The 57,671-nt window shown below is 37.6% G+C and carries 52 protein-coding genes, 1 pseudogene, 1 riboswitch and 3 other annotated features (1 of these 57 running past the window's edge); of the genes and pseudogenes, 15 read left to right on the forward strand and 38 right to left on the reverse strand.

Annotation, left to right across the window (positions count from 1 at the left end):
• The 14 genes and pseudogenes from AB3I72_RS07140 to udk form a co-directional block, all read right to left on the reverse strand.
• Positions 1-309 (reverse strand): annotated as a pseudogene (locus AB3I72_RS07140) (SelA-like pyridoxal phosphate-dependent enzyme); the annotation flags it as partial.
• Positions 299-1,408: an amidohydrolase/deacetylase family metallohydrolase gene (locus AB3I72_RS07145; RefSeq protein ID WP_002381282.1), complete on the reverse strand. Its 1,110-nt coding sequence runs from the start codon at positions 1,406-1,408 to the stop codon at positions 299-301. The pseudogene AB3I72_RS07140 and the gene AB3I72_RS07145, both read right to left, overlap by 11 nt.
• 8 nt (positions 1,409-1,416) lie before the next feature.
• A complete protein-coding gene (locus AB3I72_RS07150) occupies positions 1,417-2,505 on the reverse strand; it encodes a DUF871 domain-containing protein (RefSeq protein WP_002355714.1) in 1,089 nt (362 codons plus the stop codon).
• Between the two features lie 8 nt (positions 2,506-2,513).
• A complete protein-coding gene (locus AB3I72_RS07155; protein WP_002363233.1) occupies positions 2,514-2,813 on the reverse strand; it encodes a hypothetical protein in 300 nt (99 codons plus the stop codon).
• 25 nt (positions 2,814-2,838) lie between these two features.
• Entirely contained in the window at positions 2,839-4,152 is a 1,314-nt protein-coding gene (locus AB3I72_RS07160; RefSeq protein ID WP_002358780.1) for a PTS sugar transporter subunit IIC, read from the reverse strand.
• A 130-nt stretch (positions 4,153-4,282) separates the two neighbouring features.
• Positions 4,283-4,978: a DUF4310 family protein gene (locus tag AB3I72_RS07165; protein WP_002361314.1), complete on the reverse strand. Its 696-nt coding sequence runs from the start codon at positions 4,976-4,978 to the stop codon at positions 4,283-4,285.
• Positions 4,979-4,997: 19 nt separating this feature from the next.
• A complete protein-coding gene (locus AB3I72_RS07170; protein ID WP_002355709.1) occupies positions 4,998-5,777 on the reverse strand; it encodes a DUF4311 domain-containing protein in 780 nt (259 codons plus the stop codon).
• 15 nt (positions 5,778-5,792) lie between these two features.
• Positions 5,793-6,149: a DUF4312 family protein gene (locus tag AB3I72_RS07175; RefSeq protein WP_202255980.1), complete on the reverse strand. Its 357-nt coding sequence runs from the start codon at positions 6,147-6,149 to the stop codon at positions 5,793-5,795.
• Positions 6,150-6,179: 30 nt separating this feature from the next.
• The gene (locus AB3I72_RS07180) at positions 6,180-6,536 is read right to left on the reverse strand and encodes a glycine-rich SFCGS family protein (RefSeq protein WP_002355707.1); all 357 of its coding nucleotides are present in this window, start codon (positions 6,534-6,536) and stop codon (positions 6,180-6,182) included.
• Positions 6,537-6,550: 14 nt separating this feature from the next.
• Positions 6,551-6,874, reverse strand: coding sequence for a PRD domain-containing protein (locus AB3I72_RS07185; protein WP_002386165.1), 324 nt, complete (start codon positions 6,872-6,874; stop codon positions 6,551-6,553).
• On the reverse strand, positions 6,840-8,759 hold the full coding sequence (locus tag AB3I72_RS07190) for a transcription antiterminator (RefSeq protein ID WP_002388793.1): 1,920 nt from the start codon (positions 8,757-8,759) through the stop codon (positions 6,840-6,842). The genes AB3I72_RS07185 and AB3I72_RS07190 overlap by 35 nt, the downstream gene beginning before the upstream one ends.
• A gap of 369 nt (positions 8,760-9,128) precedes the next feature.
• Positions 9,129-10,145 carry a Gfo/Idh/MocA family protein gene (locus AB3I72_RS07195; RefSeq protein ID WP_002420096.1) on the reverse strand — a complete coding sequence of 339 codons (1,017 nt, stop codon included), beginning with the start codon at positions 10,143-10,145 and terminating at the stop codon, positions 9,129-9,131.
• Positions 10,146-10,196: 51 nt separating this feature from the next.
• Positions 10,197-10,538 (reverse strand): type II toxin-antitoxin system PemK/MazF family toxin, encoded by a 342-nt coding sequence (locus AB3I72_RS07200; protein ID WP_002355703.1) that lies wholly within the window; start codon positions 10,536-10,538, stop codon positions 10,197-10,199.
• Between the two features lie 168 nt (positions 10,539-10,706).
• Complete coding sequence (gene udk / locus AB3I72_RS07205; RefSeq protein WP_002355702.1) at positions 10,707-11,336, reverse strand: uridine kinase; 630 nt, start codon at positions 11,334-11,336, stop codon at positions 10,707-10,709.
• Positions 11,337-11,510: 174 nt separating this feature from the next.
• Here udk and AB3I72_RS07210 point away from each other — a divergent pair, with 174 nt between their 5' ends.
• A complete protein-coding gene (locus tag AB3I72_RS07210; protein WP_002383069.1) occupies positions 11,511-11,966 on the forward strand; it encodes an N-acetyltransferase in 456 nt (151 codons plus the stop codon).
• A gap of 34 nt (positions 11,967-12,000) precedes the next feature.
• Here the strand turns inward: AB3I72_RS07210 and AB3I72_RS07215 are convergent, their stop codons facing one another.
• Positions 12,001-12,681, reverse strand: a complete 681-nt coding sequence (locus AB3I72_RS07215) for a YjjG family noncanonical pyrimidine nucleotidase (RefSeq protein WP_002355700.1) — start codon at positions 12,679-12,681, stop codon at positions 12,001-12,003.
• Positions 12,678-13,460, reverse strand: coding sequence for a 16S rRNA pseudouridine(516) synthase (locus tag AB3I72_RS07220; protein WP_002358774.1), 783 nt, complete (start codon positions 13,458-13,460; stop codon positions 12,678-12,680). The genes AB3I72_RS07215 and AB3I72_RS07220 overlap by 4 nt, the downstream gene beginning before the upstream one ends.
• Positions 13,461-13,790: 330 nt before the next feature.
• On the opposite strand from AB3I72_RS07220, the gene AB3I72_RS07225 reads away from it, so the two are divergent.
• The gene (locus AB3I72_RS07225) at positions 13,791-14,399 is read left to right on the forward strand and encodes a 50S ribosomal protein L25/general stress protein Ctc (RefSeq protein WP_002358773.1); all 609 of its coding nucleotides are present in this window, start codon (positions 13,791-13,793) and stop codon (positions 14,397-14,399) included.
• A gap of 251 nt (positions 14,400-14,650) precedes the next feature.
• Positions 14,651-14,974, forward strand: a complete 324-nt coding sequence (locus AB3I72_RS07230) for a DUF960 domain-containing protein (protein WP_002355697.1) — start codon at positions 14,651-14,653, stop codon at positions 14,972-14,974.
• A gap of 68 nt (positions 14,975-15,042) precedes the next feature.
• On the opposite strand, the gene AB3I72_RS07235 is transcribed toward AB3I72_RS07230, so the two are convergent.
• The 4 genes from AB3I72_RS07235 to AB3I72_RS07250 all read right to left on the reverse strand — a co-directional run bounded on the left by AB3I72_RS07235 (position 15,043) and on the right by AB3I72_RS07250 (position 20,698).
• A complete protein-coding gene (locus AB3I72_RS07235) occupies positions 15,043-18,057 on the reverse strand; it encodes a polysaccharide lyase 8 family protein (RefSeq protein ID WP_368023760.1) in 3,015 nt (1,004 codons plus the stop codon).
• Between the two features lie 114 nt (positions 18,058-18,171).
• The gene (locus tag AB3I72_RS07240) at positions 18,172-18,972 is read right to left on the reverse strand and encodes a PTS system mannose/fructose/sorbose family transporter subunit IID (RefSeq protein WP_002383066.1); all 801 of its coding nucleotides are present in this window, start codon (positions 18,970-18,972) and stop codon (positions 18,172-18,174) included.
• Entirely contained in the window at positions 18,965-19,756 is a 792-nt protein-coding gene (locus AB3I72_RS07245; RefSeq protein WP_002358771.1) for a PTS sugar transporter subunit IIC, read from the reverse strand. Before AB3I72_RS07245 ends, AB3I72_RS07240 begins: the two co-directional genes overlap by 8 nt.
• Before the next feature lie 48 nt (positions 19,757-19,804).
• Positions 19,805-20,698, reverse strand: coding sequence for a PTS mannose/fructose/sorbose transporter subunit IIAB (locus tag AB3I72_RS07250; RefSeq protein WP_002383065.1), 894 nt, complete (start codon positions 20,696-20,698; stop codon positions 19,805-19,807).
• Positions 20,699-20,958: 260 nt separating this feature from the next.
• Here AB3I72_RS07250 and AB3I72_RS07255 point away from each other — a divergent pair, with 260 nt between their 5' ends.
• Positions 20,959-21,666, forward strand: coding sequence for a GntR family transcriptional regulator (locus tag AB3I72_RS07255; RefSeq protein WP_002366233.1), 708 nt, complete (start codon positions 20,959-20,961; stop codon positions 21,664-21,666).
• 24 nt (positions 21,667-21,690) lie between these two features.
• Here AB3I72_RS07255 and AB3I72_RS07260 read toward each other — a convergent pair whose 3' ends face one another.
• The 6 genes from AB3I72_RS07260 to AB3I72_RS07285 form a co-directional block, all read right to left on the reverse strand.
• Complete coding sequence (locus AB3I72_RS07260; protein WP_368023761.1) at positions 21,691-23,469, reverse strand: beta-galactosidase family protein; 1,779 nt, start codon at positions 23,467-23,469, stop codon at positions 21,691-21,693.
• Positions 23,470-23,481: 12 nt separating this feature from the next.
• Complete coding sequence (locus AB3I72_RS07265) at positions 23,482-24,645, reverse strand: glycoside hydrolase family 88 protein (protein WP_368023763.1); 1,164 nt, start codon at positions 24,643-24,645, stop codon at positions 23,482-23,484.
• Between the two features lie 271 nt (positions 24,646-24,916).
• The gene (locus AB3I72_RS07270; RefSeq protein ID WP_002391333.1) at positions 24,917-25,744 is read right to left on the reverse strand and encodes a hypothetical protein; all 828 of its coding nucleotides are present in this window, start codon (positions 25,742-25,744) and stop codon (positions 24,917-24,919) included.
• A 3-nt stretch (positions 25,745-25,747) separates the two neighbouring features.
• On the reverse strand, positions 25,748-27,487 hold the full coding sequence (locus AB3I72_RS07275; protein ID WP_368023765.1) for a DUF2264 domain-containing protein: 1,740 nt from the start codon (positions 27,485-27,487) through the stop codon (positions 25,748-25,750).
• Positions 27,488-27,865: 378 nt separating this feature from the next.
• Positions 27,866-28,114, reverse strand: a complete 249-nt coding sequence (locus tag AB3I72_RS07280) for a GlsB/YeaQ/YmgE family stress response membrane protein (protein WP_002355684.1) — start codon at positions 28,112-28,114, stop codon at positions 27,866-27,868.
• A 106-nt stretch (positions 28,115-28,220) separates the two neighbouring features.
• Complete coding sequence (locus AB3I72_RS07285) at positions 28,221-29,852, reverse strand: peptide ABC transporter substrate-binding protein (RefSeq protein WP_368023767.1); 1,632 nt, start codon at positions 29,850-29,852, stop codon at positions 28,221-28,223.
• Positions 29,853-29,999: 147 nt separating this feature from the next.
• Positions 30,000-30,232 (forward strand) — a binding site (T-box leader).
• Between the two features lie 154 nt (positions 30,233-30,386).
• Positions 30,387-30,629: a binding site (T-box leader), on the forward strand.
• 53 nt (positions 30,630-30,682) lie between these two features.
• Between AB3I72_RS07285 and AB3I72_RS07290 the strand changes: the two genes are divergently transcribed.
• Genes AB3I72_RS07290 through AB3I72_RS07300 form a run of 3 tightly spaced genes read left to right on the forward strand, consistent with a single transcriptional unit; the run spans position 30,683 to position 32,807 of the window.
• Positions 30,683-31,327 carry an amino acid ABC transporter permease gene (locus tag AB3I72_RS07290; protein WP_176944592.1) on the forward strand — a complete coding sequence of 215 codons (645 nt, stop codon included), beginning with the start codon at positions 30,683-30,685 and terminating at the stop codon, positions 31,325-31,327.
• 12 nt (positions 31,328-31,339) lie between these two features.
• Positions 31,340-31,975: an amino acid ABC transporter ATP-binding protein gene (locus tag AB3I72_RS07295; RefSeq protein ID WP_002355681.1), complete on the forward strand. Its 636-nt coding sequence runs from the start codon at positions 31,340-31,342 to the stop codon at positions 31,973-31,975.
• 10 nt (positions 31,976-31,985) lie between these two features.
• A complete protein-coding gene (locus AB3I72_RS07300) occupies positions 31,986-32,807 on the forward strand; it encodes an amino acid ABC transporter substrate-binding protein (protein WP_002368082.1) in 822 nt (273 codons plus the stop codon).
• 54 nt (positions 32,808-32,861) lie between these two features.
• On the opposite strand, the gene AB3I72_RS07305 is transcribed toward AB3I72_RS07300, so the two are convergent.
• Entirely contained in the window at positions 32,862-34,082 is a 1,221-nt protein-coding gene (locus tag AB3I72_RS07305; protein WP_143345885.1) for a Fic family protein, read from the reverse strand.
• Positions 34,083-34,328: 246 nt separating this feature from the next.
• Here AB3I72_RS07305 and AB3I72_RS07310 point away from each other — a divergent pair, with 246 nt between their 5' ends.
• On the forward strand, positions 34,329-34,772 hold the full coding sequence (locus AB3I72_RS07310; protein ID WP_002355676.1) for a hypothetical protein: 444 nt from the start codon (positions 34,329-34,331) through the stop codon (positions 34,770-34,772).
• A 96-nt stretch (positions 34,773-34,868) separates the two neighbouring features.
• Positions 34,869-35,093 carry a DUF3955 domain-containing protein gene (locus tag AB3I72_RS07315; protein WP_002383054.1) on the forward strand — a complete coding sequence of 75 codons (225 nt, stop codon included), beginning with the start codon at positions 34,869-34,871 and terminating at the stop codon, positions 35,091-35,093.
• Between the two features lie 54 nt (positions 35,094-35,147).
• Here AB3I72_RS07315 and leuS read toward each other — a convergent pair whose 3' ends face one another.
• Positions 35,148-37,562: a leucine--tRNA ligase gene (gene leuS / locus AB3I72_RS07320; protein ID WP_061101191.1), complete on the reverse strand. Its 2,415-nt coding sequence runs from the start codon at positions 37,560-37,562 to the stop codon at positions 35,148-35,150.
• Between the two features lie 120 nt (positions 37,563-37,682).
• Positions 37,683-37,915 (reverse strand) — a binding site (T-box leader).
• A gap of 50 nt (positions 37,916-37,965) precedes the next feature.
• Complete coding sequence (locus AB3I72_RS07325) at positions 37,966-40,179, reverse strand: autolysin (protein ID WP_061101192.1); 2,214 nt, start codon at positions 40,177-40,179, stop codon at positions 37,966-37,968.
• A gap of 289 nt (positions 40,180-40,468) precedes the next feature.
• Here AB3I72_RS07325 and AB3I72_RS07330 point away from each other — a divergent pair, with 289 nt between their 5' ends.
• The 5 genes from AB3I72_RS07330 to AB3I72_RS07350 all read left to right on the forward strand — a co-directional run bounded on the left by AB3I72_RS07330 (position 40,469) and on the right by AB3I72_RS07350 (position 44,545).
• Positions 40,469-41,155: a DUF1700 domain-containing protein gene (locus tag AB3I72_RS07330; protein WP_002361297.1), complete on the forward strand. Its 687-nt coding sequence runs from the start codon at positions 40,469-40,471 to the stop codon at positions 41,153-41,155.
• The gene (locus AB3I72_RS07335) at positions 41,155-42,180 is read left to right on the forward strand and encodes a DUF4097 family beta strand repeat-containing protein (protein ID WP_010827196.1); all 1,026 of its coding nucleotides are present in this window, start codon (positions 41,155-41,157) and stop codon (positions 42,178-42,180) included. Before AB3I72_RS07330 ends, AB3I72_RS07335 begins: the two co-directional genes overlap by 1 nt.
• Positions 42,181-42,347: 167 nt before the next feature.
• Complete coding sequence (locus AB3I72_RS07340) at positions 42,348-42,998, forward strand: phosphatase PAP2 family protein (RefSeq protein ID WP_002355669.1); 651 nt, start codon at positions 42,348-42,350, stop codon at positions 42,996-42,998.
• 15 nt (positions 42,999-43,013) lie between these two features.
• Entirely contained in the window at positions 43,014-43,982 is a 969-nt protein-coding gene (locus AB3I72_RS07345) for a TIGR01212 family radical SAM protein (RefSeq protein ID WP_353974424.1), read from the forward strand.
• Positions 43,982-44,545: a class I SAM-dependent methyltransferase gene (locus tag AB3I72_RS07350; RefSeq protein ID WP_002355667.1), complete on the forward strand. Its 564-nt coding sequence runs from the start codon at positions 43,982-43,984 to the stop codon at positions 44,543-44,545. The genes AB3I72_RS07345 and AB3I72_RS07350 overlap by 1 nt, the downstream gene beginning before the upstream one ends.
• Positions 44,546-44,602: 57 nt before the next feature.
• Here AB3I72_RS07350 and AB3I72_RS07355 read toward each other — a convergent pair whose 3' ends face one another.
• The 5 genes from AB3I72_RS07355 to erfC all read right to left on the reverse strand — a co-directional run bounded on the left by AB3I72_RS07355 (position 44,603) and on the right by erfC (position 51,129).
• Positions 44,603-45,271, reverse strand: coding sequence for an ABC transporter ATP-binding protein (locus tag AB3I72_RS07355; RefSeq protein ID WP_002363221.1), 669 nt, complete (start codon positions 45,269-45,271; stop codon positions 44,603-44,605).
• Between the two features lie 4 nt (positions 45,272-45,275).
• Entirely contained in the window at positions 45,276-46,355 is a 1,080-nt protein-coding gene (locus tag AB3I72_RS07360; protein WP_010707811.1) for an ABC transporter permease, read from the reverse strand.
• A 138-nt stretch (positions 46,356-46,493) separates the two neighbouring features.
• Entirely contained in the window at positions 46,494-47,099 is a 606-nt protein-coding gene (locus AB3I72_RS07365) for a TetR/AcrR family transcriptional regulator (protein ID WP_002355664.1), read from the reverse strand.
• Between the two features lie 545 nt (positions 47,100-47,644).
• Positions 47,645-49,414 (reverse strand): multidrug ABC transporter ATP-binding protein/permease ErfD, encoded by a 1,770-nt coding sequence (gene erfD / locus AB3I72_RS07370; RefSeq protein ID WP_002358756.1) that lies wholly within the window; start codon positions 49,412-49,414, stop codon positions 47,645-47,647.
• On the reverse strand, positions 49,414-51,129 hold the full coding sequence (gene erfC / locus AB3I72_RS07375; protein WP_002355662.1) for a multidrug ABC transporter ATP-binding protein/permease ErfC: 1,716 nt from the start codon (positions 51,127-51,129) through the stop codon (positions 49,414-49,416). Before erfC ends, erfD begins: the two co-directional genes overlap by 1 nt.
• Positions 51,130-51,382: 253 nt before the next feature.
• Between erfC and AB3I72_RS07380 the strand changes: the two genes are divergently transcribed.
• Positions 51,383-52,045: a TetR/AcrR family transcriptional regulator gene (locus tag AB3I72_RS07380; protein WP_002383043.1), complete on the forward strand. Its 663-nt coding sequence runs from the start codon at positions 51,383-51,385 to the stop codon at positions 52,043-52,045.
• Between the two features lie 80 nt (positions 52,046-52,125).
• Here AB3I72_RS07380 and AB3I72_RS07385 read toward each other — a convergent pair whose 3' ends face one another.
• From AB3I72_RS07385 to AB3I72_RS07400, 4 genes are all read right to left on the reverse strand, one after another.
• Positions 52,126-52,917, reverse strand: coding sequence for an alpha/beta hydrolase family protein (locus AB3I72_RS07385; protein ID WP_002366213.1), 792 nt, complete (start codon positions 52,915-52,917; stop codon positions 52,126-52,128).
• Between the two features lie 38 nt (positions 52,918-52,955).
• Positions 52,956-54,422 (reverse strand): MDR family MFS transporter, encoded by a 1,467-nt coding sequence (locus AB3I72_RS07390; protein WP_061101197.1) that lies wholly within the window; start codon positions 54,420-54,422, stop codon positions 52,956-52,958.
• 167 nt (positions 54,423-54,589) lie between these two features.
• Positions 54,590-55,774 carry a methionine adenosyltransferase gene (gene metK / locus AB3I72_RS07395; protein ID WP_061101410.1) on the reverse strand — a complete coding sequence of 395 codons (1,185 nt, stop codon included), beginning with the start codon at positions 55,772-55,774 and terminating at the stop codon, positions 54,590-54,592.
• A riboswitch (SMK box riboswitch) is annotated at positions 55,772-55,867 on the reverse strand. It overlaps the preceding gene by 3 nt.
• Positions 55,868-55,989: 122 nt before the next feature.
• Positions 55,990-57,671 carry the 3' portion of an acyltransferase family protein gene (locus AB3I72_RS07400; RefSeq protein ID WP_061101409.1) on the reverse strand. 196 nt of this gene lie beyond the right edge of the window, so 1,682 of the gene's 1,878 nt are visible here — the last part of the coding sequence; the start codon falls outside the window, past its right edge; the stop codon is at positions 55,990-55,992.

The raw sequence follows: 57,671 nt of genomic DNA on the forward strand, positions 1-57,671 counted from the left end.
TCGCTGTTCAATTTTTTCTGTATAGGGATGATACGCGTGGTACAAGCTGCCTTTTCCAATCAAGGCAGCCACCGATTGGGCAATCCCCGCCGAAGCCGAGGAAACGATTTGGACATCTTCTACCTTCAACAAGTTGGCTAAAAAGGCCCCTGTTTGCACACTAAGTTCACTCATTTCAAAGAAATGTTCGCCGCCGAATCGTTGAGCCGCTAGGACTGCCTCCGAAACTTTGGAGACACCTAGAATGGTCATTTTCCCAGAAGCATTGATGACTTCTTTCAAGTGGAATTTTTCGTAACTAATTGTCATAGATTTGTCCTCCAATAATTGTTTTGATTGGGCGAATTTGCTCTTTGGCTACTCGTGTCAATCCATTAGAATCAGTCAATGTTTTTTCTTCTGCTTGAATCGTGAAAATCGTTAAATCAGCATCTTTACCTATTTCCAACGTGCCTTTTTGCGTTAAATGGAAATTCTCAGCAGGAGCCTTGGTTACCTTTTCAATAATTTCTGGCCAATCATAGCCGACCACACGGAGTTTTTCCATCGTTGTGGCTAAATCATAAACAGGACCATTTTCTCGGTTACGAATGTAAATATCTGTGCTAATTGATGCAGCTTTCATTCCCTCGCGCAACGCTGTTTCAGCTACGTGAAAATTGAAACTATCCGTACCATGCCCGATATCAAATACGACCCCTTTGTTGTACGCTTGCCAAGCGAAATCTTTTATTTTATCCGTTGCTTGGTCTAAGATGCCATTTTCTTTCCCATTAAAACAATGAGTTAGGACATCCCCTTTTTCCATCAAGGCTAAAATTTCATCTAAATGAGGTGGTGCTGATCCAATGTGAACCATTAAGGGAATTTCTTGGTTTTCTTGCTGAATCTGTTTGGCCAATTCTAAAGGCGTAATGCCGTTATCGCCAATAACGGTCCTACTCATACGGGCTTTAATCCCTACAACAAAATCTGGTAATTCTTGAATCGCTTTTTTGACTAAACTCGCTTGTACTTTACTTAAATCTGCGAGTTCGTCCTGAGCAACGATGCCCCATTTAGAAATATTGACTAATCCAAAAACATTTGTTTTTGCTTGTTGCGCTAAGTCATAAAATTCATGAATGTTTTCAGCACCTGTTGTCCCAGCATCGATCACTGTCGTAACACCCTTTTTGACCCCAATTTCATCTGGATAATCATAATAAAGAGCCATTTTTTCAAAACAATGAACGTGATCATCTATCCAGCCTGCGGATACATAAGTACCTGGTTCTAAGTGGATAGTTTCTTTTGCAGAACCTGAAATAGTTGCTGCAACAGCAGCTATTTTTTTCTCTTTAATTGCAATTTCAACAGGCATACCATCTACTGTCTGTCCATTTTTTATAAGTAAATCGTAGTCCATATTTTTCCCTACTTTTCTATAAATCTAAATTTTGTCCAAGGCTTAATGAATTCTAATAATACAAGTTCTTCTTCTATAATACGCCCTACTCGGTTTTTGCGTGAGTCTTGATGTGGTTCTAAAACGACTTGTAATTCATTTTTGTATTTTCCAAATGCATCATTTCCCACAACAACATCTCCAGGTTGTAGCATTGCTTGATTATCATGTGGGGGATTAGCTTCATTTTTATATTTTTTACGCACTTCTGTGGAACGAATCATCTGCTGAGTGATATCTCCACGGCGAAAATGTTGATTTTTTGTTACGATTTCTTTTTCAATTTCAGAAGTCGCTTCTTCAAAAACAATGGTCAATTCTGTTTGATAACGATTCAACTGACCCAATGCTTCTAATTCTTCGTTGGAAGCATAAGCATTTCCAATAACAACATCATCAATTAAATTTGTTGCAAATAAATGTTTAGCTTGAACAGTGACTGGCAACTGTCTATGCATTTCTAAAGTAGGTAGCCCATCATTCACATCCCAAGGACCAATTTCACCTACCTGTGATGAAATAAAAGCAGCTGTCCGAATACCTTCCTTTTTAAAACGGATGCTACATTTTTCAAAGAAATCATACGGCAATGCAGTTCCCGCTTGTGGATAAAAGTTATGACAACCATATAAGAAAGGTCGATTCGCTTCATACGTCAAAATGTTATCAAGATAAGCGACATCATTACTCATATTCAGCTCAATAGCCACGCCAAATGGATTAAACGTCAACATGGCTTCTTTATTTCCATCAAAACCTGTATCCAACCGAATCCCATCAGCTCCTAATTCGCTGAAAAAAGTCAAATCATCATATGAAATTTCCAATTCATCAAAGATACTTGGAACGACATCTAAAATTGTTTCAAATCCTAAATTTTTCGCATAACTAATTAATTCTTTAAATTTTTTCTGAACCGCTTCTTTGCCATCGGTCACTTCTAACATACTCATAAAAATTCGAGTAAACCCACATTCGCTGGCTTTTTTTAAATACGCTTTATCTTGATTGATATCACTATGATCTGGATAAACTGATACACCTAATGCTCTTTTCATCTTCGTTCTCACACTCCGCTATTTTCAAATTTATTTCGAAATTTCCAAGCAATCACCGAGCTACACAGGATTGTTGTAGAGCCAACGAGCAATACTGGTTGATTTAGAAATCCGCCAATTATCATGGAAAGAGTAATACAAACTGCCGTAAAAACCAACGTCTTTACCAAACCAAATTGATAAACAACAGTAGGCAACTGCCCTTTTTCTATAATAATTTGACTAACGATAAAAAAGAAAATGAACCAAATAATCATCTTATACGCTCCTGACTTTCTTCTCTGACTTAGAAGGGGCAGGATATTCATATCAGAACACCCGCCCTAACATTTTTTAATTTTTTGCTGCTTGTTCAGCTGCTAATTCTTCTGCTTCTTTATCCAATTGTTGTTTTTCATAAACTTTGAAAAATGGATAGTAGATAGCCATTGTAATTAAGAAGTTAACAATCACTAATACTGCGGCCGAGAAACTCCAATTGGTACTCATCCAAGCAGCAATTGGTGCTGGAATTGCAAACGCTAAACGTGCAGCCATCATCGGAATTATATTAGCGACTGTTAAGAAATAAGATAACGTTGTGGTAATTAACGGTGCCACGATAAACGGAATACCTAAAATAGGATTCATTACGATAGGCGTTCCGAAAATAACTGGTTCATTAATATTAAACAAGCCTGGTAAGAACGATAAACGGCCAAGACTTTTCAGATACGTTGATTTAGAAAACATCATTAAAACAACTAAAGAAAGCGTAGTTCCAGCGCCACCAATCCAGATAAACCATTGTAAAAACTGTTCTGTAAAAATATTAGGTAACTGATGAACGTTTGCACCATTGGTAAAAGCTTCAAGGTTTTCTGCAATCGACATATCCCAGAAAGGACGAATAACTGGGCCCATAATCGCTGGACCATGAATCCCTAAAACCCAGAAGAAACAGATTAAGAAGACTGTTAGTAAGCCGCCAAATAAACTGTTACCAGCAAGGATACCTTTAAGTGGCATTAATAACGTACTCAAGAAACCATTCAAATCAAAACCAATTACGTGGCGAATAACCCAGAATAATAAAAGAATAACTGCTCCTGGAATTAACGCAATAAATGAATTTGACACTTCAGGCGGTACGCCATCTGGCATCTTAATCATAATATCTTTTTCGATAAAGAAGCGATAAATTTCAACAGATAACAGCGCTGTTACAATCGCACCAAATAAAGAAGCTGAACCTAAATTTGCTAAATTAATATAGCGCCCTGCTGTAATGACGTTGTCAACATCTTCAAAGACACGTGTTGGTGGTGCCGCTGTTACTAAAAAGGCCATTAATGCTAAAATTCCACACGTCAAAGAGTCAAGCTTATAACTTTTGGCCAATGATGAAGCAATCCCAAATGTTGCATAAAGTGCAAGTAATCCCATCGTATAGCGGGAAGGAATATCTAAAATTGCTTGATAAGGTTCAATCAATTTTGTGTATGCCTCAATTGGAATATTTTGAAAAATTGTAAAGAATGAGCCCACAATTGTTAAAGGCATCGTTGCAATTAATCCTTTTCTAATCGCTGTCATATGGCGTTGCGAACCAAATTTATTCGCAATCGGCATTAACTTAACTTCCATCCACTGTACAAAACCATTCATTTGTTAATTCCTCCGTTCAACTAATAAAAATAATAATTATTTCGCATTTATAATAACATAGTAACATTATAATGTAAACGCTTATTCTTATTTGCGACAGAGAAAGTGCAAATCAAAAGGCTTTTTCTTATTATAAAGAAACCGGAAATATTGCACCAAAAATCATTGCGCCTAAAATTGCGCCCCCAGCGATTGGTTTTTTCCAAATGTAAAAACCTAAAGCTCCTAATGTAGCACCAATCCCAATAGGAATCGAAGCACCCGCCGCACTCAAAATAATTAACGGGCCTAAGAAACGTCCTGAGGCATTACCAGCCCCCATCATCACATCCGCACCAAAAGTGGAATTTCCTTGATTGATAGTAAATTTCCGAATCAACACAATTACGCCACCAACTGCTAACCCTAGTAGCGCACCTGTTAAAAGTGCTAAGCCAAAGTTTTCTACAGGTGCTTTAATACCCATGCTGAGGAAAATTGCAGGTACGCCAATCCCGATCCCCGTTAAAATTGAGCCACCTAAATCTAAAATCCCGACTAAAGAACCTTCTAAAATTCGTGCAAACAGGAAACTTGCACCAAATGCTGCGGCAGCGCCATAAGAACCACCATCTAAACCAGCTTTTAGCATCGCAACAATTGAAACTTCATTAAAGGCGCCCACACCATAAACTACATACATATGTGTTCCTGCAAAAATTGCCGCTGACATAATCCCGACTAAAATCGGAAAGCCCCAATCAGCATACCAAAAACTTTTGCCTTTTAAACCTTCTTGAATTTCTTGTTCTTGTTGTGCCCATTCATTTTTTTCTTGCTGTTCCATCTATGAGACCTCCTTTTTTCTATTTAACGGTGAAGACATTGTGTAAATTATTTAACCATTGAGGAATAGACAAGCGGAAACTTTCGATCATTTCTAAGTCGAACCCTCGGAAGAAGCCACTTAAAATAAATAATAAGATAATGGCACCAAGCATGCCGCGTGTCATTCGGGTCCACCCTAAATCATCGACACCTTTACCAATTAAGATCCCTAATACAACTCCTGGGACAGCATTGCCCATGACTAATTGAGATAATCCGCCAAATAACGTTCCCCAGAAACCCGTCCGTTTTCCTGCATCTAAAGCCGCTAGCCAGAATAAAACGGGCATCACAGTATTGATTAAAATCGTTGCTGCAGGTACCAACACCGCAACTGCTGTTACTTGTAGCGATTCTGGAATTGCTGCAGCTGTACTATTTAAGAAAGCCACAGTCGCCATTCCTACAAAGGCCCCGACAATTCCCATTTTTTTGGGATTATGCATCGTTTTAGTGACATCTTTATCCTTTACCAATAAAATTGCTGCAGCCCAGTTAGGCACAATCCGGTGGGTCACATCTTGTGTAAAGGCCCCTGCTCCCACGGCCGAAGCCCAAGCATTAAAGAAAAAACCTAAACCAAAAGAAAAGTGTGATGCTGGATCTCCTTGTGCCGCGTTCATTTCTCCTAATGTTCTAAATGCCCCTAACCCTTGCGTTTGTGGTGCATGAAACATCCGAGCAGCGCCTGCGCCAGCTGCAAAACCTAGTAAACCACCAATAAGCAATGACTTCAGCAAAATGATTACAAATTCCATTCCTTCTTCCTCCCTTTATACGCCTCTTTTTGAAAGAAACGGAACTACTACTGCGTTCGGTTCTTTAATTGTTTCCGTTAAAAAATTAACTTCTTCGACTGCAATGGCTTGGATTTCCACTTCTACAGCTAGTTCGACATGATAAATCACTCTCTTTCTAGGAAAGAAGAAGAACAGAAATTTTTCTGTATAAACTTGTTCTTTTGCCTGACGAATAGTTACTTCTTTCGGTTCAATCCGGATGAGGACCTCTGTTGTTTCTTTTAATACTTTTTTTGAAACATCATTCAATGCACTTGCAAAAGCTTCATTCTTCTTATTACCTTTTCCAGAAACAATCACGGTTTGTGTTGACCGTTTTGTGGCATCCATAATTACCGCTCCTTTCTAAGTTACTACTTTCTATGCTCCGTGTTTCTTAATAAACGCTTCAGTTACTCGTTTACCAAGTTCTTCCTGATCCATAAAACCAAATCCAAGAACAGTTTTCCCATCATTAATTGCTGTTACCCCTTCTTCGATTGATCGCATGCCATGTCTTTCGGGATACCCGTATTTAGTAGCAGCCGTTAACGCCCCTGCACCACCACTGCCACAGAAAGAAATGCCTAAATCTGCCTTTTCTTGTTGCATCACATCTCCTAAACGCATATCAGCGCCCATTCCTGGAACAACAACCGCGCGACCACCGGCTTGCTCCACTCCTTTTGCAACATTTTGTCCTTTTCCTAAACGATCTGCGATAACTACTGTAATCATAACTTTTCCTCCTATTAATTGTTTTGTTTAGCAACTTCAAAATGAACAGCTAAAACATACCATTCATCTTCTGATAACTGACCAATTGCTTCTGTTGTTTCTTGTGCAATTTTCAACGTTTCTGGTGTTAGTTCCGTAAATAACGTCCGATCAACACCAGCTAATGTCGTTCCTTCTCTTGAACGATTCAGCATCTCATTGAGATGGTTAATCAAAATCGTCCACTGTAATTCCGTTGGTTCAATTTGTGCTTCTGCTAATCGCGCACTGGTTTGTTTGATAATCGATTGTAGCTTTTCTGGTTCAGCACTTTGTCGAATGATCTCCTGTGCTTCCATTGCTAGTTCCATCCTCTTCCTCCTTTGGTTGTTCTAAATAATTAAGTAATGCTGAAATTTCAGCATGATTGACAGGTAACTCATTTTTAGCAAATAAACATTCAATTTGCCGAATTTCTTCTTGCCTTTCATGAGATACTTCTCTATTACAAGGAATCTCTTCGTATTGCTTATTAAACGTAATCCGATGTGTCATTAATAAAACGTGCAGTAAAAAGGCTTCTTGATATTCGCTCAGTAACTTTGTTTGAAACATTCGTTTTAACTCTTCATAAATAATATACGCTTTTACTAATAAATCTTGGCTTTGTATCCGTTCATTTTTTTCAATTACATCAGATTTCGTGGAGCGAGCGGTACCCTTCCCTTGACGTTTCCCTAATAAAATTTTATCGACCTCTTCCCGAATTAAACTTAAGTCTGTGTCCGTCAACAATGGACTAACTTTAATAAATGGGTATGTCATTTCTTCAATTGGGAAAATACTCAATACCAAATCGGGCTTTTCTGCTTGAATCACTTCAGTTGCATTTAAAACAGAAGCAAACCCTGCGAGTTCAACGTTTGGTACTTCCTCTAAAATTTTTTGTTCAATTAAACTGGTCACACCTAAGCCCGTCGAGCAAACATACACAATCCTAACAACTTTAGCTTCCTGCTGTTGTCGTTCCTGAGCTGCCAAAAAATGCAACGCAATATATGCGCAGAAAGAATCGTTGACTAGCAAAACAGAACGTTGAATTAATTGTTTACAGGCACTTTGAATAGCTAAAAATAACGCTGGGTGTTTTCCTTTGATTTCTTCAGAAAACGGATTGTATTCATTAATAAATAAATGTTTCTTTGTAAAACGTAAGGACAGGTGTGCAAACAAGTTCGTAAATAATTGGCGATCATTTACAAAAGGATAATTCAGCTCTTTTGAAACGCTTTCAATGACTTGCTTTGTTAATTGAACCATATCTTGCCGTTGATGGGTTCCGAATAAATCACTATAAATATAAAAATATTCATCCGCTAATAAAGGCAAGTCATACCGTTCAAACACCTCTTGTAAAAGTAAAAGTGGTACTTCGTTCCGTTGTTCAAAGCGTGTTTTTTGCGATAACACTCGGTAAGTCCCAATTGTATGTGCCATCTGCATACGTGCTGCGGCAATTGCCACTCTCAACGTAATAGATAATATTTCGGCATAATCAAATTGATTTTGATCGAGTGGATTAATTAAATTTCGCATTTTTTTCAATGCACTACGATAACAACCTTGAAACAATGTCCCTGACCCAAATTTAATTTTAGGGATTTTTTCAGCCCCTTTTGTCTTTGTCACATAGTTCATAATTTGGTAAATATCGTATTCTGTAAGTTCTTTTTGAGTGATAAATTCCATCAGTAATCGTACATTGCTTTCTTCACCACTAATTGTAAACCCTTGCCGTGCTTGGCGAATTAAGGTTAAATCATATGCTTGCAGCAACCGTTCAACCTGTTCCAAATCACTGACAATTGTGTTTCGACTCACTAATAATTCATCTGCTAGCTGCTGTGCCGTTAAGTACCCTTTGACTGACAATAACTGAAAAATCAATACATTGACTCGTCTTTTTTGATCAGGATAGGTTTCAAATCGATCGACATCGATAATTTCATTTTTTAACAGTAAGCGTTTAGAGTCAGGTAAATCTAGCCAGATTCCCTTATTTCGTTTTGAATAAAGTGTCTCATCGTGCTGTTCAAACCAAGCACGAATATCTTCTAAATCATACTTAATTGTTCGAACGCTGACAGTAAAGTTCTCAGCTAATTCTTGCGTGGTAATGCTCCCTTCCAAATCCAAAAGCATCAATAAAATATTTATCGCTCTTTTGGACAACAACACGGTCATGCCTTGTCACCTCTTTTCTTTTCCCTTTACACTTAAAACTATAGCGTTATTTTATCTGTTCCACAACACAAAAAAGTTGCACTTATAAAAGTGCAACACTTCTCTTTTCATACAAAAAAATCCCTTAACAGTAGTAACTGTTAAGGGATACCACACTATTTATTTGCATAAATAGACAGAGACCTTCTCCACAAAAGTATTCTGTCCGACACGTTACAAATCCGGTAACTGATAGCCGTACTATCTGGTGTCGTTGTGTTTGACAATCACTAGCCGTCAAAACGGAATAGCCGAAGCTATCTGATTGAGTCAACTCGTCGCATAAAACACACTTTAACACAGAATAGTATGGATAGCAAGTTGTGGTAATTATTCGCTATCAAACCATTCTTGATAAAAACCTTCAACAATTTTGACGGTTGCTATCGTTAATTCTTTCGTCATTACGGGGCTAGTTAACTTTTTGTCTTGTAAACATTGATTCACATGATTGATTTCATACGTAAATTCACTAGTGAATTGTTCAGACCATTTGACAGTGTTGCCTTGAGCATCTGTATAATAAGCACAATCTGTTTTCCAGAAATTAGGAATAACGATTTGCCCTTTTGTCCCACAGATGGTCATTTCACTAGGTATCTTTAAACCAACATTAATAAAAATATTGCCCAGTGTCCCTTCAGCAAATTTTAAAGCTAAATTACATTGACTATCCGTCGCCCCTTGCTGATACGTTGCGGTTCCCGTAACCGCTTGAATTTCTTTCCCTAATACGTATTGTAAGTATTGTAATGGATAACTTCCTGAGCCATGAAGCGCTCCACCACCCGCTTCTCTCGAGTAAAACCAGGGAATATGATCCACATTGGGATAGGCAGTAACTGACTGAACCCATAAAATTTCTCCCAATCCCCCTTCTTGAATCGTCGCCTTTACTTTTTGGGTAATTGGTAAAAAGACAGATTTCTGAGCTTCCATTAGAAAAACCCCTTGCTCCTGTGCGATTGCGAAGAGTTCTTCTGCTTCAGCAGCATTTAATGTAAATGGTTTTTCCAGTAGGACGGGTTTTCCTTGTGATAACGCAAGCTTAGCTGCTGAGTAATGTCCTTGATTGTAGGTGGGAATATAAATAATATCAATTGTTTCATCCTTACATAACTCTTCATAACTGCCATAAGCTACCGGAATCGCTAATTCTTTAGCCATTTTTTGAGCATTCTCTAAACGCCTTGATGCAATCCCGCGCACCTCAGCTTGCGCGCTTTCTCGAAGCCCTGCTACAAATCTTGGGACAATTTGGGCAGTACTCATAATTCCATAACGAATTTTATCCATGTGATCGCCTCCTCTTTCACTATACGAGAAAAACGAATATTTGGAAACCATTTCAACAAAAAAAAGAAACCGTTTCCCCAAAACGATTTCTTTATATGTAAATTAACGGATACCAACGCTAACTTTTAAAGCTTGATTGACCTGTTCCATCTCTTCACGAGAAAGTTGACAAACCTTGTGTAGCATTCGTTCTTTATCCAATGTTCGAATTTGTTCTAACAAAATAAGTGATGGCGTCCTGCATTCGTTATGGGGAATTTCGATGAGGACTTGCGTTGGTTGCAGCCGCTTGCTTACGTTACGGGTAATCGGTGCAACAATCAACGTTGGACTAAATAAGTTACCTTTGTTATTTTGAATAATCAGGACAGGTCGAATCCCACCTTGTTCAGAACCAACAACTGGTGAGAGATTCGCATAAAAAACCTCACCTCTTTTTATCATTCAGATTCCCTTCCCTCCTTTTCCTTTAAAAAATTATAGCATATTGTTTCTTTCAATATTTTCAACTTTTTAGCTATCCCTTAAAATATTTGATAAAACAACCCTTTAAAAGTCAAAAAAAGCTTAAACAGTCGACTCTGATATAGAGACGGCTATTTAAGCTGACTATTACATTTTTGTTAAAATACTATCCACTTTTGTATTAATTAAATCGATAGCAACGTGGTTTTCGCCACCTTCTGGCACAATGATATCTGCATAACGTTTCGTAGGTTCAATAAATTGGTGATACATGGGCTTGACGACTGTCAAATATTGTTCAATCACAGAATCCAACGTACGGCCACGTTCTTCCATATCACGCTTGATTCGACGAATAATACGGATGTCATCATCTGTATCCACATACACTTTAATATCCATTAAATCCCTTAAGCGGCGATCTTCTAAAATTAAAATCCCTTCAAGAATAATTACTTCTTTCGGTTCTTGGATCACCGTTTCTGTACTTCTTGTATGCGCAACGTAGTCATAAACTGGCTTTTCAATGGCTTGATAATTTAACAGTTGTTCAACATGTTGAATCAATAAATCTGTATCAAACGCAAAAGGATGATCATAATTGGTATTTAAACGTTCTTCAAAACTCAAATGGCTCTGATCTTTATAATAAGAATCCTGTTCTAACATCATAATTGAATGATCGGGAAAATTATTAAAAATCGCACGGCTAACACTGGTTTTTCCGCTTCCTGATCCGCCAGTAACACCAATGATAATTGGCTGACTATCTTTCATGTATAAACCTCTTTCTTTTCAAAAACTTCATTGTCTTTTACTATTATAATGAAAACTCTGAAGAATGCCAGACCTTTTCCAAGACTTTTCATGTGATTTTTATCTTCTTATGAAAAATCTGCCCACACTTCTTTCAATTACAGTATACTTATCAATAAAAGGAGAATCCTACCTATGATTAAAAAAGTCAAAAAAGAAACACTTACAACGGCGCATTACGCTCTTCTTTATGAGGCAGATCCAGCAAAAAAAATGGTGGCAGATTATATTACCCGCGGCATTTGCTTTGACTATCAGACTGAAGAACTTCAAGGAATTTTAGTCCTGTTGCCGACTCACCCACGGACATTGGAAATCGTAAACATCGCTGTCTCAGAAGAAAGCCGAGGGCGGGGCATCGGGCAAGAATTATTACATTTTGCCATTGATTTTGCCAAAAAAGAAAAGTATGATTCCTTGGAGATTGGGACTGGGAGCACAGGCTTTCAACAGCTATATCTCTACCAAAAAGTCGGCTTTCGAATGACACATATTGAACCAGATTTTTTTATCCATCATTATGATGAGCCTATTATAGAAAACGGCTTGCCTTTAAAGGATATGGTTCGCTTACGGTTACATTTAAGTTAAAAAACAACATTTCCTGTACAGGAAATGTTGTTTTTTAATGCCCAAGAATTGGTAACAACTCATCTAGCTGTTGAATCGTATAATTGGGTTGAATGGTTGGTGTTGCTGGAGCGGAGGTCGGATTGAGCCAAACAGTTTGAATTTTCGCTTGTTGGCCTCCTTGAATATCTGAATGCAAAGAATCGCCAATAATCATTGTTTTTTCTCGACTAAAATTAGGAATCCGTTCAAAAACAAAATCAAAATACTCTTTCATCGGTTTTTGATAACCCACTTCTTCTGAAACAAAAATATCTTTAAAATAAGGCATTAATTTCGAATCTTCCAACCGACGATACTGTGTTTTTGCCACTCCGTTTGTCACAATATATAAATCATAATGGGGTGCTAATTTTTCCAAAATACGTTGACTATTGCCAAGCAAGTCATGTCCTTGACTTAAATATTCTCGGTAGTTTTCTCCCATTTTAACGCTATCAACTTCTCGATTAAACGCGTCAAACAATAAACCAAACCGTGTATCAAGGAGAACATCTTTTGTTATTTTTCCTTCTTCAAATGAACGCCATAATCCTTGATTAATTCGGTGGTACGTTGACTCGACTTCAGATGTAAATGGTACATTTTCTTCTTCAAATAAGGCATGGAGTGCCTTCTTTTCAGCCAATTTAAAATCTAACAATGTATCATCAACATCAAAAAGCAATGTTTTCATTTCCGTTCCTCTTCTCTTTTCAAATTACTCGGTAACGCTTTGCTTGTTTGTTGTTTTTCAATAAAAAAATAAGGCAATAGCAATTGTAACTCTTCTCTTGTTAATGAACGATAAGCACCTAAAGGTAATTGCGGATCTAGCCGCAACGGCCCCATAGTTTGGCGTTTTAAAGCAGTCACTTTTTTCCCCACAGATAAAAACATTTTTTTCACTTGGTGAAATTTTCCTTCTTGAATAGTCAGGAAAACATGACTCTCCGTTTCAGTCGCTGCAAGAACAGTTATTTTTGCTGGCTTACATTGAATGCCTCCTTGCAAAACAATCCCATCTTTAAATTTAGCACAATCTTCTGCAGAGACCAAACCATTGACTTTCACTTCATAACATTTCGCTACTTCTTTATTTGGCCGAATTAATTGATACCCTAATTGTCCATTATCTGTTAATAGAAGTAACCCTTCCGTATCGCCATCGAGTCTTCCCACTGGATAAAGACCAGGGCGTCTGTCTTGTGGCGCAATCAAATCAATGACTGTTTTTTTAGATGCATCTGAAACAGCGCTAACCACACCTTTTGGCTTATTCAACATATAGTACACATGTGTCTTATGCGAAATTAATTGTCCTTTTACTTTAATCATTTGTAATTGCGCATCGACGTTTTGGCTTTCATTTAATGTCACGATGCCATCCACAGTGACCTGCTTGCCTCTGATTATTCGTTTCACCGTTTTGCGTGATCCAAACTGAAGTTCTTCTAGTAATTTATCTAATCGCATTGTTCCGCTCCATTCTGGTATTAGTATAGTGGAATCCGTTAAAGATGAAAAGTAGAAAAAGGTAATTCCTTGACGTATAAAAATATAAGTGTTACGGTTAATAAGTAAAGTAAATAAAGGTTTCTCAAAAACAGCGTAATGACCTGGGAGAGAACAACGATAACAATGAACCATTCCCATGAGTGTTGCCTGGCAATATTTGTGGGGATTTTTTGATTATTGTTAGCATTTTTCTAGACAAGAACAACTGAAAAAAGAGTTTCTTTTTTCCATTATGTTTTGTTTCTGAGTTTAACCAAATCACTCATTATTTCAAGGAGGAATTAGGTTATGTCAGTACAATTAGAAGTTAAAGAAAGAGCTATCCGTCCACGTTCACTAAGAAATCAGCTACGTCACGAAGGGAAAGTACCTGCCATTGTTTACGGTTACCAAATTGAAAGTACACCAATCTATTTTGAAGAAAAAGACTTATCAAAAATTTTACGCGAACATGGTGCTAACACCGTTATTAAAATGACAGTTGATGGCAAAAACATCAACACATTAATGTCGAAAGCACAATTAGATACCTTTACTGGTCAAATGCTTCATGTTGAATTCTTATCTGTAAATATGAAAGAAACAACAGAAGTCGAAGCAGAAGTTCAATTAATTGGTGAATCTGCAGGTGTGAAAGCTGGGGGTACCTTAGCTCAAAACTTGTACACTGTTTTAGTGGCAGCCACACCAGATAAATTGCCAGAATCAATTGAAGTAGATATTACAAACTTAGAAATTGGTGATGCTCTTACAATCGCTGATTTACCTGAACACAAAGACTATGAAATTTTAACTGATCCAGAAGAACAACTAGTTGCTATTGTTGAAGCACAAACTGCTCCTGAAGAAGAAGAAGGAACAGCTGCTGAAACGACTGAACCAGAATTAGCCGAATAAAGAAAACACTTTTGTTCAGCTGATTCTCTTAAGTTTTAGAAATGGGACGTACGTTGAAACAACGTACGTCCCATTTTCTTTTTACTGCATGTCTTGATTTCTTTATATAAATGATGACACCTGCAAAGCTAGGAAGCTACAGAGGAATATTAAATTTTTGCTAATCTACGCAATATTTTCAAACGAAACAATTTCTTTTTTTAAAATTTGCAGTATACTAAAAGTAAGTAAACAAAAAGGAGGTCATCCATATGTTTGAACGTTTTGATAGTGACCGTAGCCGCTATGCTTCATTAGGTGTTGTTTCTAGCTTACCTAGTGGCTTAATTGATAGTATTTGGTTGATTATTGACTTAAATCTAAAAGGGGTTATCCCTTTAAACGACTTACTTCACTTTGATTTGTTGAACAATAATGGCAAAGTGACTGTCCATTTTTCTCAAGAAAATAGTTCAGTAGAAATGGCCATCGACTTACCATTTAGTTATTCTACGGCATATCCGTCGCGAATTTTTGCTTTTGATGATGGCCATCGTGAAACGATTTTATTACCTGCAGAAATGTTAGAATCTTAAATAATTTCAACAAAGTAGCCTCAAATTCCGATTAAACTGTAATTTGAGGCTACTTTGATTTCTTTTAGTTATTCTACAATAATTTGTTTACTACTTCCTGCAGCATTTTCAAAATTAATAGTAAAGGTTTCTGTTGCATCATCATAAGTGATTCCGTCACTTTGACTAATTACTGTGCTGTAATCTTTTGGTATTTTTAAAGTCAGTGTCTTAGTTGTTTGTGTGGGATCAGAGAAATTATACGTTTTTTGGTGTTGTTGTGTCTTTCTCATTAAAGAAATAGCTTTATTTGAGGTAATCCCTGCTATTGTACCGCCAGTTTCTGACCAAATGTTAACCCCAAGATAGCCTTCTTCTTCTTGCTTAACTGCTTGAATCTCTTCTGTATTTGAGAGAACTTCTACTGTTTTTTTGGCAGCATATGTTTTTAAATCAGTTTCATCGATTCCTGGTAAAACTACATAAGCATAATGCTCGTTCGTTGGGTGTTGACCATGTTGAATCGTAAATGTTCGATAATCACCTACATATTCTTTATCACTTGGAAATGCTTCATTAATTGCTTTATAGGTTCCTTTTCTAGTTTCACTTTTAACATTTACCGTTGTTTCTTCTGGAAAATAATAACCCATATTAGCATTGGAATGATCCGACTTTAGTAATAACCATTGTTTTTTACTCGTTTCATTTTTCTCATGAATCTCCCCAATATTTGATAACACTTGATACTGATACACATCATTTAACAAACGATTATCAACAACTGTCTCAATCGAAGCTTCTGTATCGCCTTTAATTCCTGCGCCTAATGCGATAATTTGCCCATTTAATACAAACCAAGATTTTTTAGCTTGTAGGTTCATAGGTAAAAGTTTCCCATTATTTTTGGTCCCGTCTTTATTAAGAGCCATCCCTACTACTGCCTGATTGTCTGACGTTACTCCACCAACCCATTGCTCTTTCGATGTGATTGTTGTAAATGCTGAAACTTCATCTGCCAAAGAAATGGTATCTACCGTTGTTCCTGGTAGTCGATAGGGATCTACAGTTGGCCAATAGCTGGAATTAAATTGAACCTCGTCATCATTATATACGTACATCATTCCGTCACCAGTGTGCCAGCCACGTTTATTTTCTTTATTCCCTGCTTCAAAAGATGCAGTGCGCTTTGAATACAAGCCTAGCCCAAACATATAACTAGGTGTTCGTTGGACAAATCGATCCATCGAAGCATAAAGTTTCGTGCCTGTAAAAGGAAGTTGCCCTCCCGTAATTTCTGGATTAGTTAAAAGTTGCATAGTCATCTGTAAATCATTAAAATCACGAGCATTGGTCAAATAATAATCTGGGTTCTCCTTCATCCAATATTTAACGGCTTCTTGAAATTTCTTTTGATAATTATTAGGGGCAAATTTAGCCACAATTAATAAATTATACATGGTAGTTGAGCCATAGCCTGTTTTTCCAACTGCTGGGGCTCTTGAGATGGAACGGCCATTCACAGTTGGTAGCATTTCACCTTTATAAATCAAAGGAAGAAAGGCCCGATCAACATTTTCAACAAATTCTGTCACAAGAGTTGCATCCATTTGAAAAGATGAATCTGCTGTAATGGCCAAAATTTGTCCAACCCCTTTCACCAAAACATTGCCATACGAACCTGTATAAGGAATGTTATTGTGCTGGATAAAAGAACCATCTTGGTAAAAACCATCACCTTTTGTGACTAATTTAAATACATCGACGATACTACTGGATGCTTGGTTAATTTTCCCGCTATCCTTTTGTAAAATTCCTAACCCCAAAACAGTTAAAGCTAAGTCCGTTCGGTTCGCTCCTGATGTCACAAAATTTGGGATAAAAGCTAAATCCACAAACGTTCCTTGTGGTTTTGTATACAACTGTTTAAATGGATCTGGGACATAACTGCTCAGCGCATTTGTATAGATTTGTTGCTTTTCCGGAGAAACTTTATCCTCTAAAATCATTAGAATATTAAGAAACTTCTGTGGCACACCAATTTGCCAGTCCCACCAATTTCCATGGTACTTTTTCCCATCATATCCTTTTTGCGTTATCATAAAATCTAAGCCATCAATAATGGTTGCTGCCAATTTGTCATCTTGGTAAAGCGTACTCCCCTTCGTTCCATAGGCTAACGCTAATTTTTGCAATTTGGTAAATTGAGTCGTTAAATCAGCAGATGGCGTATTGCCAGGCTCTAGTGGCCATAAATAGCTGCGGTTCGGCTCTTTATTCATCGTTTGATCGAGTTCTGTTGCTTCATTGGAGATTTTTTGGACGTAGTCTACAAGCGCTTGGTTAGTTGAATCATATTCTTTGGAAACAAGCTGATTTCGCCATTTTTCTTTTAATCCTCGGTATTCTGCAGATGAATCGATAACAGGAATGCTACCAACGGAGCCACTTTTCATAGAAATGATATTCAGCTTTGATAGATTACCAAATAGTCTAATTCCTACAGCGCCCGTCCAGTCATCATTAATGGACGTACCATCAGGATAATGAACCTCTTCATTTTCATAAAATAATTGATCATTCAGGAATGTCTGAATTTTTTTTCCGTCATAGCGAACCAGCAGTTTATATTGTTGGCCACTTAGTAATGTTGGCCCCGGAATATTAGTTAGCCATTTACCGCCTGGTTGTCCTAATTGCCAGCGGCCGTCACGATTATAAGCAAAAGATTGCCATTGACTCGTCTTTTGTTTATCTCCGCGAAAAACCAATCCGAAGTTACTTTGTCCTTCATATAAAAAGGTTAGTTCAAGATCTCCTGAAGATTGTTCGCGTGCATCAAGATTGATAGAGACAGATTCGAGATTTGTCCCTTGCTTCGTGTTTGCGATCCATAAACCAGTAGAATCATTCTTTTTTTCTGCTGTTCCCACCAAATCTTGCCAATGCCCAACTTGATTGGGGAAATCTGAAATGTAAGAAGGTTGCTCAATCGTTTGGCTCGCTTCGTTTTCTTCTGCAAAAGTAAGGGTGGTTCCCATAAATCCACTCGTCAAAGCAGTAAACAGTCCGACCAGCATTACCCATATTTTCCTGTTTTTCATTCTTTCTCCTCCTAAAAAATTATCGTAAAACGCTTACATCTGAATTAGAGAAAAAGAGTGAAGAAAAATACTTTCTACACTCTCCGACTCTCTGAAAATCACTTAATATACTTTTTACGCCAAAATACCAAAGGCACTCAAAACAATCGATAAAATTAAAATAATCCAAATCACTCGTGTGGAATTTAATTTCTTTTGACCTAACATCCAATAAGTTAAAAGAACAAGTAAGATTGGAACTAAGGAAGGTAAAATTGCATCTAACGTATCTTGAATAACTAATTCGACCCCGTTCTTTTTATAAACAAAAGGAACTGTCGCCTTGATAACTGAAGGAATTAAGGCACCAATCACAGTCACACCAAGAACAGTTGCTGCATTCGTAAAGGCAGATAACTTGTCTTTTAAGGTCGTCACTAGTTTGACCCCTTGCTTATAACCAAGTGGTAAGAGCGCGGCCCGACCAAACAATAGTGCAATATTTGCAATAATCCAAATAACACAGCCAACCACCGAACCATTTTGAGCCAGTGTCCCTGCAACAGAGCCGAAAATCGTCCCCCAAATAACGTGGAATAAAGAGTCCCCAACGCCTGCCAAAGAACCCATCAGAGCTGTTTTTAACGCAATAATTGTTTCTTTCGCTTTATAACCATCTTGCTCTTCAATCGCCACATCAATCCCCATAATTAAATTCCCAAAAATAGCATTGGTGTTAAAAAATTGATTGTGTGTGCGCATCATATCTTGAAATTGTGCTTCATCATGACCATAGAATTTTTTTAAAACAGGTAAGATGCCGTATAAATATCCTGAACTCATCATACGTTCATAGTTCCAGTTTAATTGGCTTCCTAAAATATAACGCCAGCTAATTGCATTTAATTCTTTTTTTGTCAGTTTATGCTTACTCATCGCCGTCATATCCTCCTTCAAAATCACCATTTCCTGTTGTTGCTTGTGTCGTGCTTTTTGCCCCATCACGTTTAAATACAAGCATCGCTGCTACCATCCCAACTATCGAAACACCTAACATTGGAACTTTTAAATAAGCCGCTAAGAAAAAGCCTAATAGTAAATAGGGGATATATTGCTTCGTTGGCAAGTAACGTAATAAAATCCCTACACCGACAACAGGTAATACCCCTCCAGCTGTTTTTAAGCCCGTCATTAGCCATTCTGGCATGTTATCGGTAATCGTTGTTACTACAGCATCCCCCGCTAATAACATTAATAAAATTGGAATGGCACGAGACAGTCCCCATAGAACAGAACCAGATAAAACTAAGCGTGGAATCCGTTTTACTTGCATCTTATCAATCGCTTTATCGACACTATGAAGTAAAAAGACATTACAAAAACGGGCCACTACATCTAGTTGCAACATCAACAGAGAAACAGGAACAGCTAAACCAATACCATACTCCGCTCCTTTTCCAGAGATTACAGCGAAAGCGGTTCCTAAAACAGCCCCTGTGAAATAATCAGGTACCGATGCTCCACCAAAAGCAGCAATTCCTAAACGCATTAATTGAAGAGTGCCGCCAACCATTAAACCAGTTTTTAAATCTCCCATAATCATTCCAGAAATCATTCCAGCAATAGCTGGTTGCGTCAACGTATTTGAAATAAGTGAGTCATTAATAGCAATAAACGCATAAATAGTAATTAAAATAATTTGATACGCTGCTAAATGCATTGAAATTTCCTCCTAAATTTAAAAATATTCTTTCTTAGTCTGACAGTTTTAGCCGCGTAATTTTTTCATAAAATCAACGACTGGATCGTTTGGAACTAATTGGGCTGTCACAGTGACGCCTTTTGAAGCGATTGTTTCAAAAATTTGTTCTTCTTCTGGTAAAACTTGAATACTTTTTGTTACTTCGCGTGCTCCTTCTTTGTAACTCATATTCCCAACATTTACAGTTTTGATAGGTCCTTGCGCTTCGATAAAGCGGAGCACATCTTTCGGATTTTTAAATAATAAAAATAAACGCTGTTTACCATATTTTCCTGATTGAATATTTTTAGCGGCAGCCTCTACTCCAAGAACAGATAAACGCATCGAAGAAGGCGCTGCCATTCTCAAAGATGATTTTTGTAAAGGATCTGTAGCCGCCTCATCATTGGCTACAATTATTCGCTGTGTACTAAGACTTGTCGACCAAATTCCCGCTACTTGTCCATGAATTAACCGTTCATCGATCCGTGTGTTTACAATATTTTCTTTTCCAGCATATTGACTATAGTTACTTAATTCTTTTTCTTTGCTGGCTTCTGAAATCTCTTGTTCTGCTTGATTCATTCCAGCCTTTACATCAACAATATTTTCTTGTGCTAAACAAACTAATTCTTTAATCGAAGCCTGTTGATTAACCACTGCTTCAATGACAACAGAGAGCGTCATCCCTGCAATAATTTCCACTCCGTCAACGTTCAAATAATTCTTAGTTGCCACGTTACATGGCGTTCCTCCTAGTAAATCAGCAATAATCAGTGTCGTACCGTTAAGGGCTTTCATTTTTTCATTTAGCTCTTTCTCAAATTGAAGATTGTCGCTATCTGGTCGTAATGAGACTGTATGCACGTGTTCTTGCCGACCAACGATCATTTCTAAGCTAACTTTGACGCCTTCAGCCATGCTACCATGACTAATTAGTACAATGTTTTCCACGAATTTCCCTCCCTAGATGTAGGTGATCCTACTTAACATGTTATGTTCTCTACGAACTTACTATAACACATACTAAGTTATCCGTAAACCTAATATCTTAATATATTGAATTTATTTTTTTGGATTTTTTATATAAAAATTGTCTTTCCTCTTTTTCAAAGTGTTTGCTAAAGGCTAGTTAACATGTTATGCTTAATTCATTCGATTACTAGAATGGAGGCAATCGCATGTTACCTAAATATGAACAAATTAAACAAGACCTTTTACGTGAAATAAAAAATCATACCTTTATTCCTGGTGATAAATTTTATTCTGAAGCCGATATTAAACGAAAATATGCTGTTAGCTCTATCACAGCTGTCAAAGCACTGAATGAGCTGACCAGTGCAGGTTACTTGTATCGTATCCAAGGAAAAGGGACCTTTGTTTCGAAATCAAAAGTTTCTCAAAATGTAAAATTTTCTGATATCGAGTTGCATTCTTTAGACTCTGAAAAAGTTAAAGTCCTTTCAATTGAAGAAGAAAATCAAGCCGAAATTTTAAAGGAATTAGGCTTACCAGCTAACGCTTCTTATTATAGAATCAAGCGTGTACGCTATTCTGAAGATACACCCTTTCTCGTACATATCACACATCTTCCCAAAAAGCTTGTTAAAGAGCCGCTCTCAAAGGACCTCACAGCTTATGCAAGTGTGTATGAACGAGTCCGTAAAGATTTTTCAGTAGACCTCTTCTCGTTGGCTTCTGTAGAAACAAATGAAATTGTCTTTCCCGAAGATGCTGAGTTATTGAATTTACTTCAATTAAGTTTTCGTGAACCCGCTGTTAAACAAGTTAAACATTCCTATCTCGCAGATGGTAGTGTTGCTGAATATATTATTAGTTATAAACATTGGAAATATTTCAAAACCAAAATAGAAGTAGAAGCCGAATAAATTTCAGCTTCTACTTCTAGTTTTTTAGTCTATGATTACTTGATTCGTAAATTTCAAGTACTCAATTTCAATTCCCTCTGTTTCAAAAATTACTACTTCATTTTGTCCTTGCTGTAAAAATTCTTTGGGACAATACAGCGAATGAATGGGGCCTATTTCCCAATAACGACCTAGATGATGACCATTGACCACAACGAATCCTTTGCCGTAGCCTCGACAGTCAATATACGTGTCTGCTAGCTGTTCTAATTCAAATGTTACTTGATAAAACGAAGGCTGCAATGGATTTTTTCCAGCTGTGTAATCAATCTTGGCTAATTGCTCTTGTGAAAAAGTTAAGGGATAGTGTTGATAGCCTTGATGAAAATGAATGTCTTGCATCACTCCACCTCGAATTCCTTTACTTTGTGTCGGATTATTTAATTTAAAGCCATAATTAACGCGACCTAAATTTTCCACTAAGATATCTAACGCAAGTGTGTCTTTTTCAGTTTGCCCTGAAATCAGTAGCTCTTCTCCCACTGTCTCTTGATATTGGGTAGCAGCTAAATCTCCATCTACATAAATGTGTAAACGATCACTGGCCTCAACCACTTTTAGTTTATTTTCATGATGATAATTTTTTAAATCAAACGAATAAAGCAAGTAGCCATAGTCTGAGCCAGCTTCTTCCATACTTAATGGATACGCGGTGGTCTTCGGTGTCATCATTTGATCTTTTACTGCGAATAAAGATACGCTAGCAGTTACTGGAAAGCTTCCTAAATTCCCCAGTTTTTTCGTGCGTGGTTGTGCTTGCCAAACTTCTGGACAGACTTCTTTAATTGCTTTTTGAACGGCATAATATTTTTCTGTTGGTTCTCCTGCTTCTGTTAATAAAGCATCATAATCATAGCTAGTGACTTGAGGTAAATCTTTTGCACCTCGCGCCGAACACCCGTTATAAAAGCCGAAATTTGTTCCTCCATGAAACATATAGAGATTTAAAGAACCCACTGTCAGCATATCTTTTACTTCCTTCGCCAAGTCGGTACCTTCTCGCTGAATCACTGGTTCGCCCCAACGATTGAACCACCCATCCCAGTATTCCATGCACATCAACGGCCATTTTTTACCATGACGAGTCATAAATTTTTTCAAAACGGCAGCATTTTCTTTCGAATGACTACCAAAATTTCCTGTCACAAAAACATCCTCTTCAATTAACGTCCCCGCATCCAAAACCTCTTCCCAAGCGCCATCAGATGTAAAAAGAGGAACCTCAATCCCCAGTTCTTCCATTATCTGCTTGGTTTGTCGCAAGTACGCTTTCTCCATGCCATAGGACCCATATTCATTTTCAACCTGCATCATGATCACTGGTCCACCTTGTGTTATCTGCAGCGGTGCTAGTTTAGGCAATAATACTTGAAAATAGTTACGAACTTTAGTCATAAAAATAGGATCTGTCGAACGTAATCGCACACCTTTTTCTTTCAAAAGCCATGCTGGTAAGCCACCAAACTCCCATTCTGCACAAATATAAGCCGAAGGACGCAGAATAACTAGTAAATTCAATTTTTCTGCCAAGCGGACAAATGCTTCAATGTTTTTCATTCCTTCAAAATCGTATACGCCTTCTTCTGGTTCATGAATATTCCAAGGAATGTAGGTTTCTACTGTATTAGCTCCTAAAGCTTTCAGATTATAGAGGCTATCTTCCCATTGTCTAGGTGTCATTCGAAAGTAATGAATCGCCCCGCTAATAATTTTTATTGGTTGTCCATTTAATAAAAAGTCTTCTTTAATCTCAAACGTTTGCATCATTTTTCCCCTTTACCAGTATCTTTGCCATGATGGTTTTGCTAAACGCATTAAGGCTTCCATGTAAAAATAATCGCCCCATAAATTGGGTTCATCAATCCCTTTTCCTTCTGCATGTGCGTAAACACCATGGAGTAGCAGTCCTTCATTTTCGGAATCATTTTGCGTACGATAATATTTTCCTAATTGATAAATCATTCCTTTGGCAAGCTCTTTCGCTTGAGGAAAAGCCTGTAGTTTGTCTGCTTCCAATAAACCACATGCCGCAATTGCCAGTGCCGAGCTATCTTTGTCAGATGGCATTTGGTCATTAAAATCAAAATCCCAATAGGGGATTAAATCTGCTGGCAAATGAGCTAGAAAAACCTCCACTATTTGTGGATAAATTTCTGGAAATGGTTGGGAATGGAGAAATGTTTCGTTTAGGGGAATCCCTAAAATTGCCCAACTTTGGCCTCGTGCCCAAATGGAAGTATCACTATGTCCTTGATGCGTAGCTCCATGTTTTGGTTTGCCTGTTTCTGGATCAAAATAATAGGTATGATAAGTTGTCGCATCGGATTTAATCACCGTTTTCATTAACGTATGATAGTGACGTGAGGCAATTTCCTCATAAATCCTATTTCCAGATAATTTAGTTGCTTCAAATAAAAGCGGTAAATTCATTAATGAGTCGATAATTAATCGATATTCTTTGGGATCACCATAATGGCCCCACGCTTGGATGAAGGAGCCATTTTCTTGGAATCGTGCTGACAATACTTCAGCGGCAGCTAGCACTTCTTGTTTACAGCGCTCATCACCGGTAATTTTATACCCAGCACCCGCCGATAGACTATACAAAAAACCAATGTCATGGTGGTCCAAAACAAAATGCTCCTCTAATCGTTGTTGAAAGCTGTCAATATTTTCCATTGCCAGTAAACGAAATTTTTCTTGGTGAGACCACTCATATGCCAGCCAAAGCATGCCTGTCCAAAAGCCATTGGTCCAATCATCGTTAGCTTTGAGACGATATCGACCATTCGTAGCACAAGCTGAAGGAAACTGTGTTCCGAAACGCTGCATATTTTTAGCAATTTTTGAAACGCATTCATTTAATTGCGTTTGAATCCATTCATCTGTGACATTTTCTCCTAGAGAGATCAGTCTTTGTTTATTTTCTTGACTACACATCTCCACCACTCCTTAACTTGTTAACATATTAACTTATTGTATTATAACGTAAAAGAAAATAAAAAGCGACCTTTCTTAATTATTTCTCTTAAAAACAAGAGCGTGGGACAAAAATCACTTTGGATTTTTGCTCCACACTCAAAAACTGATAAACGGCGGGAACAGAACCAACTCCTTCGGAAATAAGCCGAAATTCTCCAAAAACCAAAGATCAATTTTCGGAAATTTCTTCTTATTTCTCGGAGCTAAACGGTTCTGTCCCGACCTCTTGTTATTTATTCCGACCGAATACTTCAATTTGGGTCAACGCTGGAAATGGAGAAGAGTCCAGCGCTTTTCGTAAGCATTTTAATGTCAAAGTTTGTGTTGTTTTCATTGGGAACTTTATTTCTTGAAAACAGGCGGTATTCGTTGTGGCAACTACTCGTTCCTCTCCATCTGAAAAAGCTAAAGTGACTTCCTCCCAATAGCTATCATGTGGGTAGTCCGCCCGAAATAGCAAGCGGATCCAGTCCGTTTCTACAGGCCTGCCAAAGTCAATCGTTAACTGTGCCTCCTTTTGTTGGTTAATTCCCCAAGAAGCAAATGGATACGAGCCATGAGAAAGGTTACCAAACTTAGAATCAATAGCATTTTTCGCAAAGAAAACAGCATCGTCTCTCGTTTCAACGTTTGCATACGCATGAGGATAGGCTCCTGAATATTCTTTTTGGTCATGTGTATTCATAGAAAGATTTTGATAATTGTCTTTTTCAAACGTGTGCGCTTGTCGAACCATTATTTGGTGCCTTGCTGAATGAAAGGCCGTATCAACAAAAGCTTTTCGAGCAGATTCTTCTAATGGAATTTGATATTCCCAAACTTTTTCTTTCAGATAAATCAATGAAGGAGCCAAAGTTTCATCTAATTGAACCATCAAATAAGGGGTAGCCCCTGTATAAGTCACTACAATTTTATCGCCAACTTGATAAAGGTACTGTTTAATTGCTAGTACCGCTAACGTATCTCCCTCCGCCATGAATGGCGCTTCTGGCTTCTCGTGATCGATTCGGCCAGTAATAATCTGATTGTCTTTATTTTTCAATTCGATTTTTATCATTTTTTATTCCTCCCTTGTCACACCGCCTACCAAACAAATCAGGCGATGCGTTCCTATTGGTAGCTCTTTTTGCAAATAAGGTAAACTTGTTCTTGGGAAAAACAACGATGTATTGGGTTCAGGTTGAAGAATACCTGCGTGGTCATATCCTTCAATTGCAACTATTTGCGAACACAATTCTCCTGAATCGACTCTAGCCCACTCTTTACCAAGTTCTTTTTCTGAAAATTTTCCAAGTAACGGTAGACTGAATCCTCCTTCGCGCACTTTTAATGGAACCGATGTCACTATTTCATGTACTCTAACATGCCATTCTCCAAAAGGATAAATGGTTGTTTCAATTTCTACTTCTTGAAAAGGTAGCCATTTATAATAAACTTGCTCCTCTGTTAAATAAAAATCATGAACTTTCCCTTTAACACGAAAATATTCACCATCACGAGAAACAGCCAATACGTTATCAAAAGCCCCCTCCTCATAACGCGCACCAGCTTTGGGAACGCTAAAACCAAAGCGGCTAGAATAGACAAATTTACTATATTTAGCCGCAGCATGCGCTTGATTTTCAAGCCATAGTCCTGCAGGATAGCTGAGGACATGCGTTTTCATTTTAGGATGGATTAATAACATGTTTCCCTTTTCTATCAAACGCTTTTCTTCTCGTTTTATCGCCAGCGGTTCAGCACGCCAAAACGGATGGTCTTGATCCACTGCGAGCAACAAAAATGTTTTAAAAGCCCAATACGGAGAGCCTGGTGCGTTATAACCTTCTGCCATTACTAAATTTTCGTAATGATAGCCAATGGACAACCGACCATCATAAGTGAAAATAGTCTGTTGCATCCAACAGTGTAAATGTTTTGCTAACAGCGTTTTTATTTGTCCCCAAGGTAACGCCTCTACTTCTGCAAATATCAAAGCTGCGAAAAACGCTCCTTGAGCAAACCGATACGTTTGACTACGTCCGTAAGGTAACGCTTCGCCCTCCTCATCAAAATAGTACAGATAGTCCTGCGCGAACATAACGGCTCGTTCTGTAAAACGTTTCGCACGAACAGGATCTCTTTCTCGCATAAATTTGACATAAATCAAACTATAATAATGAAAAGCAAACGAAATATAATAATCTCTTTGCGTAGTTTTACCATCCATATACCAACCATCACCTAAATACATGCGTTCAATCAACGCCAATTCTTCCTCTAGTTCCGCTTGGTTAATCACTTGTCCACATCCCTCGAGTGCCAAACGAATGAGCACTTTGAAAAACGTCCAATTATTTTTAGGAATTTTACAACCAAGTGCCTTATTTAACCAAACCATGATATTTTCTTGCTGTTTCTCAGAAAAACAGGACCAAAAATATGTCTTATGAAGCAATAAAGTTAAAGATAATGCTGCTGCTTCCACAATATATTGATCATAATCAACAATATCGCCCCAATAATCTGGGGATGACGGATCAGTTCCTGCGATTAATTTTTCCACATAAGCATCTCTTAAAACATCATCTTTACAAGCAACCCAATACGGTCCAATTCCCCATAATGGTCGAATGAGCGCTTCCATTTCAGCATGTTGCTGATCATAGACAGCACCACTGGACCCAAAATTCACGCCAGGTTTTTCTGATGTTAAAATAGCCGTTTTTAAAGTTGTCATGATTGTTTCAAAAGCTTCCAAATATGCTTCTCTGGTCAAAAAAAGATTACTTTTTAACGATTCCATGCTTTTCGCCTCCATTAGTTTAATTCAAAGAATAACAAGGGCACTTATTTTTTTCAACTATCGTTTAATGAATAAAACGGCATATTATGAGAGCAGCCTTTCACCTTCCCTAAACTTAACATATTAATTTTTTCTTTATTTTTGTTGAACCTTGAGCTATTCACTTTATCCAACAAAACTTCCTTTATCAAAAATGAATAATAAATGAAAAATAAGCAGTCTAACGCAGGAAATTCTCATAATAAATATTTTAAAAAAAAAGAGTCTATGACAAAAATCCAAAGAGATTTTTGTCATAGACTTAAAATATGAGAGAAAAGACATCAAAAGTAATGGTCTGATTAACCTTCACAAGTTTTATGATGCTTTTCAAGATATCATTTTGATACAATTTTACGCCTTACGGTTTACAATAAAAGAGTAAATTGCGATACAGATAATCGCTCCTAGCAACGCTGAGATAATTGGAAAGCCGCCGATGACTGGTCCTAAAGAAGGCAACAAGAGTGATGCTACCCAACTTCCTAAAAAGCCCACGATAATATTTCCAATAATACCACCTGGCACGTCTTTTCCTAAAATTGCGCCAGCAATTGCGCCAATAATTCCTCCGACAATTAATGCCCATAGAAAGCTAAACATTTGAAAAACCTACCTTTCATAGTTGATTTTTTTAGTTAATTTTCCTACTTTAAGGATAAAACAGAAAGCAGACTTTTTCAAAAGATAGGACTTTTCAGAAGTCAATTTATTCTTCTACATAAGCTAAACGATAGGATACTGTGCGACCAAAAGAAAATACTTGCAAGCCCTGTAATCGATCTGATTTCAAGTAACCAATGGCTCCTTGGAATAATGGTAAAACACCGGCATCTTTTTCAATTAATGTTTTTTCTAAACTTAGTAATTCATTCCAGCGTTTTTCAGGTTCATTGGCGTAATCTTTTCTAACTTTTTGGAGACCCGCATCATACGCTGAATCGTTATAACCAGAAGTATTTAAGCCACTTTTTGAGTCATAAAATTCTAAAAAATTAATGGGATCAGCATAGTCAGGTGTCCATGTTCCAAAGGCTAAATCGTAATTACCTGCTGTTTGTAAATCCAAACGATTTTGCAAAGGCAATGATTTTAATTTGATTGTTAAACCTGGTAAATTTTGTTGCAATTGCCCTTGAACAAATTCAATGGTTTTCTTGGCAATCGCTGAGTCCGCTGAGATTAGTTCCAATTCAATTTTATCTTTGCCCAACTCTTCTTTCGCTTTGGTCCAGTTAGATTGGGCTTCTTTAATATTATATGGCAATAAATCACCATTTTCTTTGCGGAAATCTTCACCTGTATCTGGATTTTTTGCAAAATTAGCTGGTACAAATCCATTTAAAGCTGTCGAGCCATCTCCTAAAATTTCTTTTGCAAAAGTTTCTTTGTCAATCGCTTGTAAAAAAGCTTTTCGAACATGTTCGTTGCCGGTAATTTCACGGCGATGATTTGGGCTTAAATAACCCACCATGGCTTTAGGAACAAAATGCGCTTGTTTTGACTCTTTATACTGAAGTGCATAAGTATCTGCTAAAACAGTGTAATCTAAATCGCCATTATCAAAAAGATTGGCTCCTGTGCCAATTTCTTTCACTACTTGAACATCAATTTCATTCAATTTTACGTGTTCTTTATCCCAATAATGATCATTCTTCTTCAATTTCCAAGTTTCGGAATTGCCATCCCAGCCTGAAATTACAAACGGCCCATTGCCAACAAAATTATCTGCAGAAGTCCCATAGGCAGTACCTTTTTCTTTGGCAAAGGCTTCATTTTTAGGCATAAAAGGTGTTCCAACTAAGACTTGGGCTAAATAAGGAATTGGATTTTCCAATGTTAGTTCTAGTGTCTGGTCATCGATTGCTTTGACACCAAATTCTTCCATCGTGGCTTGTCCTTCCCGCACCGCACGCCCATTTTTAAAAATATCCATTTGATTACTGCTACTTGAACCATACGCTGGATCGACCACGTTTCTAAACGCAACTACAAAATCCCCTGCTTTAACTGGATCCCCGTTTGTCCATTTTGCTTCTCGTAACTTGAATGTATAGACTAACCCGTCTTCACTAACTTGTGGCTCTGCTTTCGCCATAGCTAGCTCAGGATCTCCGTTTTTATCTTGTCGATACAAGCCTTCAACTACTTGACCAATCATATCGGAACTATAGACATCTGTATAATGAGCGCTGTCTAATGTCGAGAGTTCACCACCAGATGCGACGTTAATTTTCTGTGTAGCTGGTTCATTCGAGGTCGTTTTCGAACTGCCACTTCCACATGCTGCTAAAACCAAGCCCAGTGCAACAAGTCCGATTAACCACTTTTTCTGTTTCATACCAAAACTCCTCCTTCTGTTCAAACAACTTACCTACATTTTACATGATTTTCCATACATTTGTCCTTTTTCAGCACTTACTTTTTGAAAGAAAAATATTTTTTTAAGAATAAGAGTTGACAGATATTTTTTCTGGTGGTACAGTATTGAAAAACAGAGAACAGAAGAGTAACTGTTTCCTTTAGTGAAGAGAGTCTTTGGTTGGTGGAAAAAGACGTAAAGAAACAGCGAACCACATCTGGGAGTTGACTTTTTGAACCCTTAGTAGGAAAGTCCGGGACCACTCGTTAACAGGCGAAGTTATGAACTTCATAAGGTTCGTGTTGCGAAACACGAATAAACTAAGGTGGAACCACGATAATTGATTATTCGTCCTTTGGCTAGTCAGCCAAAGGACTTTTTTGTTTTTTAGATGCGCTTTTCAAACTGAGAGAATGCCTCAACCGCTCCTGTCTGTTGTCCCCTTTTCTATATGCTCAATGGGATACGCTAGAAAAGCAACAGGTTTTCTGTTCCGTTCGAACAATTTCATACTTACAATCAAAGCTTAGGACATAGTAATTTAGCTCTTCCTTTACAGAGACTTTTTCATTGGCTGAAAGAAAAAGATGGATTCTTCTTTACTCACACCTAAAAGATGTTTTTCTGAATCCTTTAGTAAGAAAAACCGGTGACTCTATCGTTAACAGAGAGTAGTTGTCAACGCAACTACATAAGGCTTATCTTGTGAAAGATAAGTAAATTGAGGTGGCACCACGAATGCGATTCGTCCTCTTGGCTCACAGCCAAGAGGCTTTTTTGTTTTTTAATAAAAATTGTTGGAGGAAAAAATGATGGATTATATTTTAGAAATTTTACCTGCTTTAGTTAGCGGAGCTGGCATGACACTGAAAGTCTTTTTCTTTACGCTCCTTGGCTCGATTCCACTGGGGATTATCATTGCCTTTATTTTACAAAGTTCGTTTAAACCTTTACGTTACTTAATTAACCTCTACATTTGGTTAATGCGCGGCACTCCGCTATTGTTACAATTAATTTTTGTTTTTTACGGCTTACCATTAATTGGTATTGTCTTTGAACGTTACGATGCGGCCTTATTCGCATTTATTTTAAATTATGCTGCGTACTTTGCTGAAATTTTCCGCGGGGGGATTCAAACAATTCCCCAAGGTCAATATGAAGCTGCTAAGGTTTTACGTTTAACACGTTTTCAAACAGTCACCCGGATTATTTTGCCACAAGTTGTTAAAATCGTGCTGCCTTCCGTAGGAAATGAAATTATCAATTTGGTCAAGGATACTTCTCTTATTTATGTTCTTGGCTTAGGCGATCTTTTACGTGCTGGTAAAATTGCGATGAGCCGCGATGTTACATTAGTGCCATTAGCTTTAGTGGGAGTGATTTATTTACTCTTTACGGCAATTTTGACTGTTGCTTCTAAGAAAATTGAAAAATTCTATCAATATTATAAATAGGAGGACTCTACCATGTTAACTATTAAAAATTTAACCAAACATTTTGATAACCGGACCATCATTGATCACTTAAATTTAGAAATTCCAGAGGGTAAAATTTTAACGATTGTTGGTCCTTCAGGCGGCGGAAAAACCACTTTACTTCGTTGTTTGGCTGGTTTAGAAACCATTGATTCTGGTGAGCTTTTGTTGGATGGTGTTCCTTTCAATCCTGCTGAAATGGACAATGCCGATCAAGTGGTTGGGGTCGTTTTCCAGGATTTCCAACTTTTCCCTCACTTATCAGTTTTAGAAAACATTACCTTAGCACCTACATTAGTACTAAAAGAAGAAAAAGCAAAAAGTCAGCAAGAAGCTTTAGAATTACTGGAAAAATTGGGCTTGGCTGGTAAAGAAAAACTCTATCCGTACCAACTTTCCGGTGGACAAAAACAACGAGTTGCACTTGCTCGTGCCCTAGCAATGAAGCCAAAAGTTCTTGGGTACGATGAACCAACGAGCGCGCTAGATCCAGCTTTACGCCAACAAGTGGAAGAAGTTATTTTAGATTTGCGGAAACAAGGCATGACACAGATTGTCGTGACCCACGATATGGCTTTCGCTGAAAAAATTGCAGACAATCTTTTGACGGTTGCCCCCGTCCAATAGAAAGGAGTTTATGATGAAAAAGAAATATTCTTTAGCCTTGCTGGTTATCTGTTGTAGTTTACTCCTATTTGCAGGTTGTGGTAAAAGAAAAAGCAACGAAGATCAATGGACACGGATTAACGAAGAAAAACGGATTATTATTGGCTTAGATGACTCCTTTGTGCCCATGGGTTTTCAAGATAAATCAGGCAAAATTGTCGGCTTTGATGTCGACTTAGCCAAAGCGGTTTTTAAACTTTATGGCATTTCCGTTGACTTCCAACCGATTGATTGGTCTATGAAAGAAACAGAATTACAAAATCAAACCATTGATCTTATTTGGAACGGCTACACTAAAACGAGCGAGCGGGCTGAAAAAGTTCAATTCACACAACCCTACATGACGAACGACCAAGTACTTGTTTCTTTAAAAGAAAAAAACATTGCAACAGCGAGCGACATGCAAGGCAAAATTTTAGGGGTTCAAAATGGCTCTTCTGGCTATGATGGCTTCGAAAGTCAGCCTGACGTTTTGAAAAAATTTGTTAAAGACCAAACACCTATTTTATATGACGGGTTTAATGAAGCTTTCTTAGATTTAAAATCTGGCCGAATTGATGGGCTCCTAATTGATCGCGTCTACGCCAACTACTATCTTTCCCACGAAGATAATTTAAAAAACTATACTATTTCTCATGTAGGCTATGACAATGAGGATTTTGCTGTGGGCGTCCGCAAATCAGACAATCAATTAGTCCAAAAAATCAATACTGCCTTTGAGACGTTACGAAAAGATGGCACCCTTAGTAAAATTTCTCAAAAATGGTTTGGAGAGGACGTTACAAATCATTAAAAGTTGACCACTAAAAAATCCTGAAACTCTCAAAATCGAGAGATTCAGGATTTTTTATCCAATTGTTTCTTCAAATTGTTGAGTGATTCGATACGTTTTCGGTTTCTTCCCTTGAACTTGAATATACGCTTGTTTTTCTAATGTTTCCGTTATTCGCTTAACTTTTCCGTAGGACCAGTTTTGATTTTCTTGAATCTCTTTAATCGACACACTTTCGGTGCCGTTTCTAAACATATGTGCTTGAATTAATAAAAACAGAACACTACATTCATCTTCAGGTAACTCTGAATGTTTTAACCATTGCGTAGCTCTTTTCAACTGACTAGTCCATGTTCTCAGCTCTTCTAAAATTTCCGTTTGTCCTAATAAGATAAATTCATACATCGTCTGAACAAAAAGAGTTACTTCTCCTCTATTTCTTGGATTTGTGACTTCGGAAAAAGCTTTTTCATATTTTTTCTTATTGTGGATTACGGCATTGGAAACAGTCAATCCTGTCAGTGGATCCAATTTTCTAGAGAGATAGTTAGACATCAAAAAACGGCCCATTCGTCCATTCCCATCATAGAAGGGATGAATATACTCAAAATAGTAATGACTGATACAACATTTAAGTAAGCTTGGTAGTGCTGATTGATTCATAAAAAGGATAAGTTTTTCTAGATCAGCTATAATACTTTCTTCGTTGGAACTCCCCTGATGAACAACTTTGTCTTTATCACTGATGTACACAACAGATTTCCTAAATAATAAACCATCTGGATAGTCTTCTTCTTGGATATCAGCTTTAAAGAGTTCATCATAGATTTCTCTAAATTGACCTAACGTTTCGATTTTTAGCATTTTATCAGTCACAATACCTTTATACATGTTTACAATGCCCTGAAATCTTTCAGTTGAATTAGCATTTAATTTGTGTAAAACTTTGCTAATATCTTTTCTTGAACTTTTAACCCCTTCAATTTCATTCGTACTTTGTATCTCTTCAATCAATTGATAAAAAAAGATATTTTTTTGTACAATTTTTGGTAATTTATGTATATATCTCATTATTTCTTGAGAATTTTTCATAATTTTTTCTTGTAATACGCTGTGTTGAAGTAAAGGAACGTAGAATAACTCATAGGTTTCTTTTGTTTTCCGTTCTTCTTTGTCAAAAGGGTGGATAAATAACTTAGTTTGTAAAGTAGAGTCAAAATTTAAACGTTCTTGATACTTCTTTTCAAAAGAATCTCTATTTTTATAAAAATCTACTTTTAGTAATTTATATGTCATTATACCCCTCTTTTCTTATTCTAAATTACAAAAAAACGTTTTTTTGTAATTTAGAATATCTTTCACTTAAATTTAACATTCAAAATTACAAAATTCAACTATTTTATAATTTTAAATTTACATAGAAAATTTAGCAAATTCTAACTTATGAAGAACTTTTATTTTTGCTACACTAGTAAAAGTCGAGAGAATTTGTCCTTTTCTGCCTAGAACAATCATTACTCTCAATAAATGAAAGGAGAAAAAATGCCTACTAATAAAAAAGAAGGAATGCTTTTTACTACGTTAATGTGTTTTCTGATGGTTTTCGGAATGAGCACCTATAATTTATTATTGCATGGAGAATTTTCATTGTACGCCTTATCAAAAGGTTTGCTTCCTGGATTTATCGTTGCTTTTATTTTAGACGTTTTCATCGTTGGTGTCTTAGCTAAGAAAATCGCTTTTTCTTTACCCTTTAATAAAGAAAAACGGCTATTACTTATTCTGACCATTTCGAGTCTCATGATTATCGGCATGGTGACTTGTATGTCTTTATTTGGCTTATTAATGGAAGGCCAGACGTTGTCACTAAGTGCGTATTTCCAAGCTTGGGGCCTGAACTTTATTGTTGCCCTTCCTTATCAATTGCTGATTGTCGGTCCCTTTTCACGTATGATCTTAACCAATTACCAACAACGACAAACTTAGAAAATAGATTTCTTATCTAAGTTTTAACAGTTGCCTAAAAAAAAGTTAACCTTTTTGATTTATCTTAGTGATAGTTCATTAAAGGAGGAACTGAAGTTGAAAAAATATCGTATTAGCTTATTTCTTGGCTTGATTAGTCTTTTATTATTTATGATCTCTATTTTAGTTGGATCAACATTATCTAGCGATGGACTTTTAAAAGAACCCGCCTTTTTCTGTACGCCGCTCGGTTACTTTTTTCTCTTCATCGCCTTGCTTTCAGTTATAACAATCACATGTAAAGAACATATGAATCAAAAAGGTAAAACAAAACAACCTTAAAAAGAGCCTGACGTTTTGATACGTCCGGCTCTTTTTTTAATAAAAACATATAACTTAATTTGCAACAATATTTACTAATTTATCTGGAACAGCAATCACTTTGCGCACTGTTTTTCCTTCAATAAATTCTTTAACAGCTTCATGGTTCATTGCAATTTGTTCTAATTCTTCTTTGCTTAACCCACGAGCGACATTTTGTTTGCCACGTAATTTTCCGTTCACTTGGAAAACTACTTCCACTTCATCTTCTACTAAAGCCGCTTCATCATAGGTTGGCCAAGGGACATAAGTTAAACTTTCCTCGTTACCTAAAATTTGCCATAGCTCTTCACCAATATGTGGCGCGATTGGCGCAAGTAATTGGACAAATCCTTCCACATATTCATAAGGTAAGGCATCCACTTTATTGGCTTCATTCACAAAAACCATTAATTGAGAAATCGCTGTATTAAAGTGCAAGTTTGCCATATCTTCTGTCACTTTTTTAACCGTTTGATGATAAACTTTCGTTAAACGGCCATCATTAATTGTGGTAATTCGGTCACGCATTTTGCCTTCTTCATCAACAATCAGACGCCAAACGCGATCTAAGAATTTACGACTTCCTTCTAATCCATTTTCATTCCAAGCAATGGAAGCATCTAATGGGCCCATGAACATTTCATAAAGACGTAATGTATCCGCACCATATTTAGCCACCACATCATCGGGATTTACAACATTGCCACGTGATTTAGACATTTTTTCGTTGTTTTCTCCTAAAATCATACCTTGGTTGTATAATTTTTGGAAAGGTTCTTTGGTAGGAACCACACCAATATCATATAAGAATTTATGCCAAAAACGAGCATAAAGTAAATGCAGCACCGCATGTTCGGCACCACCAATATAGATATCAACTGGTAACCAACGTTTTAATTTTTCAAAATCAGCAATTTCATTTTTATTATGAGGATCAATGAATCGTAAGTAATACCAAGAGCTTCCAGCCCATTGTGGCATAGTATTCGTTTCACGTTTTCCCTTCATACCAGTTTCAGGGTCGACGACATTGACCCATTCATCAATGTTTGCTAATGGCGATTCCCCAGTTCCACTTGGGCGAATATCCGATGTTACTGGTAAACGTAGAGGTAACTCAGATTCAGGAACCGTTGTGGTTGATCCATCTTCCCAATGGATCACAGGAATTGGTTCACCCCAGTAGCGTTGACGAGAGAATAACCAGTCACGTAAACGATAAGATACTTCTTTTTTCCCTACGTGATTTTCTTCTAGCCACTCATTCATTTTAGCGATGGCTTCTGCTTTGTTTAATCCATTTAAAAAATCAGAATTGATATGCGGTCCATCACCTGTATAGGCTTCTGTTGTAATGTCGCCACCTGCGATTACTGGTAGGATATCAATGCCAAATGTTTTCGCAAATTCGTAATCCCGTTCATCATGCGCTGGGACCGCCATGATTGCGCCTGTACCATAGCTTGCTAAAACATAATCGCCAATCCAAATTGGAATTTCTTGGCCATTGACTGGATTTATCGCATACGCACCTGTGAAAACACCTGTTTTTTCTTTTGCTAAATCCGTTCTATTTAAATCAGATTTTTTTGAGGTTTCTTCAATATATGCTTCTACAGCTGCTGTTTGTTCAGGTGTCGTAATTTTTTTCACTAGTTCTAGTTCAGGAGCTAGAACAGTATAGGTTGCACCAAACAAGGTATCAGGACGGGTTGTAAACACCGTGAAACTTTCTTCTGTGCCAGCGACTTTAAAGGTCACATTGGCTCCTTCAGAACGTCCAATCCAATTTCGTTGCATATCTTTAATACTTTCTGGCCAATCAACAAGCTCTAAATCTTCTAATAAGCGATCTGCATAAGCAGTAATTTTCAGCATCCATTGACGCATTGGTCGGCGAACCACGTCATAACCGCCACGTTCACTTTTTCCATCAATGACTTCTTCATTTGAAATAACAGTTCCTAGTTCAGGTACCCAGTTAACCGCAACTTCTGCTTCATAAGCTAACCCTTTTTCATATAATTTTGTAAATATCCATTGTGTCCATTTGTAATATTCAGGATCAGTGGTATTAATTTCACGATTCCAATCATAGCTGAATCCTAGTGAATTAATTTGGCGACGGAATGTTTCGATATTTTTCTTAGTAAATTCAGCTGGGTCATTTCCTGTATCTAACGCATATTGCTCTGCTGGCAAACCAAACGCATCCCAGCCCATTGGATGCAACACATTATAGCCTTGCGCACGTTTCATACGTGAAAGAATATCGGTTGCTGTATAGCCTTCCGGGTGACCTACGTGTAAGCCTTGTCCAGATGGATAGGGAAACATATCTAGTGCATAAAATTTTTCTTTATTTGGGTCGTCCAATGTATTGAAACAATTGTTCTTAGCCCAATATTTTTGCCATTTCTTCTCAATCTCTTTGTGATTGTAGCTCATGTTATTCCTCCTAGTAATATAAAATTTTTCATTCTTACAATTTGCCACCTGCAGCCATTGTCACTATTCTGACTTAAACTAGCCACTTAGTGATAAAAAAAAATCCTATAGGAAAAATTCCTATAGGACGTGAACATACAAATGCAACGTGGTACCACCTAAATTCGTCAAAGAAACGGTCAATCACCGTCACCTTAACCTCAAACGTCTTAACGGTCGTCACCGACTTTTTCTACTTGGTTTGTTCAAAAAAGTAACTTAAAGGCGAGTTCAAAAGCTTCTGTACGTATTTCCACCAGCCATACGCTCTCTATCACATGGTTCTTTCTACTATTCCTTCTCATTGTTTTTTTCTATTATAAGACTCATGTTACCAAAGATAGCTATTTTTTTCAATCTTAAATTAACCAACTTTTAAAGTTTGACCAATATAAATTGTATCCCCGCTTAAGCCATTTAATTGTTTGATTTTTTGGATGCTGATTCCGTATTGCATTGATAAGCCCCAAAGTGAATCACCGCTTTTAACTGTATGGCGTTTGCCTGATGCACTATTTGTTGAAGAAGCATTGCCACCTGCAGAAGCGCCTTTTTTCACGATGATTGTTTGACCAGCAAAAATTAAATCGCCTTTGATCCCGTTCCATGAACGTAGATTAGCAACACTCACGCCAAACTGTGCAGAAATTTTATTCAACGTATCGCCTGATTTAATCGTGTAAGATGTTGTCGCACCGCCACCATTATTCGTAGGCTTGTTCGTATTCGTTGAACCTGAGTTAGCGCCTTTTTTCACGATAATCTTTTGACCAGCAAAAATCAAACTACCGCTGATGTTATTCCAGGCTTGTAAGTTAGCCACACTAACACCGAATTGTGCAGAAATTTTGTTCAAGGTATCCCCTGATTTAATCGTGTAGTACGTATTCGTTCCTGATTGATTATTGTTAGAACCACCATTGCTTGAGCCGCCGGTGTTACCTGAAGTACCTTTTTTCACAATAATTTTTTGACCAGCGAAGATTAAATCGCCAGAGATGCCGTTCCATGAACGTAAATTAGCAACGCTCACACCATATTGCGCGGCAATTTTGTTCAAGGTATCGCCTGATTTAATTGTGTAATACGTATTCGTTCCTGATTGATTATTGTTAGAACCACCGCTGCCTGAGCCACCAGTGTTACCTGAAGCACCTTTTTTCACGATGAGTTTTTGACCAACGAAAATTAAATCGCCAGAGATGCCATTCCATGAGCGTAAATTAGCAACGCTCACGCCATATTGCGCGGCAATTTTATTCAAGGTATCCCCTGATTTTACAGTATAGTACGTGTTCGTTCCTGATTGATTATTGTTAGAACCACCGCTGCCTGAGCCACCAGTGTTACCTGAAGCACCTTTTTTCACGATAAGTTTTTGACCAACAAAAATTAAATCACCCGAGATGCCGTTCCATGAGCGTAAATTAGCAACGCTCACACCATATTGCGCGGCAATTTTATTCAAGGTATCTCCTGATTTTACAGTATAGTACGTGTTCGTTCCTGATTGATTGTTAGAACCGCCTGTTCCTGGATTAACTGTTCCGCCCCCAGTATTCCCACCAGAAGATGGTGTATCATATTGAGTTAAGTTATATGCGGTAATGACATTATTTAATTTAGCATTGTAGCTAGGATCTGTCGCATAACGACCTGTTAACCAAGCAGTTGCATCGCGGTACGAGCTTGTATTGCTTTTCCAAGCCCCAGCATAATAGTAAACGCCCGCTTGGAAAGAAGTTGTTTTTAGCACGTGCGCATTATCTTGGAATGATTCCATGTAAGAAGGATATTTACGGAAAGGTTCTTTTTTCACTAACCATTTGCCGTTTAAATATTCCCATGTATCCATATAGACAGATTGTCCATTGTAGCTGCCTTTAATCCCAAATAAGTTATAGTTTGGTGCCTTAGATAGCGTACTTGCTCCCCAACCACTTTCAACGATTGCTTGAGCCATCATCACTGATGCATATAAATCATTGGCTTGCGCAATAGGTTGTGCACAACGTGCTAACTCGGCAATAAATTCTGAAGGACTTTGCGTCGGTGATAACGCTGAAAAAGTTTGCGCAGAAGCTACTCTAGCTTCTGGTACTTTTACTTCATCATCGGGTGTAACCGCAGGCGCTGCTTCAGACTCGGTTGTTGAAGGAGCTACTGGCGTGATTTCTGCTACTGAAGAATCAGTCGTTCCTGATTCCACAGGTGTAGTTGAATCAACTGTTGGTTGCTCGGTACTTGGTGTTGTTGGTGTTTCTTTTGATGATTCAGTTGTCGATTCAGTCGTTGTTGACGAATCCGTTGTCGGTTGTTCCGTAGTTCCTGGCGTAGTTTCTGTTGTTGGTGTCTCTACTAAGCCAGTTTCCGTAGTAGGTGCTTGGGCAACTTCCGCATTTGTTGGCTGCTCTTCTGTTGCCTCAGCAGTCACTGGTAGTAACGCAACGGGCGTTCCTACAGATGAAACAATTAACGCCGAGCTGAATAAAGTAGTGCTTTTCTTCCATTGTACTGGCGTTTTCTTTCTTTGTTGTGCTTTCCTTCTTTCGATACGTGACATTGATTCTTTCTTCATTGATACGTCCCCAACTTTCCTTTTTTAACTTATATGTAAATGTAATTTTTTAGTTTTGTTATTATAACAAGTATACCTTTTTTTCTAGCGAATTAAAAACACTTCAACAAAATTTCATATTACTGTAACTAGATTGTAAAGAAGTAATGTTTTTTAACATGGATTTCCTCTCTTGTTACTACTCGGAAAAAAACTGCGACTTTAGTTGTAGATGCTTCTTTACCTTAGTCTGATTTTTTTAATTCCTCTTGTTATTCGCTCAAAAAGAAATTATAGTTTAAGATGAGAAATGAATCGTGTAGAAAGAGGGAGCGGAATGAATAAAGAACATTTTATTATTGAGCTGAAAATTTATTTAAAAGCATTAAATCCAAAAGATCAAGCTATTATTCTTGCGAAATACAAGGCGTTATTTGATGCTCGTGTTGCGGAAGGCGAAACAGAAGAACAAGTGGCAAAATCATTGGGGAAACCACGGGTTATCGCAGAAGAAATTTTAAAAGAACAAGGCATCGAATTGACGGAACGAAAAATTGAAAATAATGGCTGGCAAGAAATTCCAGCGGCTACACCTGCTTATGATCATCCCTATGAAGAAGAATCTGAATTTTACTATGATAATGATTCTCCTTACTATCAACGACCACAGCATCGGCCGCTAACCCGATTTTTCCAAGTGCTTGGTATTTTCTGTTTAAATTTTTTCTTCATGTTTTGGGTTATTTTAGGGATTGCCTTAATGTACGTCGGTTGTGGCATTGCCGGAGCTGCAACTTTATTTTCACCAATTTATGGTATTTATAGTGTTATTACCCAAGCAAATGCCGCTTCCTTTTTCCAATTATCTATGAGTCTCTTTTTATTTGGTGCATCAATCATTGGTTGGTTACTGTTTCTACCAATTTTAAAATTTTCAGCACATGTCTTTAAGCGTTATTTCCAATGGAACATTGCTGTTTTACGAGGTGATATCTAATGAAAAAAACAACAGGAATTCTCTTATCCATTGCTGTCTTAGCGATGCTAATTGGTGGATCTGGCGCCGTCTATTATTACAAGCAAGCGGAAAAATCAGTCACGCCGCTAAAAGAAAGTTATACACTAAAAAATAAACAAGCAGGCGAAGAACTTCACTTATCCTTAAAAGGCAAAGGCCCTTATACCATTTATAAAACTGATAGTAACAACATGGGATTACGATCACCGAATAATGCCTTTTATTCAAAAGCTGAAGGCACCTTAGATGTCAAAGAAGAAAAAAATAAAATAACAGCAACCATCAATACCACTCGCACACAAAACCAACCCGAGTTGTCATTTTTTAATATTGGCATTTTTAGTGACCTCACACCGAACGTGAGTGTCCAGATTCCTAATAACGTGAAAAAGTTAGTGATTGATGGTTCAACCCATTCACAAGTTTCATTGAATGCTTTTAACGTAGACGAATTAACAACTAATCTACCAAATTCTTATGTCAATCTATCGGGCGTTAAAGCCAAAAAAATGACGCTTAACTCTTCAGATGGTATCTACCTTTCAGCGGATACTTCCGCTAAAACAGCAACAGTTGAAACCACTGACGGCGATATAACGTTGGATTCAGCCTATTTTGATGAAATAAAAAATACGACTACTTCTGGTGATATTCGAGTGCAAAATGCTCGTGGAAACATCCAAGCAACAACGACAGATGGCGATATTAGCGTCTATGATTTCAAAGGAGAAGCTAACTTTTCAAGTGAAAATGGTGATTTTTCTTTAGACATGCCTGCTGTGCCTAAAAAATTAACTGTTGCTCTTGTCCATGGAGATATTTATGTAAATTCTGGAGAAATTTTGCGTAACATTTCAATCAAAGGGGAATCAAAATTAGGCGATGTTCAACTTTTAAACAAAGAGCGAACATCTTATAAGAATGGTCGTGCGGATACAGAGTTTAACCTTTCTAGCGAATTCGGCGATATTACCGTTGATACTCCTGACGACGATAATCAATAAACATGCGCCATTTAAAAAAGTTCTGGCACCACAATGAGAGATTGTGCTGCCAGAACTTTTTTAATATCTGTATCCCCTCTAATCAGGCAATGAAATTATCTTTTAATTTTTTACCCTTTTGATGGTATAATACGGATTGTTGCGATTAAATTTTGAAAGGATTTTTTATGAAAAACAAACTTTATTATCAATTTGCAGGTAGTTGTTTTCTTTTAGTATTTATGTTTTTAGGCTATGTTGTTCGTTTTTATCCAACCTGGCTCAAAGGCTTTGATCAAACGATTACTTCCTTTGTTCGTCGTCCTTTTCCACAGCTAAATAACTTTTTTATTTGGTACACCAAATTTGCCAATTCATTGACGATTATCATCTTAGCGATTGTTGTCATTGCTCTGTTTATTGTTTGGAAATATTATGCTGAAGCATTATGGCTCTTTATTAATACTGCCTTAATTGCTGGCGTAGGTAATTCTTTATTAAAATTATTCTTTATGCGCCAACGTCCTACTTTGGAGCATTTAGTAACTGAACATACGTATAGTTTTCCTAGCGGACATGCTGTAGGAAGTACCTTGTTCTACGGCACTATTTTATTGATTCTGCCAATTTTCATTAAAAATAAAACGGTCCGCCTTTGTGTGCAAATTTTACTAGGTATTGGGATTTTCATGATTGGGGTTAGTCGAATCTATTTAGGTGTCCATTTCCCTAGCGATATCTTAGGTGGTTTTTGTCTTGGTTTAGCTTGGTTGTTATTAAGTTACCCTATTTATTTAGAAAAACGCTTTGTTTGGCGATTTCAAAGCAAACAACGCTAGAAAGAAGTCTTGATTATGCAAATTTTTCCTTATTCAGATGATCCAAATAAACGCTATCACACTTGGAACTATGCACTTCGTCAACAGTTTGGTGAAAAGATTTTTAAAGTGCCAATTGATGGTGGCTTTGATTGCCCCAATCGTGATGGGACGGTTGCCAAAGGTGGCTGTACGTTCTGTAGTGTTTCTGGATCAGGCGACATGATTGTTGCACCTAGCGATCCCCTGCCGCTTCAATTTCAAAAAGAAATCCAATTGATGCATCAAAAATGGCCAACTGTCAATCAATACATTGTTTACTTCCAAAATTTCACCAATACACATGCGCCCGTTGACGTTATTCGTCATCGGTTTGAACAAGTAGTCAATGAAAAAGGCGTCGTTGGTTTATCCATTGGTACCCGTCCTGATTGTTTGCCTGATGAGGTAGTGAACTATTTAGCCGAATTAAATGAACGCTTTTATTTATGGGTAGAGTTGGGTTTGCAAACCACATTTGAGGAAACTAGCGCTGCCATTAATCGCGCTCATGATTATCAAACATATCTAGATGGTGTGGCTAAATTACGGAAACACGGGATTCGGGTCTGTACACATTTAATTAACGGGCTACCTGGGGAAACACCTGCCATGATGCGCGAAAATGTGCGGCGAACTATTCAGGATTCAGATATCCAAGGGATTAAACTGCACTTACTTCATTTAATGACAAATACCAAAATGATGCGGGATTATAATGAAGGACGCTTACAATTGATGAGCAAAGAAGCCTATGTTTCAGTGATTTGTGATCAGTTAGAAATGATTCCACCCGAAATTGTTATTCATCGCTTGACAGGCGATGCTCCCTTTGAAACAATTATCGGACCGATGTGGAGCTTGAAAAAATGGGAAGTTCTCAATGCGATTGATGCGGAAATGAAACGCCGCAACAGTTATCAAGGAAAATATACTGTCATTTCAGGAAAGGAAGTTTTCAATTAATGCTACAAACAGCCCTACATTTTAGTCACCAACTTTTAAAAGAAGTGGTGGAACCTGGCGACTTCGTCATTGATGCAACAATGGGAAATGGTCATGATACAGCATTCTTAGCAGAGCTGGTTGGCCCTTCTGGTGAAGTTTTCGCCTTTGATATCCAAAAAGAAGCGTTGATCAATACAGAACAAAAGTTAACAGAACTTAATTTACTCCCACAAACTACGTTATTTCCATTAGGACATGAACATCTTCATGCTGTCCTAGATGAAGAAACAGAAATCACTGCCGCTATTTTTAACTTAGGCTATTTACCTAAAAGTAATAAGGAAATTATTACAAAACCCGCTACGACTAAACAGGCGTTAGATGGGTTACTGCCTCATTTGGTAAAAGGAAGTCGCATTATTTTAGTCGTTTATTATGGCCACGAAGGTGGTTCAGAGGAACTTGATTTGGTCACGAATTACACGCAAGCCTTACCACAAGATGTTTACAGTGTCTTACGTTATGAGTTTATCAATCAAAAAAATCAGCCACCTGTTCTTTTCTGTATTGAAAAGAAATAAGAGAACATGATCGGATTGTCTCCAGCAATCTGATCATGTTCTCTTTTATTTGTTTTGTTACTCTGTCAATTCACCATCACGAATACGAACCACTCGATCACAGTATTTCAACAAACGCTCATCATGTGTCACCATGATAATCCCTTTATCTTTCTCTTTGGCCTCTTTCGCTAGTAATTGGACAACATCAAACGCCTTTTCTGTATCTAAACTAGCCGTTGGTTCATCTGCCAAAATTACGTCTGGCTCATGATACAATGCACACGCAATGGCTACCCGTTGTCTTTCCCCACCAGAGAGATCACGAGGATAACTATTTCGTAATTCTTTTAAACCCAACGTCTCTAACAATTGCTCTTTTAATTCACTATTTTTACGTGACTTATCAACTTTTTCAATTAAGTGAAATTGATCTTCCACTGTTAAAAATGGCACCAAATTAGAGCTTTGTAAAATAAAGCCGATTTTTTGAAAACGTTGCGCCAAACGTTGTTTTTTCGTTAACTTATTTAGTGATTGCCCGCCAACAATGACTTCACCACTTGTCGGTGCCTGTAAACCAGCTGCAATCGTTAAAAAGGTACTTTTACCAGAACCAGAAGGACCAATTACTGCGACAAATTCACCTGGCTGAACCGCAAAAGATAATTCTTTTAACGCGATCACTTCTGTATGTTTTTCACCATATTTTTTATAAATATTTTTCATTTCTAAAACATTTGCCATGTCTTTAACCTCCAATCGCGATTAACGGATCAATTTTAGCAATCGTTCGAATTGAAAATGCCCCGCCAATTAATGCAGATAAAATCAATAGTACACTAAACAAAATCATGCGTGGTCCATTAGTTGCATAAGGCATCGCTTCTGGTAAAAAGAGCACGGTAATTCCCGTTAAAGCAAGACCAATCGCCACGCCTAGAACAGCCAATAAAGCGGTTTGTAGCATGACTGCCTTTGCTAAGAAACTAGTCGGTACCCCTTGAACTTTTAAGACACCGAACATTGCTGTTTTCTGTAAAGTCATCACAAAGATAAAAATACCGATAATGAACGCTGCAATCACAATCAAGAAATAAATCATGCCATCCAAGGTCAAGTTTTGAGCGCTGTATCCTGGCAGTTTTTCAATAAAATCTGAAATTGAAAGAACTTGGCTGTCTTTATTAGTCGTTTTAACTTCCGCGTTGTCCTTGCTGCGAACAATGAAACCATTAACCATTTTGGCCATTGCTGGATTGTCACCATATTTAATTGACCGCCAAGTATCCAGAGAAGTGTAAATAACCGGCACAATGTTATAGCTACTTTTAGAAATAAAGCCGGCAATTTCTAATTGCTCATCATATTTCCCTGCAGTTAATTTGTCGCCAATTTTAAATCCTTGATTTTTCAATGTTTCTGAAGCAATCACTTGATTTTTATCAGTAAATGCGTTTCCTTCAATCACTTTTGGCATTAAAAAACTTTCTTTTTCAATCCCAAATAAGCTAACATTCGTTAATTCAGCCTTTTTGTCATCTGCTGGGCGGATAGCTAACGACTGTTGACCAATCGGTGCAATTTTGCCTCCTGAAATCGTTTCTTTCACGTTTTCATCTAACACTGATACATTTAAATTACTATTGGCCTCTTTTGATAAAACCACTTGATTCGCTTGCCATTGATCTACGGCTAAACGATTTCCTTGAGCTAAACCGTTCGCTAAACCTGACAAAATAAAAATTAACCAAGCAATCAAGACCATTACTAAGACTACAAGGACGTACCGTCCTTTTGAATACTTCATTTCATTAAATCCTAAAAACATGAATGGTTCACCTCTTTCTTCTTTTCGAAATAAACTATATCACTTATCAATCGATAAATCAATAATTATTTATCGATTGATAAGTGAATTTTACAAAAAAATAGAGAAGTCTGTTTTTCAACAGGGCTTCTCTATTTTTTATTTGTGACTTTTCAGAACGCCATGTAGCATAAATTGAATGAATTTTTTGACATCGTCATCCACTGTTTTTCGCTGGTACGTTTTTTCAATACTTAATAATGCACTAACGTTATATAAAATAAACCGAGTTGCATCATCTACACTGATGCCCTCTTGTAAGCAATTGGTTTCAGGTTCACTTTCAAAAATAGCCGCAATATTATTGATATAGGTTTTTTTGAAAATTTGATACAGCGTACGATTGTAATCAGGGCCCATTTCTTGAAACATGTCGTTCAACATTAAGAAAAGATTGGTCGGATGTTCATCTAACAAAACTTTGATTAATTGATAAAGTTTTTCTTCTACTGATGCATTTCCAGAAACAATTGGGACTAATTCTTCCTGAACACGGGACGTTAATTCTTCAATCACAGCTAAATACAGTTCTTTTTTATTTTTAAAATGGTGATAGAGATTCGGTTGGGTAATGTTCGCTTTTAAAGCAATTTCACGAGTGGAGGTATTTTTGAACCCCTTTGTCATGAATAATTCAGAAGCGACAGACAAAATAATTTGCCGTGTACGTTCTAAATCAGCTTTGCGTTTATTTGGCTTTTCCATGGTTTTCTCGCCCCCTGCTGCTTTTTATTTTAGCATATTCTCCGGCAAGAAACGAGAGACCTTTATACAAAAAACGAAAAATATACAATCAATGTGCCTACTATTTGGAGAAGAACCGCGCAATAATACCACCGCTGCAGATGTGTCAGCCAGCCTTTTTCGCCCCCAAGATAAATCAACCACTGCAGTCCATATAAAAAACTATTAGCCAAAAACCAAAAAAGTAGTGCCGATTTTGTCCATTGATTTTCTCTGAATACACTCAGTACAAATAAAGTATTTAGCACCAAAAACGTGCGCCGTAATTGTCGTACATTCCTCATTTTCCCCATTGATATATCTCCTTTTTCTATTTAGCATAGAAAAAACAGCCTAGGACAAAAATCACTTTGAATTTTTGTTCCAGGCTTAAAAATTGATAAACGGCGGGAACAGAAGCAACTCCTTCGGAAATAAGCCGAAATTCTCCAAAAATTATAGAACAATTTTCGGAAATTCCTTCTTATTTCTCGGAGTTAAACACTTCTGTTCCGACCTCTTTCAACTTATTCAAAAACAAATTGATTTTTATAAAGTTCCGCATAGAATCCATCTTGTTCAACTAGTTCATGGTGGTTGCCTTCTTCAATGACTTCACCGTCTCGTAAAACAATAATCCGATCCGCATTTAGAATCGTTTTCAAACGATGGGCAATTACAAAACTGGTGCGCCCTTTAATTGCTTCGTCCATCGCTTTTTGGATTTTGGCTTCTGTTACTGTATCAACATTACTTGTTGCTTCATCCAAAATTAATAATTCTGGATTGGTAATAATCGTTCGTGCAATACTTACTAATTGCTTTTGTCCCGTACTGAAAAGATTATTCTCTTCCGTAATCTCAGTATCGTAGCCTTGCTCAAGATTTACAATAAATTCATGGATATTCGCTTGTTTCGCTGCTTGAACAATTTCTTCATCCGTGGCCTCTGGCTTACCAAAAGCAATATTCTCACGAATTGTTCCTGAAAATAGAACGGACTCTTGCAAAACAATGCCTACATGTGAACGCAAGCTATCTAAATCCATTTCACGAATGTCCACACCATCAAACGTCACGGCGCCTTCATTCACATCATAAAAGCGATTCATTAAATTCATAATCGTTGTTTTTCCTGAGCCTGTCGGTCCGACTAAAGCGACCATTTCACCTTTATCCACATGAATAGAAACATCTTTCAACACAGGCGTTTCTGGATTATAGCCAAAAACAACATGATTTAAAGCCACAGCTTTGTTAATCTCTTCTAATTTTTCGCCATTTTCGGGACGAATTTCATCTGGTTCATCAAACATCTCATTTAAACGACGAGCGCCTGTAACAGCTAATTGAATCATGCTATAACCTGAAGAAATTTGCATTAATGGTTGATAATATTGTTGGGAATATTGGACAAACATAACGACTAAACCTAACGCAGCGGCACGATCAACAGAGCCATTGATTGCTAACCAACCACCAAAGAAAATAACAATCGCCGTATTGACTAATGACATTCCTTGCATCATTGGGAAAAGTAATCCTGAATACACTTGACCTTTATACGTAGCGGCACGGACTTTTTCATTTTGCTCTAAAAAGCCGTCAATGGTTTCTTCTTGTAAGCCATTAGTGATAATCACACGTTGCCCACTAATTTTTTCATCCATATAGCCATTTAATTTACCCACTTCATCTTGCTGTAAATCGACATATTTGCGCGCCTTGCTAATCACAAAGACCGCAATTAAAATCGCAATCGGCGTAGAAGCAATTGTGGCCCATGCCAGTTCCACATTTTGACGGAACATCATGATTAAGACACCAACCAATAAGGCAATATTGGTTAATACTTGTAGCAACGCTTGGTTTAAGCTGTTTTGAATGTTGTCTAAGTCACTAGTAAAACGACTTAAAATTTCACCATCTTGATGAGAATCAAAGAAACGAATCGTCAATTTTTCTAGTTTGTTAAACAAACCAATCCGCATGCGGTTTGTCGATTTCCCCACGACTTGTGTAAAGAGAATACTATAAATGAAACTAGCGGCACTAGTTAAGACATAAAAAATGAGTAGTTTCCAAATGACAGAAACGAACGCACTTTTATCGTCTTTTCCTTGCATCACATTAACCGCATATTTCGCTAATTCCTGAATAGCTTCCCCAACGAATTGCGGCGCTTTGACTTGTAAATAAGTCGCTGCGAAAATTGCTAAGAAAATAAAGAGGAAAGAAACTTTGTAACGTTTTAAATAATGATAGAAAAATTTACTAGCTTTTATTAAATCAGTCATTAAGCTTCCTCCTTTCCTTTTTGAGTTTCGTAAATTTCTTGATACACGGGGTTCGTAGCTGCTAATTCTTCATGCGTGCCTTCCCCGACTAAACGTCCATTATCCAATACTAAAATACGATCTGCATGGACAACAGAAGAAATTTTTTGGGCAATAACGATCGTGGTAGTCTCTTTTAACTCTTTATCCAACGCTTCTCGGACTAACCGCTCCGAACGAGCATCCAACGCGCTGGTGCTATCATCTAAAATCAAAATTTTAGGCTCACCAATCACACCTCTAGTAATTGATAACCGTTGTTTTTGTCCACCAGAAAAGTTATTACTTCGTTCTTCGACGGGTGCATCATAACCTTCTGCTAATTTTTCAATAAATTCCTTGGCTTGGGCGATGCCTGAAGCCCGTTCCATGTCCGCTTCAGAAGCGTCACGTTTACCATGGCGTAGATTTTGCGCAATCGTTCCAGAGAACAGGATTGCTTTTTGCAACACAAAGGAAACTGTTTTTCGTAGACTGTGTTCGTTCACTTCTCGTAAATCGACACCACCAACTTCAATCTTTCCTTCTGTTGGATCAAACAAACGTGGAATTAATTGTGCCAATGTAGATTTACCAGCGCCAGTTGCGCCCACAATCCCAATCATTTCACCTGGCTGAATAGAGAAAGAGATGTCTTTCAAGGTATCTTCTTCATCCCCAGGATAACGGAAAGATACGTGATCAAACTCAACACTACCAATTAACTCTTGTTCTGGGACTTTTTTGTAAGTAACATCTGGTTCTGTTTCCATCACTTCTTTAATCCGCTTAATGGAAACAGCGGCACGAGAAGTCATCATCATCATCATTCCGCCGATAATAATCGCCATCATGATTTGCATTAAATAGTTCATAAAGGAAGCGACACCACCGATTAAAGTTGGATCGTCCTTGACTAAGTTACTCACAAAGAAAATCGAGCCTACAACAGCTAAGTTCGCCACCAACATAAACGCTGGAATCATCACAGCAAATAAGCTACCTACGATTAAGTTATGGGTGGTTAATTCTTCACTCACTTTTGTAAAACGTGACAATTGATTTTTTTCTTGAACAAATGATTTGACGACACGAATGCCTAACAAATTTTCTTTTGCGATACCATTAATCTTATCAATCAAGTTTTGAATAATCATGAAATGCTTGCCCATTTGCGAAAAGGACAGCATAGAAATCAAAATAACTGCGATGACAAGTGCAACAATCACCCACCATAGTTGTGGCAAGGTTAGCATCGCTAAAATAAAACTCCCGATAAATAAAAAAGGAATTCTAAAAAGTGTCTGCAACGCAATCATAATGACATTTTGAATTTGAGTAACGTCATTTGTTAAACGAACAACTAAGTTACCTGCTGAAAATTTTTCGATATTGCCAAATGAAAAGGTTTGGATTTTGCGGAAAGTTGCTTCACGAATGTCAGCACTGACACCTTGGGCAACTTTGGCAGAAAAAATTGTATTAATAACCCCTGCAACGAGTCCTAATCCTGCAATGGCAATTAATTGAATCCCTAAGTTTTTCATTTTGTCGCTATCATCATTCATAATTGCTTCCAACACTTGTTGTAACAATTTTGGTTGCCAAAGTGCTGAGACAACCATTACGATCACCGCCAACAAGGCAATAACTACCGAGCCTTTGTATTTTTTGGCGTGTTGAATAATAAGGTCCATCTTATCCCTACTTTCTTAAAATAGTTCCCTGCTTCTTCAGTGTTGGTCTGCGAATTCTTCCCCATTACAAAAAAATCAATTTGCTCATTGACTTCACCAATTTAACACTGTAAAATAAGGCCGATTCATAATTTACCATTTTTAGTGGTAAAATACAAGCGAACAAGTTAATTTTTCACAAGTTTTTCCTATCATAAAGTGTACCTTCTTTTTGATAAACTTACGAAGATAACGTTTAATAGGAGCTAAAATCATGGAACCGAAATTATCAAAAGACACGATTATTGCAGCCGCATTTTCTTTGTTAGAAAAAAGTCCCACTTTAGAACAACTTTCTATGCGTAAAGTCGCCAAACAGCTTGGTGTACAGGCGCCCGCAATTTATTGGTATTTTAAAAATAAGCAAGCCTTACTTCAAAGTATGGCTGAAGCGATTGAAGAGCACTTTCAAGAACCTGTATTATGTGGTGAATGGTATTCTGACTTACTGGCCTTCATGGAAAACTATTATGATCTCTATCAACAATTTCCCTGTGCCGTAGCCATCGAAATCCAAACCGTCCCTGCCTATCCCCAACGATTACGCCATTTGAATCAAATGATGGGCATTTTAAGAGAAGCAGGTTTTTCACCAGAAATGACTCATTTAGCAGTAACGTCTTTACAACATCTTTTATTTGGGATGATTATGGACGCAACGGAGGAAAAACAGCTCGTTTCGCAAGTGTTGAACGGAGATGACTATTTAAAAGAACAGGTGCTGCACATGAAACAATATGTCTCCGACAATGGGTTAACATACATGGAGGAAAGCATTCAATTTCGGCGCTCCATTCACCAAAAATCCGCCTTTATTCAAGCTGTTAAAACCTACTTAGATGGGTTGCAAGCAGACAACACCTCTTCATCTAAATAAAAAAAGCCCTTGGTCCGTCAGTCGAAATGACTGACGGACCAAGGGTTAACTTTTAAAATAAATAGCGAAAACTACTTTCTCTATTTTGGTATTGGTAGCCAAGCCAAGGCTTTTTGAATCCATTCATCCCAGAACACCCAGTCATGTTCTCCTGGTCCAGTTTCAAAAGTGTAACTTGCCTGTGCCTGTTCCAACGCTTGAGCCATCTGTTGATTAGCAGAAAGTAACATATCTTGCTCCCCACAACAAAGATAAAATTGGGGCATTTCTGTTTGGCTTTCTACTAATTGTTGTAATAAATACAGCGGATCGTGAATGGAACCTTCAATTTGATCTAACGGGCCAAAAATACCTTCCCAATAGCTTCGCTTACGGACTTTTAATAATTCCCCAAAACTAGTGGATGATAAACTAACTGCCCCAGACAAAGAAGCAACAGCTGCAAAAGATTCTGGTTTCGCTAAGCCTAATTTCAAGGCGCCATAACCACCCATTGACAAACCAGCAGCAAAGGTTTTTTCTCGTTTTGTACTTAACTGTGGAAAGAGTTGATGACAAATTCTCGGTAATTCTTCTGAGATAAACGTCCAATAGTTCATATCGTATTGCGTGTCCGTATACCAAGCTAAATCCGTGGACGGCATAATGACAGCAATCCCCAAATCAGCGACATACCGCTCAATAGAGGTTCTGCGAGCCCAGACGCTGTGATTTCCTCCCATCCCATGTAATAAATACAACACGGGAATATCTGTCAATGCTGCTTGGGTACTTGTGCCCACTTTTTTTACCGTTTCTTGTGGTAAAATTACGTTCACATTCACTTCCATTTCCAATACATTTGAATAAATATTTGCTTGTAAAAAGGCCATCTACTTTTCCCTCCAATACTCTTTCTATTAGTGTACCACTAAACCTTCGCTCGTTGCGCTTTTGCGAAAATATTTAACAAAAGAGCAACAACAACTAAGCCCGCACCGACTAAGTAAACATTATGCAGACCTGCATAGAGGATACCGCGTAATGGTTTTAACAACGCAGCTGGAATTAAATTTGCAGTATGTGGATTCACTAATTGATTCATGACATCTGCATCGACGTTTAACGCGCTCGCTTCCAATTTTGCAAACATTCCTGCATTTAAAATCACACCAAAAATTGACACCATCACAGTCTGCCCAATTGTACGCACCAACGTATTAAACGATGTTGCAACCCCCATTTTTTCAGGCTCCACTGTACTTTGTGCGGTCACCGTAGTCGTTGTGATAGTAATCCCAAAACCAACTCCTAAGACAGAAGACACTACAAAGAAAAGCCAAAACGGAACGGCCATTGGCATTACCACTAAAAAGATGGCCCCGACTAATAGAATCGATAACCCAATCGTTAAAACTTTTTTCATAGCATATTTTTCCATAAAGCTACTTGCTATAAATGATCCAGCCATCCATAGTAACGACATAGGCGCTAAAACTAAGCCACCAATTCCTGCACTTTTTCCTAAGACACCTTGCATCCACATCGGAATGTAGACATCAATCCCCATTAAGAAACCACTAATAAGCGCCGCAATAAGATTCACTAAAACAAACGTTGGTTGATTAAATAAATGCAAATCAATCACTGGGTCTTGCGCGCGTTTTTCTATCATCACAAACGCTACAAAAAAGAGCACACTTAAACTCAAACAACCAAATGTTACTAGTGCAAAACCATTATCGCTAATCATTTGAAAACCTAGCAATAACGTTAGCAACACGGCCATCAAAGTAACGCTGCCCAAAATATCCATTGGCATCTTGGTCCGTTCCCGCTTTGGTTCAACTAAGAAAATACTAATCAAGCCCAATAAAACAAGTCCAATAGGAACATTAATGAAGAAAATCCAATGCCAACCGACTGTATCTACAATAAAACCACCTGCTAACGGACCAAAAATACTAGCAATTCCCCAGGCGGCACTGTTTAAACCTAAAATTTTCGCTCGCTTGTCCAATGTATACATATCGGCAATAATTGTTAACGCAACTGGTAAAATTGCGCCTGCCCCCACACCTTGAATTGCGCGGGCAATAATTAAAGTCAACATATCTTGAGCAATGCCACACAACGAGGAGCCCAAAATAAAAATGATAATGCCAATCATGAAGACAGGTTTACGACCAATTTTATCCGCAAGTTTCCCATAAATCGGTGTTAACATCGCATTCGTTAATAAATAAATTGAAAATACCCAGTTCATAATTTCCATGCCATGTAACGAGCCGACAATCGTTGGCATCGCAGTAGACACAATGGTCCCTTCAATGGCTGTCATAAATGTTGCCACAAAAACACTCACCGTGACTAACTTAACATTTGTTTCTTTTGCCATTTGTTCACATCCTTTTCTATTCAATTGTCAATTTTCTAAATTGCTCCATAGCTATTCTATACAAAAAAGAACAAAATGTCTTAAAAAAATGCTTTTTCATAAAAAAATTATTGCAAAAAAACAAGAAGTCAGCCAAGTATTGGCTGACTTCTTGTTTTTTTATTTAATTATTCAGCTAAACTAGCTTTTAACGCTTCAACTTTATCTGTTTGTTCCCAAGGTAAATCAATATCTGTTCGACCAAAATGACCATAAGCCGCAGTTTGTTTATAAATTGGGCGACGTAAATCTAGCATTTCAATAATACCTGCTGGACGTAAATCAAAGTTTTTACGAACTGCTTCGATTAATTTACTTTCTGGAAGATCACTCGTACCAAACGTATTAATAGAAATAGACACTGGTTGCGCCACACCAATTGCATAAGCTAATTGGACTTCTACTTTTTTCGCCAAACCAGCAGCAACAATGTTTTTCGCGATATAACGCGCAGCATAACTAGCAGAGCGGTCAACTTTGGTTGCATCTTTTCCAGAAAAAGCACCGCCGCCATGACGAGCATAACCGCCATAAGTATCAACGATAATTTTACGACCAGTTAAGCCGGCATCTCCTTGAGGGCCACCGATTACAAAGCGACCAGTTGGGTTGATAAAGTATTTTGTTTCATCATCTAAAAGTTCATGAGGAATCACCTCATTGATTACTTGTTCTTTAATATCTTTTTCGATTTGTTCTAAGGTTGTTTCATCATCATGTTGTGTACTGATGACGATCGTATCCACACGTTGTGGTTGACCTTGATCATCATATTCCACTGTTACTTGAGATTTTGCATCAGGACGTAAGTAAGGTAAGACTTTTTCCTTCCGCAATTCTGCTAAACGGCGAACCAAACGATGACTTAACGCGATCGGTAATGGCATTAATTCTGGTGTTTCGTCAACGGCAAAACCAAACATTAAGCCTTGGTCACCAGCGCCAATATCGTCTTTTTCATCTTGATCACGCACTTCTAAGGCTGCGTCAACCCCTTGAGCGATATCAGGTGATTGCTCATCGATTGCTACAAGAACTGCGACAGTCTCTCCATCAAATCCATATTTTGCTCGTGTATAACCAATATCTTTCACAGTTTGACGAACAATTTTTTGGATATCTACATAAGCTGTTGTAGAAATTTCTCCAAATACTAGGACTAAACCAGTTGTTACGGATGTTTCACATGCCACGCGGGCCATCGGATCTTTTTCCAAAATCGCATCTAAAATTGCATCACTGACTTGGTCAGCTACCTTATCTGGATGTCCTTCTGAAACGGATTCTGATGTAAATAAATGTCTTTCTGCCATAATGTTATTCCCCCTAAATAGTTTCGGTTACAAGGCATCTTTAGCCAGTAACGACAATTACTTGCTAAATCCTTTCGGGAACTTGTAACAAAAACAGTATACCAGATATCTAAAAAAAAAGCTTAGGTTTTCAAGAAAATCATTAAATTACCTATATTTGCTTTTCCTATAACAAAAAACTTCCAGCCCCTTTCATCTGAGCTGGAAGTTTCTTGCTACTGTAAAATTTTCTCCGCGATAAAGTGTGTATATTGCTCGCCACCTGCCACATTTGGATGAACTCGGTCATCATAAAACCAATCATCATGGGCGTTACTATAATTAAACCAGTCAATGACCGTTAAGTTATCGTATTTTTTGTCCATTTGACTAAGTAAACTATTCACTTGATTTTGCCATCTTCTAGTTGGAACGCGAACATTAATCCAATAAACTTTTCGATTACCTAACGCTTTCATAAATTCATCAAATTGTGCCTCTGTAAAAGGACCATTCGTACCTAAACTCACTAAAACAGTATCTTTGAGCATTTTCTTTTTGTCTAGTTCACCAATTAGTGAAATGCTACTATACAATTGACGGCCCACTTCCCCATCGATAATCATTTTAGGGAAAATATCTTGTAAACCGCTAGCACCATCTAGAATAACAGAATCACCAATAGTTGTGATTTCTAAATTCTGCGCTTTTTTTACTTGCTCTGGGGTGAGTTGTGTGGGTAGAACGTCTTGGCTTTCACTCGGTTTTGTACTACTTTTTGTGGACGTGCTACTATTTTTCGTGCCACTTTCTTGGACTTCTTTTTTACGTTCTTCAATTTTTTGCTGATTTTTCGCAATATTTTTTTCTAGTTGCTCTTGTTGCGCACTTTTAGCGTTTGCTGGGGCCACAATTAAACCGAATACTGCAATCACGCTAATCACTGTCATAAAGGCCATTGTCCCTTTTTCACGAAGGTCCCACGGTTTCCGTAAGAACTCAGTGAATTGAGTCCAGACATCCTTATAAGACAATCGTGTCAGTGGATGTTCGATAAAGCGATATGATAATTCGCTCACTACTAAAATTAATGCTATTTCAACCAATGAATGTAGAAAAACATGGTCCGATAAGGTCTTAATTTTGGCCTCATAAAAAATCATGATGGGGAATTGATACAAGTAAATGCCATAACTCCGTTTACCTATCCACGTAAAGACTGGATTCGTTAACCAACGATTCATATCTGCCCCTGGATGTGCAGTGACGGCCACTAAGACAGTGGCTGCCAAACTAATTAAAAACATGCCGCCATAATAAACAAAATTTGTATGATCTGATAATGTTAAAAAGGCTAATACTAAAAGAACTAAGGCACTTAACCCAGCGCCATTTAAGATTTTTTTAGAGGCTTCTGGAATTTCTTCTTTCAAACGTGTGCTTGGCCAAACATACGCCAATGCACTACCTAGTAAAATAGAAAAAACACGTGTGTCTGTTCCATAATAGACACGTGTAGGATCTGCGCCAGGAACATATAAAACGGCCATCAACGTCACCGAAATCAAGGCGCCGATTAAAACTAAACTGAAAATTCGACCGCGTTTACGAACAAAGCGTTCCAGAAGAATAAAAAGTAATGGCCAAATTAAATAATTTTGCGCTTCAACTGCCAATGACCAAATATGTACAAATGGCGATTGTGTCGCAAATCCATCAAAATAAGAAAACCCTTTAAAAATTTGCCACCAGTTGTTGTAATAAAAAACACTACTAGCGACAACGCTGCGAATATTGTTTAATAAATCCTGCTGAAAGAGTGTAATATAACTAACTGCACTTAAAAGCATCACAATTAATGCTGGATACAGCCGTTTCATCCTTCGCACATAAAATCCTTTTAAATCAATGGTCTGAT

It is taken from the genome of Enterococcus sp. GC34, from assembly GCF_040886645.1.
Taxonomy (GTDB): domain Bacteria; phylum Bacillota; class Bacilli; order Lactobacillales; family Enterococcaceae; genus Enterococcus; species Enterococcus faecalis.

Excerpts from the sequence above, each read along its gene's own strand:
- AB3I72_RS07160 (WP_002358780.1), bottom strand. The coding sequence starts at position 4,152 with ATGAATGGTTTTGTACAGTGGATGGAAGTTAAGTTAATGCCGATTGCG.
- AB3I72_RS07230 (WP_002355697.1), top strand. The coding sequence starts at position 14,651 with ATGTTTGAACGTTTTGATAGTGACCGTAGCCGCTATGCTTCATTAGGT.
- AB3I72_RS07275 (WP_368023765.1), bottom strand. The coding sequence starts at position 27,487 with ATGGAGGCGAAAAGCATGGAATCGTTAAAAAGTAATCTTTTTTTGACC.
- AB3I72_RS07325 (WP_061101192.1), bottom strand. The coding sequence starts at position 40,179 with ATGAAGAAAGAATCAATGTCACGTATCGAAAGAAGGAAAGCACAACAA.
- AB3I72_RS07365 (WP_002355664.1), bottom strand. The coding sequence starts at position 47,099 with ATGGAAAAGCCAAATAAACGCAAAGCTGATTTAGAACGTACACGGCAA.
- AB3I72_RS07360 (WP_010707811.1), bottom strand. The coding sequence starts at position 46,355 with ATGTTTTTAGGATTTAATGAAATGAAGTATTCAAAAGGACGGTACGTC.
- AB3I72_RS07220 (WP_002358774.1), bottom strand. The coding sequence starts at position 13,460 with ATGCGATTAGATAAATTACTAGAAGAACTTCAGTTTGGATCACGCAAA.
- AB3I72_RS07200 (WP_002355703.1), bottom strand. The coding sequence starts at position 10,538 with ATGATAAAAAGAGGTGAGGTTTTTTATGCGAATCTCTCACCAGTTGTT.
- AB3I72_RS07170 (WP_002355709.1), bottom strand. The coding sequence starts at position 5,777 with ATGGAATTTGTAATCATTTTGCTGAAGTCATTGCTTATTGGTGGTTTA.
- AB3I72_RS07290 (WP_176944592.1), top strand. The coding sequence starts at position 30,683 with ATGATGGATTATATTTTAGAAATTTTACCTGCTTTAGTTAGCGGAGCT.
- erfD (WP_002358756.1), bottom strand. The coding sequence starts at position 49,414 with ATGACTGATTTAATAAAAGCTAGTAAATTTTTCTATCATTATTTAAAA.
- AB3I72_RS07155 (WP_002363233.1), bottom strand. The coding sequence starts at position 2,813 with ATGAATATCCTGCCCCTTCTAAGTCAGAGAAGAAAGTCAGGAGCGTAT.
- AB3I72_RS07305 (WP_143345885.1), bottom strand. The coding sequence starts at position 34,082 with ATGACATATAAATTACTAAAAGTAGATTTTTATAAAAATAGAGATTCT.
- AB3I72_RS07285 (WP_368023767.1), bottom strand. The coding sequence starts at position 29,852 with ATGAAACAGAAAAAGTGGTTAATCGGACTTGTTGCACTGGGCTTGGTT.
- AB3I72_RS07150 (WP_002355714.1), bottom strand. The coding sequence starts at position 2,505 with ATGAAAAGAGCATTAGGTGTATCAGTTTATCCAGATCATAGTGATATC.
- AB3I72_RS07335 (WP_010827196.1), top strand. The coding sequence starts at position 41,155 with ATGAAAAAAACAACAGGAATTCTCTTATCCATTGCTGTCTTAGCGATG.
- metK (WP_061101410.1), bottom strand. The coding sequence starts at position 55,774 with ATGGCAGAAAGACATTTATTTACATCAGAATCCGTTTCAGAAGGACAT.
- AB3I72_RS07280 (WP_002355684.1), bottom strand. The coding sequence starts at position 28,114 with ATGTTTAGCTTTCTATGGGCATTAATTGTCGGAGGAATTATTGGCGCA.
- AB3I72_RS07215 (WP_002355700.1), bottom strand. The coding sequence starts at position 12,681 with ATGAAAACATTGCTTTTTGATGTTGATGATACATTGTTAGATTTTAAA.
- AB3I72_RS07340 (WP_002355669.1), top strand. The coding sequence starts at position 42,348 with ATGAAAAACAAACTTTATTATCAATTTGCAGGTAGTTGTTTTCTTTTA.
- AB3I72_RS07225 (WP_002358773.1), top strand. The coding sequence starts at position 13,791 with ATGTCAGTACAATTAGAAGTTAAAGAAAGAGCTATCCGTCCACGTTCA.
- AB3I72_RS07310 (WP_002355676.1), top strand. The coding sequence starts at position 34,329 with ATGCCTACTAATAAAAAAGAAGGAATGCTTTTTACTACGTTAATGTGT.
- AB3I72_RS07350 (WP_002355667.1), top strand. The coding sequence starts at position 43,982 with ATGCTACAAACAGCCCTACATTTTAGTCACCAACTTTTAAAAGAAGTG.
- AB3I72_RS07330 (WP_002361297.1), top strand. The coding sequence starts at position 40,469 with ATGAATCGTGTAGAAAGAGGGAGCGGAATGAATAAAGAACATTTTATT.
- AB3I72_RS07165 (WP_002361314.1), bottom strand. The coding sequence starts at position 4,978 with ATGGAACAGCAAGAAAAAAATGAATGGGCACAACAAGAACAAGAAATT.
- AB3I72_RS07180 (WP_002355707.1), bottom strand. The coding sequence starts at position 6,536 with ATGATTACAGTAGTTATCGCAGATCGTTTAGGAAAAGGACAAAATGTT.
- AB3I72_RS07265 (WP_368023763.1), bottom strand. The coding sequence starts at position 24,645 with ATGTGTAGTCAAGAAAATAAACAAAGACTGATCTCTCTAGGAGAAAAT.
- udk (WP_002355702.1), bottom strand. The coding sequence starts at position 11,336 with ATGAAAGATAGTCAGCCAATTATCATTGGTGTTACTGGCGGATCAGGA.
- AB3I72_RS07345 (WP_353974424.1), top strand. The coding sequence starts at position 43,014 with ATGCAAATTTTTCCTTATTCAGATGATCCAAATAAACGCTATCACACT.
- AB3I72_RS07185 (WP_002386165.1), bottom strand. The coding sequence starts at position 6,874 with ATGGAAGCACAGGAGATCATTCGACAAAGTGCTGAACCAGAAAAGCTA.
- AB3I72_RS07250 (WP_002383065.1), bottom strand. The coding sequence starts at position 20,698 with ATGGCTGAAGGCGTCAAAGTTAGCTTAGAAATGATCGTTGGTCGGCAA.
- AB3I72_RS07270 (WP_002391333.1), bottom strand. The coding sequence starts at position 25,744 with ATGATAAAAATCGAATTGAAAAATAAAGACAATCAGATTATTACTGGC.
- AB3I72_RS07385 (WP_002366213.1), bottom strand. The coding sequence starts at position 52,917 with ATGGCCTTTTTACAAGCAAATATTTATTCAAATGTATTGGAAATGGAA.
- leuS (WP_061101191.1), bottom strand. The coding sequence starts at position 37,562 with ATGAGCTACAATCACAAAGAGATTGAGAAGAAATGGCAAAAATATTGG.
- AB3I72_RS07210 (WP_002383069.1), top strand. The coding sequence starts at position 11,511 with ATGATTAAAAAAGTCAAAAAAGAAACACTTACAACGGCGCATTACGCT.
- AB3I72_RS07240 (WP_002383066.1), bottom strand. The coding sequence starts at position 18,972 with ATGAGTAAGCATAAACTGACAAAAAAAGAATTAAATGCAATTAGCTGG.
- AB3I72_RS07355 (WP_002363221.1), bottom strand. The coding sequence starts at position 45,271 with ATGGCAAATGTTTTAGAAATGAAAAATATTTATAAAAAATATGGTGAA.
- AB3I72_RS07175 (WP_202255980.1), bottom strand. The coding sequence starts at position 6,149 with ATGGATGCCACAAAACGGTCAACACAAACCGTGATTGTTTCTGGAAAA.
- AB3I72_RS07295 (WP_002355681.1), top strand. The coding sequence starts at position 31,340 with ATGTTAACTATTAAAAATTTAACCAAACATTTTGATAACCGGACCATC.
- AB3I72_RS07245 (WP_002358771.1), bottom strand. The coding sequence starts at position 19,756 with ATGCATTTAGCAGCGTATCAAATTATTTTAATTACTATTTATGCGTTT.
- AB3I72_RS07300 (WP_002368082.1), top strand. The coding sequence starts at position 31,986 with ATGATGAAAAAGAAATATTCTTTAGCCTTGCTGGTTATCTGTTGTAGT.
- AB3I72_RS07260 (WP_368023761.1), bottom strand. The coding sequence starts at position 23,469 with ATGCAAACGTTTGAGATTAAAGAAGACTTTTTATTAAATGGACAACCA.
- AB3I72_RS07380 (WP_002383043.1), top strand. The coding sequence starts at position 51,383 with ATGGAACCGAAATTATCAAAAGACACGATTATTGCAGCCGCATTTTCT.
- AB3I72_RS07145 (WP_002381282.1), bottom strand. The coding sequence starts at position 1,408 with ATGGACTACGATTTACTTATAAAAAATGGACAGACAGTAGATGGTATG.
- AB3I72_RS07235 (WP_368023760.1), bottom strand. The coding sequence starts at position 18,057 with ATGAAAAACAGGAAAATATGGGTAATGCTGGTCGGACTGTTTACTGCT.
- AB3I72_RS07190 (WP_002388793.1), bottom strand. The coding sequence starts at position 8,759 with ATGACCGTGTTGTTGTCCAAAAGAGCGATAAATATTTTATTGATGCTT.
- AB3I72_RS07255 (WP_002366233.1), top strand. The coding sequence starts at position 20,959 with ATGTTACCTAAATATGAACAAATTAAACAAGACCTTTTACGTGAAATA.
- AB3I72_RS07195 (WP_002420096.1), bottom strand. The coding sequence starts at position 10,145 with ATGGTTTCCAAATATTCGTTTTTCTCGTATAGTGAAAGAGGAGGCGAT.
- erfC (WP_002355662.1), bottom strand. The coding sequence starts at position 51,129 with ATGGACCTTATTATTCAACACGCCAAAAAATACAAAGGCTCGGTAGTT.
- AB3I72_RS07390 (WP_061101197.1), bottom strand. The coding sequence starts at position 54,422 with ATGGCAAAAGAAACAAATGTTAAGTTAGTCACGGTGAGTGTTTTTGTG.